Annotated in this window: 36 protein-coding genes, 1 tRNA gene, 1 other RNA gene and 1 pseudogene (1 of these 39 only partly in view); 28 read left to right on the top strand and 11 right to left on the bottom strand. The window is 66.4% G+C overall.

The features are described 5' to 3' along the window. From CCS01_RS35565 to CCS01_RS29680, 4 genes and pseudogenes are all read right to left on the bottom strand, one after another. Positions 1 to 417 (bottom strand): annotated as a pseudogene (locus CCS01_RS35565) (hypothetical protein); the annotation flags it as partial. A 182-nt stretch (positions 418 to 599) separates the two neighbouring features. Then, positions 600 to 830 (bottom strand): DUF3072 domain-containing protein, encoded by a 231-nt coding sequence (locus CCS01_RS29690; protein WP_104522407.1) that lies wholly within the window; start codon positions 828 to 830, stop codon positions 600 to 602. A gap of 48 nt (positions 831 to 878) precedes the next feature. Next, positions 879 to 4,883 carry a translocation/assembly module TamB domain-containing protein gene (locus CCS01_RS29685; protein WP_104522405.1) on the bottom strand — a complete coding sequence of 1,335 codons (4,005 nt, stop codon included), beginning with the start codon at positions 4,881 to 4,883 and terminating at the stop codon, positions 879 to 881. Next, positions 4,880 to 6,673 carry an autotransporter assembly complex protein TamA gene (locus CCS01_RS29680; protein WP_158258678.1) on the bottom strand — a complete coding sequence of 598 codons (1,794 nt, stop codon included), beginning with the start codon at positions 6,671 to 6,673 and terminating at the stop codon, positions 4,880 to 4,882. The genes CCS01_RS29685 and CCS01_RS29680 overlap by 4 nt, the downstream gene beginning before the upstream one ends. Positions 6,674 to 6,865: 192 nt before the next feature. Between CCS01_RS29680 and CCS01_RS29675 the strand changes: the two genes are divergently transcribed. After that, entirely contained in the window at positions 6,866 to 7,825 is a 960-nt protein-coding gene (locus CCS01_RS29675) for a lysophospholipid acyltransferase family protein (RefSeq protein WP_104522401.1), read from the top strand. A 17-nt stretch (positions 7,826 to 7,842) separates the two neighbouring features. Here CCS01_RS29675 and tyrS read toward each other — a convergent pair whose 3' ends face one another. Beyond that, positions 7,843 to 9,087 carry a tyrosine--tRNA ligase gene (tyrS, locus tag CCS01_RS29670; protein WP_104522399.1) on the bottom strand — a complete coding sequence of 415 codons (1,245 nt, stop codon included), beginning with the start codon at positions 9,085 to 9,087 and terminating at the stop codon, positions 7,843 to 7,845. 57 nt (positions 9,088 to 9,144) lie between these two features. On the opposite strand from tyrS, the gene CCS01_RS29665 reads away from it, so the two are divergent. Continuing rightward, entirely contained in the window at positions 9,145 to 10,215 is a 1,071-nt protein-coding gene (locus CCS01_RS29665) for an anhydro-N-acetylmuramic acid kinase (protein ID WP_104522397.1), read from the top strand. Between the two features lie 47 nt (positions 10,216 to 10,262). Here the strand turns inward: CCS01_RS29665 and CCS01_RS29660 are convergent, their stop codons facing one another. Beyond that, positions 10,263 to 10,928, bottom strand: coding sequence for an alpha/beta hydrolase (locus CCS01_RS29660; protein WP_104522395.1), 666 nt, complete (start codon positions 10,926 to 10,928; stop codon positions 10,263 to 10,265). A gap of 719 nt (positions 10,929 to 11,647) precedes the next feature. On the opposite strand from CCS01_RS29660, the gene CCS01_RS29655 reads away from it, so the two are divergent. The 26 genes from CCS01_RS29655 (at position 11,648) to CCS01_RS29530 (ending at position 40,163) form a co-directional block, all read left to right on the top strand. Continuing rightward, entirely contained in the window at positions 11,648 to 12,139 is a 492-nt protein-coding gene (locus tag CCS01_RS29655; RefSeq protein ID WP_104522393.1) for an Rrf2 family transcriptional regulator, read from the top strand. 19 nt (positions 12,140 to 12,158) lie between these two features. After that, positions 12,159 to 13,277 (top strand): cysteine desulfurase family protein, encoded by a 1,119-nt coding sequence (locus CCS01_RS29650; protein ID WP_104522413.1) that lies wholly within the window; start codon positions 12,159 to 12,161, stop codon positions 13,275 to 13,277. Between the two features lie 15 nt (positions 13,278 to 13,292). Then, positions 13,293 to 14,495, top strand: a complete 1,203-nt coding sequence (locus CCS01_RS29645) for a cysteine desulfurase family protein (RefSeq protein WP_104522391.1) — start codon at positions 13,293 to 13,295, stop codon at positions 14,493 to 14,495. A 5-nt stretch (positions 14,496 to 14,500) separates the two neighbouring features. After that, entirely contained in the window at positions 14,501 to 14,830 is a 330-nt protein-coding gene (locus CCS01_RS29640; protein ID WP_104522389.1) for a ferredoxin family 2Fe-2S iron-sulfur cluster binding protein, read from the top strand. A gap of 2 nt (positions 14,831 to 14,832) precedes the next feature. Further along, a complete protein-coding gene (gene mnmA, locus CCS01_RS29635) occupies positions 14,833 to 15,903 on the top strand; it encodes a tRNA 2-thiouridine(34) synthase MnmA (RefSeq protein WP_104522387.1) in 1,071 nt (356 codons plus the stop codon). 61 nt (positions 15,904 to 15,964) lie between these two features. Further along, an RNA gene (gene rnpB, locus CCS01_RS29630) (RNase P RNA component class A) lies at positions 15,965 to 16,393 on the top strand. Between the two features lie 374 nt (positions 16,394 to 16,767). Next, positions 16,768 to 17,244 (top strand): division/cell wall cluster transcriptional repressor MraZ, encoded by a 477-nt coding sequence (mraZ, locus tag CCS01_RS29625; RefSeq protein WP_104522385.1) that lies wholly within the window; start codon positions 16,768 to 16,770, stop codon positions 17,242 to 17,244. Further along, positions 17,241 to 18,206 carry a 16S rRNA (cytosine(1402)-N(4))-methyltransferase RsmH gene (rsmH, locus tag CCS01_RS29620; RefSeq protein WP_104522383.1) on the top strand — a complete coding sequence of 322 codons (966 nt, stop codon included), beginning with the start codon at positions 17,241 to 17,243 and terminating at the stop codon, positions 18,204 to 18,206. Before mraZ ends, rsmH begins: the two co-directional genes overlap by 4 nt. After that, complete coding sequence (gene ftsL, locus CCS01_RS34060) at positions 18,203 to 19,192, top strand: cell division protein FtsL (protein ID WP_158258677.1); 990 nt, start codon at positions 18,203 to 18,205, stop codon at positions 19,190 to 19,192. The genes rsmH and ftsL overlap by 4 nt, the downstream gene beginning before the upstream one ends. Positions 19,193 to 19,315: 123 nt before the next feature. Further along, positions 19,316 to 21,253: a peptidoglycan D,D-transpeptidase FtsI family protein gene (locus CCS01_RS29605; protein ID WP_158258676.1), complete on the top strand. Its 1,938-nt coding sequence runs from the start codon at positions 19,316 to 19,318 to the stop codon at positions 21,251 to 21,253. A gap of 4 nt (positions 21,254 to 21,257) precedes the next feature. Then, complete coding sequence (locus tag CCS01_RS29600) at positions 21,258 to 22,712, top strand: UDP-N-acetylmuramoyl-L-alanyl-D-glutamate--2,6-diaminopimelate ligase (RefSeq protein WP_104522377.1); 1,455 nt, start codon at positions 21,258 to 21,260, stop codon at positions 22,710 to 22,712. Then, entirely contained in the window at positions 22,709 to 24,121 is a 1,413-nt protein-coding gene (locus CCS01_RS29595; protein WP_104522375.1) for a UDP-N-acetylmuramoyl-tripeptide--D-alanyl-D-alanine ligase, read from the top strand. Before CCS01_RS29600 ends, CCS01_RS29595 begins: the two co-directional genes overlap by 4 nt. Next, positions 24,121 to 25,209, top strand: coding sequence for a phospho-N-acetylmuramoyl-pentapeptide-transferase (gene mraY / locus CCS01_RS29590; RefSeq protein WP_104522373.1), 1,089 nt, complete (start codon positions 24,121 to 24,123; stop codon positions 25,207 to 25,209). The genes CCS01_RS29595 and mraY overlap by 1 nt, the downstream gene beginning before the upstream one ends. After that, positions 25,206 to 26,522, top strand: coding sequence for a UDP-N-acetylmuramoyl-L-alanine--D-glutamate ligase (gene murD / locus CCS01_RS29585; RefSeq protein ID WP_104522371.1), 1,317 nt, complete (start codon positions 25,206 to 25,208; stop codon positions 26,520 to 26,522). The genes mraY and murD overlap by 4 nt, the downstream gene beginning before the upstream one ends. Next, positions 26,522 to 27,640, top strand: coding sequence for an FtsW/RodA/SpoVE family cell cycle protein (locus tag CCS01_RS29580; protein ID WP_104522369.1), 1,119 nt, complete (start codon positions 26,522 to 26,524; stop codon positions 27,638 to 27,640). The genes murD and CCS01_RS29580 overlap by 1 nt, the downstream gene beginning before the upstream one ends. Beyond that, entirely contained in the window at positions 27,637 to 28,767 is a 1,131-nt protein-coding gene (murG, locus tag CCS01_RS29575) for an undecaprenyldiphospho-muramoylpentapeptide beta-N-acetylglucosaminyltransferase (protein ID WP_104522367.1), read from the top strand. Before CCS01_RS29580 ends, murG begins: the two co-directional genes overlap by 4 nt. Next, positions 28,764 to 30,200 carry a UDP-N-acetylmuramate--L-alanine ligase gene (gene murC / locus CCS01_RS29570; protein WP_104522365.1) on the top strand — a complete coding sequence of 479 codons (1,437 nt, stop codon included), beginning with the start codon at positions 28,764 to 28,766 and terminating at the stop codon, positions 30,198 to 30,200. Before murG ends, murC begins: the two co-directional genes overlap by 4 nt. 16 nt (positions 30,201 to 30,216) lie before the next feature. Then, positions 30,217 to 31,167 (top strand): UDP-N-acetylmuramate dehydrogenase, encoded by a 951-nt coding sequence (gene murB / locus CCS01_RS29565; protein ID WP_408887520.1) that lies wholly within the window; start codon positions 30,217 to 30,219, stop codon positions 31,165 to 31,167. Then, positions 31,164 to 32,084 (top strand): D-alanine--D-alanine ligase, encoded by a 921-nt coding sequence (locus CCS01_RS29560; protein ID WP_104522363.1) that lies wholly within the window; start codon positions 31,164 to 31,166, stop codon positions 32,082 to 32,084. Before murB ends, CCS01_RS29560 begins: the two co-directional genes overlap by 4 nt. Further along, positions 32,072 to 32,983, top strand: a complete 912-nt coding sequence (locus tag CCS01_RS29555; RefSeq protein ID WP_104522362.1) for a cell division protein FtsQ/DivIB — start codon at positions 32,072 to 32,074, stop codon at positions 32,981 to 32,983. Before CCS01_RS29560 ends, CCS01_RS29555 begins: the two co-directional genes overlap by 13 nt. A 12-nt stretch (positions 32,984 to 32,995) precedes the next feature. Beyond that, positions 32,996 to 34,297 (top strand): cell division protein FtsA, encoded by a 1,302-nt coding sequence (gene ftsA, locus CCS01_RS29550; protein WP_104522361.1) that lies wholly within the window; start codon positions 32,996 to 32,998, stop codon positions 34,295 to 34,297. A 73-nt stretch (positions 34,298 to 34,370) separates the two neighbouring features. Next, the gene (gene ftsZ / locus CCS01_RS29545) at positions 34,371 to 35,918 is read left to right on the top strand and encodes a cell division protein FtsZ (protein ID WP_104522360.1); all 1,548 of its coding nucleotides are present in this window, start codon (positions 34,371 to 34,373) and stop codon (positions 35,916 to 35,918) included. A gap of 308 nt (positions 35,919 to 36,226) precedes the next feature. Then, positions 36,227 to 37,579, top strand: coding sequence for an L-seryl-tRNA(Sec) selenium transferase (selA, locus tag CCS01_RS29540; protein ID WP_104522359.1), 1,353 nt, complete (start codon positions 36,227 to 36,229; stop codon positions 37,577 to 37,579). 18 nt (positions 37,580 to 37,597) lie between these two features. After that, positions 37,598 to 37,693: transfer RNA gene (locus CCS01_RS34055), tRNA-Sec, on the top strand. Positions 37,694 to 37,872: 179 nt separating this feature from the next. After that, positions 37,873 to 38,928 (top strand): OmpA family protein, encoded by a 1,056-nt coding sequence (locus tag CCS01_RS29535; protein WP_104522358.1) that lies wholly within the window; start codon positions 37,873 to 37,875, stop codon positions 38,926 to 38,928. Between the two features lie 194 nt (positions 38,929 to 39,122). Next, the gene (locus CCS01_RS29530) at positions 39,123 to 40,163 is read left to right on the top strand and encodes an OmpA family protein (protein WP_104522357.1); all 1,041 of its coding nucleotides are present in this window, start codon (positions 39,123 to 39,125) and stop codon (positions 40,161 to 40,163) included. A gap of 76 nt (positions 40,164 to 40,239) precedes the next feature. On the opposite strand, the gene CCS01_RS34050 is transcribed toward CCS01_RS29530, so the two are convergent. The 5 genes from CCS01_RS34050 to tilS form a co-directional block, all read right to left on the bottom strand. Further along, positions 40,240 to 40,557: a DUF3574 domain-containing protein gene (locus CCS01_RS34050; RefSeq protein ID WP_158258675.1), complete on the bottom strand. Its 318-nt coding sequence runs from the start codon at positions 40,555 to 40,557 to the stop codon at positions 40,240 to 40,242. Between the two features lie 142 nt (positions 40,558 to 40,699). Next, positions 40,700 to 41,971 carry a dihydroorotase gene (locus CCS01_RS29520; RefSeq protein WP_104522355.1) on the bottom strand — a complete coding sequence of 424 codons (1,272 nt, stop codon included), beginning with the start codon at positions 41,969 to 41,971 and terminating at the stop codon, positions 40,700 to 40,702. Continuing rightward, entirely contained in the window at positions 41,961 to 42,899 is a 939-nt protein-coding gene (locus tag CCS01_RS29515) for an aspartate carbamoyltransferase catalytic subunit (RefSeq protein ID WP_104522354.1), read from the bottom strand. The genes CCS01_RS29520 and CCS01_RS29515 overlap by 11 nt, the downstream gene beginning before the upstream one ends. 1,036 nt (positions 42,900 to 43,935) lie before the next feature. After that, entirely contained in the window at positions 43,936 to 45,855 is a 1,920-nt protein-coding gene (gene ftsH / locus CCS01_RS29510) for an ATP-dependent zinc metalloprotease FtsH (RefSeq protein WP_104522353.1), read from the bottom strand. A gap of 145 nt (positions 45,856 to 46,000) precedes the next feature. Continuing rightward, positions 46,001 to 46,382 carry the 3' portion of a tRNA lysidine(34) synthetase TilS gene (gene tilS, locus CCS01_RS29505; RefSeq protein ID WP_146102026.1) on the bottom strand. Its footprint extends 926 nt past the window's final position, so 382 of the gene's 1,308 nt are visible here — the last part of the coding sequence; the start codon falls outside the window, past its right edge; it ends in the stop codon at positions 46,001 to 46,003.

Below are 46,382 nucleotides of genomic sequence, written 5' to 3'. Positions count from 1 at the left end.
AACAGGTCGGTATCGCGCATGGATGATGGCTCCGGTCGGTTCGTTCCCAAGCCATGCCAGACAGCGCGTTATGCGCAAACCCCCGTCTGCGCCAGATGCCGTCAAACCAAATTCGGCTTCGTGGCTAGCCAGCGCTTGGCCGACAAGCGCTCCCAGACACTCAACCTCTGCGTGCGGGCCACCCATCCGAAATAGCGAGGAGCCGAAAATGCAGGCATTCGTCAGCAGGATTTTCAGCAGGGAAACGCAGCGGCCATCCGGCGTATAGGAATGGCAGATACCGTTGCCGGTGTTGGATCCGATCCCGCCGCCACGACGCGAATCGCGTTTGTCACCGCCGGATGACGCACAGGACGCATCGTACTTCGCCGCGTTAGCGAGAATCTCCAGCTTGTCGGCGACAGACAGCGGCCTCATCATGTTCTTCTTATGTTCCAACAAGCGGCGCCTGTCAAGGTAATTCCCGGTCAAGGTAATTCCCGGTCAAGGTAATTCCCGGTCAAGGTAATTCCCGGTCAAGGCAATTCCCGGCAGGCCCCGGCAGGCACACGCAGACCGCGGGCAGACCGCGGCTTGCAAACGAAACTTCAAGTTGCCGTTCAGTGATCGCGTCCGCGTCCGGTCTTGCTCTGCAGGGCCTCGATCCGTTTCGACGCTTCAGCCTTGCTGAGATTCGGATCAAAGGGCTCACCGGCTTCCGCACACAGGGTCTTCAGATAGGACGCCTGCGCGCCGGTCATCGACTCGTCGCCGGTCGTCCAGTCGTCGGGATCCTTCTCCGTGTTGGACGGAGCGGAAGAGGGCGCATCGGGTTTCGGATCAGTGCTCATGGCGAGCCAACGCAGATGATCGTGCTTTGTTCCCCGCCGGGCCGCCTTTTAATATTCGAACTGGTAGGTAAGCCCGACGCTGGCTTCATCCCCGCTGTTCGAAGAACCAGTCGCGGACTGGAGCGACGCCGAGCCGGCTGTCGCTTCCAGCTTCAGGCCTTTCGTAAGATCGACCTGCACTGTCGCCTGGCTGCCTGTACCTGATGCACTCTGCTTCGCGCCGACGTAGACGCCTCGGGCGATATAGCGGCCCGCCTCCACGGTCGGATTGCCGGCCGCATCGCTGCCGACCGACAGGCGGTCCAGTCCGAATGTTGTCCGCAGCTTGTCCAGTGGATCGAAGCCGGAGGTCGCGCCGGACAGGGACGCCAGCGCCGCGGCGATCTGAGCCAGCTGCAGCGGGCTCAGCTTTGAGGTACTGGTATTGAACAGCAGCTGCGCGAGGATTTCGTCCTGCGGCAGCTCAGGCACGCTGGACAAGGTGATCTGGGGATCCCTGGCGGTGCCACTGACGGTCAAGGTCGCGACAATCGCCGTGGTCGTGGACGTTGCCACGAAATGCAACGACGGGTTGGTGAAGCTTCCGCCGCTGAAGTCAATTGTGCCCTCGGTAAACTTCAGCGTCGTGCCGATGATGCTCAAGGTTCCGTGGCGGAGGTGCAGGCCGCCCTCCGGTACCGGCTTGGCGGTCGTGCCGCCGATGTGGATCTTGCCGCCCACTTCCGCGTCCAGGCCCCGGCCGCGGATGAACACCTGCTCCGGCGCGTCCAGCGTGAGGTTCAGGGCAATGATGGTCTGAGGTGTCTGCGGGGGTGGCGGCGGTGGCGGAGCGTTGGCGGAGCGCACCGGCAAGACCGCGATGCCGGGCGGCAGCTTGTCGGGGATCCGGATGTCGGCGCGCCGCACATGCAAGGTGCCGCTTGCCTGCAGGTCGCCCTTCACCTCTCCCTGGACCGTCAGATTGAGGTCAATCAGCGCGGTCAGCAGCTCGCTTGATATCGGGCGGGCATCGTTGGCAAAGAAATGCAGATTGACCGGCATCGCGCCCGCCAGGCCAATGGTGCCGTCGCCGCCCAGCGTTCCCGGTCCCGCCTTGCCCGACAGGCGTGTCAACCGGATCGTGTCACCGCTCGCCTGGACTGTCGCGACAATGTCATGCACCCGCACGCCAAGCGCATAATCGATCACCTCCCCCCTGCGCAGGTCCGCGACCCCGTTCACGCGCGGCGCCGCGACGGTGCCAGTGACAGCGGCATTCAGAGTGACCTCGCCCCGCGCTCGCCGTCCTTCCGCGAGCAGCAGAGGATCCAGCATCGCAAGATCGATCCGGGCATCCGTCTTCAGGTCGAGACTGCCCTCCTTCGACAAAGGAGCCGTCCCGGTCAGCGTCACATGCGACGGTCCGGCCGTCAGCCTGGTGTCAAGCCGGGCGGCGGTGCCCAGCAGCGTGACGTTCGCCGCCAGGTTCGCGGCGGGCAGCGCCTGGCCGGGACCCTTGCGAAGATGCACGCCGTTGGCCGTCACCCTGATGGTGCCCTCAGGCCGCGCGGACGTGCCGGTCAGGCGCGCATCGGCTGCGATCACGCCGTCGGCGGCCAGGGACGGATCGACGATCGCGGCGACATCGGCGGGCAGGTTCCGCAGTGTCGCGGTCAGGTCGAGTTTGCTGCCGACACGACCCGACACGGCCAGTTCCGCCTGCCGGAAGCCAAGGCGCACGCGATCCATGGCAATCCCATTGGCAAAGCTGAACTTGGCGGGGGACAGCAGGCGGAGGACCTGCTGCTTCCAGCTTGCCTCCAGCCTCGCCAAAGCCAGGGTGCGGTTGGTGGCGTCCAGGGTTCCGGCCGTTGCCAGCCTGGCCGGACCACCCGCGATGTCCGGGGCATCGGCGCTGACCGTCAAGCCCACTGCGTCCAGGGGACCCTTGGCCGTCATACGTGCCGAAATCGAATGGGCCGAGCCGGCGGACACGCCATCCGCGACGAGGCTTCCATCGATCGTCGGATGCCCGGTCGGGTCGGTGACGGTCGCTTGCAGCACCGCCTTGCTGATTGCGGCGGTCCCCGGAAGCGCTGCATTCCGGACCGTCAGCGTCAGGCGGGTGGCCTGGTCGTCGGAGTCGAGCGTCGCCTTGGCCTCACCGGCGATCGCCTTGCCGATCAATGGCTCAAGATCGGCCAGGTGCCCCAGGGTCACCTGCAGCTTACCCTTTGGCAGCACCGCCGACTGCGCCAGGCTGACGGCTCCCTTGGCCTGCAACGACTTCCAGTCCGCCTTGCTGATGTCGGCCTTGATCACGCCGTCTGTCTCGTCCGCTGTCAGCGCCAGAACCAAAGGCGCACCCAGCAACGTGCCGTTTGCATTGACCACCGCATGCGGCGCGTGCGGCAGTCCGGAAGCGTCCACATGCGCGGTGACATGGCCTGGTTCATAGCCCTTTGCCGCGATGTCGGCGTCTATGTCCGCCTGGGCTTTCAGCGCATCCAATGCGCCGCTCGCATGAGCGGTGACAGCCACCTTGCCCGACAGGCCGGGCTGGACGGCCGTCAGGTTGGACAGGCCGATTGTCGTATTCAGGTTGACCGTTTGTCCTGACATGCCGCCATCGGCCGTGACGTCCAGGGCTTTGCCGTTGATCGTCAGGTGCGACAGCGTGATGTCCTGGCCATGCATCGAGGCGGCAAGATCGACGCGGCCGTCGTCGCCAATCAGCGCGGGCACGGGCGCCATGCCGCCGGTTATCGCCACCCGGCCTTTGACGGTCGCCGTTCTCGTGTCACCGTCAACCTCCGCCGTCAGATTGAGGTCGGTGCTGCCCTGAATGTTGGTCCCGCCGATCGCCGCCAGCGGCCCCAGGTCCGGAAGCACCAGGTGCGCCGCGACTTTTTGCGTGCCCCCGGCCTGGCCGTTGCCATCGACCGAAATCAGCGGATGATGCAGCGCGAACGTGAAGGGGCGGTCTGCCGCATCGAGATTCGCCGCCGCATCCAGCGTGACCGGCGCTGCCGCGAGGACATCCGGCTTTGATCCCGGTATGTGCAGATCCTGCACCACCGCATGAAGGTTCAGCTGACCGGTATTCCCTTTGACGTCCGCGGCAATCGAGCCGATGCGGGCTCCGGCAGCGGTCAGATCATCGATGCGGACGGTCCCGTTGGCATCCGGCTTCGTCAGCGCGCCACTGACGGTCGCATCCACCAGGATGGACTGCCAGGAAATGCCGGGACCCGGCGTCATTGCCGGCGCCTGCGCCTTGACCGCGAGGTGGCCTGTCTCATGATCAAGGTCAACGGTGCCTGCAACCGAGGCCTTCAACGGCCCGGCCGACAGATCGAGATGCGTCCCGAGGTCGTCGCGCGGCCCATTCGCCGAGGCCCGGACGGCCAATGGCCCGACATCCGGCACGTGGGCGATGCGCGCGATCAGGCCTTTCGCAGGTTCCTCGGCCGTGATGGCAGCCTGGATGTCATGCGGCGTGACGGTTCCATGGACGGCATAGGTGCCGGGACTGTCGAGCCGTCGCGCATCCAGAGTGACCGTGCCTTGCGTCAAGGTCGTCAGGTCCGCTGACCCGGTCAAGGCCAGCGTCGCAGGCACGCCGGCGACCGGCGCGCCAATGACGGCCTGATCGACCTTCAGGCTGCGGAGATCGACCCGCACGGGCAGGCTGAATGAGCTGCCGCTTTTGGTCTTGCTTTGCGACTCCGGCAGGCGGGCAAGATCCACGCGCGCGGCTTGCAGGCGATCAATCTGCGCAACCCCTTCGAACAGCTTGAGGGGCGACCAGTCCAGGATGACGTCCGAAACGGTGACGTAGGGACCCTTCGCGTCCGAAACCTGGATCTGGCCCACCCGCAGCGCGTCGGGAAAGCGGCCGCCCAGGCCCCGGAGCGTCACCATCCCGCCAGTCAGGCTTCTGGTTTCCTTCTCGATCAGGTGTCGTCCGATATCGAGGTTTGCCAGAACCAGGACGCCGGCAATCGCCACCATCGGCAGAGCCAGGAGAGTCGCCAGGATCCACGCAAACCATTTCAGCAGACGGCGGGTCAAAAGGCCTGTCCGATGCCGATATAAAGCTCGAACGAGTCGCCGCCCGGAAGCTTGTTCAACGGGACCGCGACATCAAGCCGAATAGGGCCGATCGACGTGTAGTAGCGAGCACCTACACCCGCCCCCGCGTGCCACGCGCCGGCAAAAGGTGCTCCATTCGTCGTGACCTGGCCCACATCGACAAACCCCACAACTCCGTAGTTACCCAGAATACGCTGGCGCCACTCGACGGTGCCGGCAGAGATAGCCGTTCCGCCGATGGGTATTCCATCAGGAAACTGCGGACCTAGCGTTTGGTATCGGTAGCCTCGCACCGTGGCGCTGCCGCCCGCATAGAAGCGTTGGTCTGGCGGCAAGCCAAACACGCCAGCCCCGGATACCTTCCCAACCAGCCCGCGCAAAGCCAGGATGCTGCGTCCATTGTCGAAGACGTCGAGATACGTGGAGCCGGCGAGCTGCATGATCACGAAGGTCGAGTTCGTGGTGCCGAGGGAATAGGTCGGCGTGACCAGCAGGCTGGCCCGGATACCCTGCGTCGGATTGAGCAGGTTTGTCGTGTTGTCGTACCGCAGCGCGGCCGGCAGGCCGATCAGGTTGTAATGGCGCGTCTCCCCTTCCTGTACGATCGATTCCTGCTCGCCTGACAGGCCGAGACTGCCCGTCCAATGGGCCGACAGTTTCCGGTTCAGGGCGATCTTCTCCTGCAATGCAGTCTGCTGATAGGCCTGCAGGCTCTGGTCCACCGCGTTGAGATCGATTTCCAGCGTCTGATCCCGCGCCAGGAAATCCGGCTTGAGGAACTGGGCGCCAACCTGATACCCGGGCCTGACCAGCGCATTCCCCCCTAACTGCGCCGCCGCCGTCAGGTTCAATTGCTCGGCGTTGCCAAACAGGTTGCGATCGTGCCATCCGGTCGAGACGTTGATGCCAAGATCGGTGGAGTAGGCAACGCTGGCGTCAACCGCATGCAGCGGCCGCTCGGTCAGATCGAAGGTGATCGGCAACTGACCCTCTGGATTCAGGGCCGAGGCCGGATCAGCCCGAACAACTGAAAAGACGCCAAGCGACATCAGATCCTGACGAGCGGCCTCGATCCTCTGTGGATTGTACAGCTCGCCCTGGTGCAGCAGCAGGCGCCGCCGGACGAACGACTCGTTCATCCTCTTCAGCCCGGTCAGGTTGATCGGGCCGATATCCGCCTTCGGACCGCTGTCAGGCTGGAACTCGACGTCCAGCAGGTCTTGATCCGGATGCAGGATCGCCACCGGCGTCGGCACCTTCGCCAGGGGATAGCCGTCGCTCCGCAGCGCAGCGAGCAGACGCCCCTGAGCCGCCAGTACGTCGGCCGCTACCGCCGGTTGGCCGGGCTCGAGGTTGAGCCTTCCGCGCACATCCGGCGGAACTTCGCCGGAAATGGTGACCTTGCCCAGCCGGAAGCGCGGGCCGAGGTCGAACGACGCGACCACCTGCATGGGCGGATCGGCGGGCGCCGCGTCGATGATCGCCGGCAGAGACGGATCATCCAGCGCATGCCCCGCGATCGTCAGGTTGACGGTTGCCTTGTAGTAGCCAAAGCTGTGCAAGGCGGTTTCGAACCGCTGCTTGTCCTGCCGGGCTCGCTGGATCAGGGCGAATCCGCCTACCGGAGCGGATTTCTGCAATGATATCAACGTTGCGCTGCCCTGTAGAGCCGCGTCCAGCGCGCTGTTTCCGGTCGGCTTCAGGGTAACCGTATAGGGTTGAGGATCAGCCGCACGTGACGAGACGACGACAAACAGCGTGGTGGTCATGAGCAGCGTCAAGACAAGCCAGCGTGCGGCGGGACGCATTTTTAACCAAGGGCGCTGCATCGTGCGATTATAGCTGGATAAGTGGCCAGATGGTTTCGCTGAACGGTCACGGTTGCGCCATTGTTCCATCCTTCCCGCCGCTGTATTTCAAACGTCATGGTCGAGCCTTCAGACATTGCCCAGGATCAGCCGATGCCGCGTTCGGCGCGCCGGCAGTCGCTTCTGCCGCACCCGGATCACAATCCGGGCTTTCTGCTCGAATTGCCCAAAGGCCGTGAGGGCTGGCTTGTCGCCCGGCGCGTTCGCGTCGCACGCCGCGCTCTTGGCGTTGTCGCGTGGACGTTGCCGGCCGTGATGATCCAGGCAGCCTGCCTGATCCTCCCGGGACGGGCAAAAATCGAATTCGCAAAGTTCTACTGGGCGATCTTCACCCGGTTGATCGGCATCAAGGTTCGGGTCATCGGCAGCCGTGCGGACAATGTCGCCAAGCGTCCGGTCATCTTTGTCTCCAATCATTCCTCCTGGGTTGACGTTCCGGTGCTGGGTGGCGTGCTCGATGGATGCTTCGTCGCGAAAGGCGACGTCGCCTCATGGCCGGTCATTGGCCTGATCGCGCGGCTTGGCCGCACGGTCTTTGTCTCCCGAAGCCGCACCACGACGGGCAAGGAACGCGATGCCATGCGGGCAAAGCTGGCGGCGGGCGACAGGCTGATACTGTTTCCGGAGGGAACCAGTTCCGATGGGTCGAGGGTCTTGCCGTTCCGGTCCTCATTCTTCGCGCTCGCCAAGCCGGATGGCGAGGACGATTCCGGGGAAGTTCCCCTGGTCCAGCCGATATCCGTGGTCTACGACCGGCTCGGCGGCCTGCCCGCCGGCCGCGCTGCCCGGCCGTTTTTTGCCTGGTACGGCGACATGGACATCGTTTCGCATTTCGCGCGCCTGACCCAGCATATCGGATTGCGGGTGACCGTCCTGCTGCATGCGCCGCTCGACCCGGCACGGTTCGCGGATCGCAAAGCCCTCTCCCAGGCAGTCTGGCAGATCGTCGCGGACGGTGCGTCCACGCTTCGCCAGAACCGTCCCGCCCGTCCTTTGCACCTGCCCGAGGGGGCAGCGCCTGACACGACGGCCGGAGAACCGGCCCTGGCCTGACACGCCCCGGGCCGTTCCTATTCCACCTTCACCAGGCGATGCTGCTTCCGCCCCGCGGACAGCTTGATGGCCCCGTCACGCAGCAGGTCGGAGCCAATCGGCTGGCCTTCGTCGGTGACCGTTGCGTCGTTGACCCGCGCGCCGCCGCCACGGATCAGCCGCCGCGCCTCGGCGTTGCTGGTCGCCAGCCCGGCGAGCGCAAACAGCCGGAAGGCCGGGATGCCGGCCTGCAACTCGGCCGCCGGGACGGTCACGCTGGGCAGGGTTGACGCGGCCTCGCCTTCCTCGAACGCCCGCCGGGCGGTTTCGGCGGCGAGTGCCGCCTGGTCCGCGCCGTGGGCCAGGGATGTCGCGGCGGTGGCCAGCACCTTCTTCGCTTCGTTGATCTCGGCGCCGCCCAACGCTTCCAGGCGAGTGATCTCGTCCAGCGGCAGGTCGGTGAACAGCCGGAGGAAGCGGCCGACGTCGCCATCCTCGGTATTGCGCCAGAACTGCCAGTAGTCATACGCCGACAGCCGATCGGCAGTGAGCCAGATGGCGCCTTGGGCGGTCTTACCCATCTTGCCGCCGGAGGCTGTGGTGATCAGGGGCGTCGTCAGGCCGTGCACTGCCTTCCCGTCCGTCCGCCGCGTCAGCTCCATGCCGGCGACGATGTTGCCCCATTGGTCGGAGCCGCCGATCTGCAGGGTCACGCCGTGCCGCCGGTTCAGTTCGCGGAAGTCGAAGCTTTGCAGGATCATGTAGTTGAATTCGAGGAAAGTCAGCGGCTGCTCGCGCTCCAGCCGCAGCTTCACCGAATCGAACCCCAGCATGCGGTTGATGGTGAAATGCACCCCAACCTCCCGCAGCAGCGGTATGTAGCCCAGGGTGTCGAGCCAGTCGGCGTTGTTGGCCATCACGGCGTCGGACGACCCGTCGCCGAACCGCAGGAAGGGCGTGAAGCAGCGCCTGATCCCGGCCATGTTGGCGGCGATCGTCTCGTCGGTCAGCAACTGCCGTGACTCGTCCTTGCCGGACGGGTCGCCGATGCGGGTGGTTCCCCCGCCCAACAGGACCAGGGGCTTGTGCCCGTGCTTCTGCAGCAGCCGCAGGATCATGATCTGCACCAGGCTGCCGACATGCAGGCTGTCCGCCGTGCAGTCGAAGCCGATATAGGCCGTGATCGGCCCCGCCTGCATCGCGGCGCGCAGCGCGTCGATGTCCGTGCACTGGAACACGAAGCCGCGTTCGATGGCCTCGTCGAGGAAAGTGTTGGTCGTCATGGCGGCTGGCCCGTAGTTTCAGAGGACGCGGGTTAACATACAGCGGGGCAGGGGCAAATGCCGCGAACGATTGGGCTGATGAGCGGTACCTCGCTGGATGGCGTGGATGCGGCATGGCTGGAGACCGACGGCGTCCGCATCCTCGGCCTGGGTCCGTCGCTTACGCTGCCTTACGATCCGGCCCTGCGTCGCGACCTGCGCGAAATCCTGGACCTCGCGCCGACGCTCGCGCCGGATGATCCTCGGCTGATCAGTGCGGTGGAGCGGCTGACAGACTATCATGTGCAGGCGGTCAAGGCGCTGGACCGGCCGGCGGACATCATAGGCTTTCACGGCCAGACCATCCTGCACCAACCCAGCCGCGGGCGTACTTGGCAGGTGGGGGATGCCGCCTCTCTGGCGCGCAGCACCGGCATGCCGGTTGCGTTCGATTTCCGGTCTGCCGATGTTGCCGCAGGCGGGCAAGGTGCCCCGCTCGCGCCAGTCTATCACGCGGCCTTGGCAGAGATCCTGCCCAAGCCGATGGCCGTTCTCAACATCGGCGGCGTCGCCAATGTGACCTGGATCGGCATCGACGGGGAATTAATCGCCTTTGACACCGGACCCGGCAACGGACCGCTCGACGACTGGTCCGCCCGGCATACGGGCGCAGCATTTGACCGGGATGGCAGGCTCGCGCGGTCCGGACGGATCGATCAGACCGTTCTACGGGTCTTGATGTCGCATCCGTTCTTTCGGCAGCCGGCACCCAAGTCCCTCGACCGCCTGGACTTCGCGCAGGCGCTTGCGGCAAGCGGCGCGAATGCGCTGGCGGCAGCGGACGGCGCCGCGACACTGGCGGCTTTCACGATCGAGGCGATTGGAGCTGCCTCGTTCCCGCAAAGGCCGAGGAACTGGCTTGTATGTGGCGGGGGGCGGCACAACCCGGTAATCATGGAAGGACTTGCAAACCGGCTCGGCGTTCCGGTTCAGCCGGTGGAGGCAGTCGGCTGGAATGGAGATGCACTGGAAGCTCAGTGTTTCGGATTTCTGGCCGTCCGGGTTCGGCGCGGCCTGCCACTGAGCTTCCCGTCAAGCACCGGGGTTGCGGTCCCGGCCCCAGGAGGACAGATCACGTATGGAAACTGATGGCTCCCGGCAGCGGCCATGCCGCCACCGTTTGGAGACAGTCCAGTTCAGTCGGCCGCCAGTGCCATCTGCTTGCGGGCAATCGCCTTGCCGCAATGATCGTCAACTGCATCGGCAATGACATCGGCATGGCTGGCAAACACATGATCCGCCCCGGGGATGACCCGGTAATCGACGTGAACGCCCTTCTGCGTGTTCAGCTTGTCAACCAGCTTCCGTACCGCCGTTTCCGGAACCAGCTCATCCGCATCGCCGTGCAGCATCAGGCCGCCACAGGGACACGGGGCCAGGAAGCCGAAGTCATAGTGGTTGGCTGGTGGCGCGACACTGACCCATCCGGAGATTTCGGGGCGGCGCATCAGAAGCTGCATCCCGATGAATGCGCCGAATGAGTAGCCCGCAATCCACAGCCCGCCATGGCCAGGATTGACGGCCTGCATCCAGTCAAGGGCTGCCGCCGCGTCGCCGATTTCGCCGATGCCGCCGTCATAGCGGCCCTGGCTGCGGCCGACACCGCGGAAGTTGAACCGCATCACCGAGCAGCCAAGCTTCTGAAATGCCTGATACATGGAATAAGTGACACGATTATTCATCGTGCCGCCATGAAGTGGATGCGGATGCAGTATCAGGGCAACCGGTGCTCCGGGCTCCTTTGAATGATGATACCGACCTTCAAGCCGGCCGTCCGGACCGGCAAACATGACCTCGGGCATGGCGATACGTAACCTGTTTCCTGTCCCACCGGCAGCACACATCGCGAAGCCACCACGGCTTCGGACACCCTACCGGGCATGCAAATCTCACGGGCCAGACCTACTCCCCCTCTGGCTCGTGCGAACCCCGATCAAATAGGAACGCAGTCCCCCTGATGTCAGTTCCATAGCAGCTCATCAAACCATCACATTGTTGACCGGCGTGGTTGGAAACTCTTAGTGTGCCAGAAGCGCTCACAACGAATTCAGCTCGGCACTTCCTTCCGTTCAGTCACCAATCGCTCCCGTCAGCGATCCTGGGCGGGGGGTCTTCCCCTAGGGAGAAACCCATTATAGGACAAATCAAGCGATCTTTCACAATGGAAATGTCGCATATCGTTCATGTTCTTATTCGAGACGATCGCGACTATTATAGTGTTCGGCCCTAAAAAGAGCATATGGAATGTTCCGATTTGCTACCTAAGGTTGCATCTCTGCGCCCAGAAGAAGATCAGTGTCTCGTTTGATGCTCCGGGCGATATATGCTGAGATGTTATATGTTCCCCCACGGCGGGTATCTCTTGTACTGCATGCCCGGGCCAGATAGGCTGGGGGTAACACAATGATTGATCATGGATGAACATAGTTTGTACAGCGGTACTCACATGACGAGTCTTGCACAGAAAAAATCTTCCTTCTTGCCAATGCGCGCCTGCTTGCCAACGCGCGAGTGAGTCCTGATGAATCTGTCAACCCGCGGCCGCTATGCCGTCATGGCAATGGTCGATCTTGCGTCCCGCGCCCCCTTGGTCGATTACGCCGAACCAGTCTGCCTCGCGGAGATCGCCGACAGGCAACAACTCAGCCAGTCCTATCTCGAACAGCTTTTCGCCAAGCTGCGACGTGCGGATCTCGTGTCGTCCGCGCGTGGCCCGGGCGGCGGCTATCGGCTGTCCCGTCCGGCCAATGAGATCGCCATTGCGGATATCGTTGCTGCCGTTGACGAACCGGTCGTGGCGACGCGCTGTGAGACTGGCAGCAGCGGGTGCCTCGTCGCGGCTGAGTCCGAGACCGGCCATCAGCGGTGCCAGACCCACGACCTGTGGACCGAACTGGGCCGCCAGATCACCTTGTTCCTGGGTGCCATCACGTTGGCCGATGTCGTCCTTGGCCGGGTCAGCGGGCGGGCGGTTGATCTGCCGCGGATTGTCGAACCGGCCCAGGGCGACTGACATGCCCAGGGCGATTGACATGCCTGGCGCCGCTATGCATTATCTCGATGCTAACGCGACCCAGCCGCTGCGGACCGAGGCGCTTCAGGCGATCATCGCCGCCCTGGCTGTCACCGGAAATCCCTCATCCGTGCATCAGGCCGGCCGGGCGGCGCGCCGTATCATGGAAGACGCGCGCGACGCCATTGCCGCCCGGTTCAGCGCGCGGCCGCAAGATGTGGTGTTTACCGCCGGCGGCACCGAGGCGGATGCCATCGCCATTCATGCCCTGGCGCCGGGGCGGCGCCTTATAATAAGTGCGATCGAGCATGACGCCGTCAGGGCGGCGGCGGGCGAACCTCTGATCCTGCCGGTAGGGGCTGATGGCGTCGCCGATCTTCCGGCGCTGGAGACGCTGCTGGGCGACGGTACGCCCTCGCTGGTCTGCCTGATGCTGGCCAACAATGAAACCGGGGTCATTCAGCCGGTTGAACAGGCTGCGGCAATTTGCCGGCGCCATGCGGCCCTGCTGCATGTCGACGCGGTGCAGGGCGGCGGGCGGCTGGATGTCAGCCTGCCGGCACTGGGAGCCCATAGCCTGGCGATATCGTCGCACAAACTCGGCGGCCCGGCGGGTGTCGGCGCGCTGCTGCTGGCGCCGGATGCGCCGTTTGCTGCTCCGCTGACCGGCGGTGGTGGCCAGGAACGCGGACGCCGCGGCGGAACCCAGCCCGTTGCCTTGATTGCCGGGTTCGCGGCTGCGGTGGCTGCCAGCCAGTCGGACGATCGCGCCGGGATGGCCCGGTTGCGCGATATCGTTGAACAGGCCGCCCTCGCAGCCGGCGCCGTCGTTTGCGGCGATCCGGGAAACCGTCTGCCGAACACGACCTGCCTGGGCTTGCCGGGCGTGCGCGCCGATGCTCAGGTGATCGCGCTGGACCTGGAGCAGATCGCCGTCAGCGCCGGCGCGGCCTGCAGTTCCGGCAAGGTCGCGCAGAGCCATGTCCTGCGCGCAATGGGGCTTGGCGACCTGGCTGGCCAGGCCATTCGTGTTTCCCTACCGTGGAACGTCAGCCGGCAGGATGTCGAGGCGTTTGCCGTTGCATATCCCCGTATGGCAGCCCGGCTGCGATCGCCCCTGGTTCCGCACGCCGCCTGATCCTACCTGTCAGCGATGATTGTCGCTCCGCCGCGCCCCAACCAGCCCGTTTATCTGGACAACCAGGCGACCACACGCTGCGACCCGCGCGTGGTCCAGGCGATGCTGCCGTTCTTTTCAGAGGATTATGGCAATCCCCACAGTGTCGAGCACGTCGTGGGCCGCAAGGCGGAAGACGCGGTCGAGCACGCGCGCGCCCGGGTCGCCACTCTGCTGGGGGCGGACGCAAAGGAGATCATCTTTACCTCTGGCGCCACCGAGGCCAACAACATCGCCATCAAGGGTGCCGCCCGCTTCGCCGCGGGCATGGACGATCCCCGTCGTCGCATCATAACGCTCGCCACCGAGCACAAATGCGTCCTGGAAGCGGTTGCCGATATGACGGCCGAAGGATTCGAGCCGGTTATCTTGCCAGTGCGCCCGGACGGTCTGCTGGACCCCGACGAACTGCGCCGTGCCCTCTTGGTCCCGACGCTGCTTGTCAGTGTCATGGCGGTCAACAACGAAACCGGGGTGATACAGGATATCCCCGGGCTCGCTGCGATCGCCAAGCAGGCCGGCGCCCTGTTCCACACCGATCTGGCGCAGGCCGTCGGCAAGATCCCCGTTGAACTGAACAACTGGAAGGTCGACCTGGCCTCGGTCAGCGGACACAAGCTGTACGGCCCCAAGGGCGTGGGCGCGCTCTACGTCCGCCGCCGTCCGCGCGTGCGGCTGGCCCCATTGTTCTCGGGCGGGGGGCAGGAACGGGGGCTGCGGTCCGGCACGCTGCCGACGCCACTGATCGTTGGCCTGGGCACCGCCTGTGACCTGGCCGCGGCCGGGATGGAGGACGAGGCGGAGCGCACCGCCGATTTGCGCCAGCGTCTGCTGGATCGCCTGGCGACCGATATCCCGGGGCTGCGGGTGAACGGCAGTTGGCAGGCGCGGATCGCCGGCAACCTCAACCTGACGTTTCCCGCCGCCACCGCGGTCGACCTGATGCGGGCCGTTCCGGATCTCTGCGTATCCACCGGCTCGGCCTGCTCGTCCGCCGAAGTCGAGCCATCCTATGTCCTGCGGGCAATGGGGCTTTCCGACCGTGCCGCCGCTTCGACCTTGCGTATTGGCATCGGACGCTTTACCTCCGCGGCTGATATCGACTACGCCGCCGCGGCGCTCGCGGCGGCGCATGCCGCCGTGGCGAAATCCCAATCCGACCAGCGAAGCAAGGCCTGATTTGTATGCCGAAAATGACTTTTATCGAACGTAATGGCACCCGTCGCGAGGTCGATGCGCCGGTCGGGCTCTCGGTGCTGGAAATCGCCCATAAGCATGGGGTCGATATCGAGGGGGCCTGCGAAGGCTCGCTCGCCTGCTCGACCTGCCACGTGATCGTTGACGCGTCCTGGTTCAAGAAGCTTGCAAAGCCGACCGAGGATGAGGAGGACATGCTGGATCTGGCCTTTGGCCTGACCAAGACCTCGCGGCTTGGCTGCCAGATCGTGATGACGGACAAGCTCGATGGCCTCGTGGTCACGCTGCCGGCCGCGACGCGGAACGCCCAGGGCTGATCATGCGCGTGATGGTCGCCATGTCCGGCGGCGTGGACAGCAGCGTCGTCGCCGGCCTGCTGCACGAAGCCGGGCATGAGGTCATCGGCGTCACGCTGCAACTCTACGACCATGGCGCCGCGACGGCGCGCAAGGGGGCCTGCTGCGCCGGACAGGACATCCACGATGCCCGGCGCGTCGCCGATCGGCTGGGTATCCGGCACTACGTGATCGATGCGGAAGATCGTTTCGCCAAAGCGGTGATCGCCGATTTCGCCGACAGCTATGCCCGTGGCGAAACGCCAGTACCCTGCATTCGCTGTAATCAGACGGTAAAGTTCGCCGACTTGTCCGCCCTGGCGATTGGCCTTGGCGCGGAGCGGCTGGCGACCGGGCATTATGTCCGCCGGATCGACGGGCCGGACGGTGCGGAACTGCACCGGGCGGCAGATCCTGGCCGTGATCAAAGCTGGTTCTTGTTTGCAACGACACGCCAGCAGCTGGACATGTCGTTGTTTCCGCTTGGCGGAATGACGGACAAGCGGACCGTCCGGGATATCGCCCAACGGCTTGGCCTGGGTGTCGCGGAAAAACCGGACAGTCAGGACATCTGTTTCGTGCCATCCGGCGCCTATACAGACGTCGTGGCAAAAGTCCGTCCGGACGCACTGGAGCCGGGCGAGATCGTCTCGTCGGATGGACGCGTCGTGGGCACCCACGAAGGCATTGCCCACTATACTGTAGGGCAGGGTAAGCGACTTGGCAACGCCGCGGTGGTGAACGGGCGGCGGCAGTTCGTCATCGCCACCGAGCCCACACGCCGCCGTGTCGTGGTCGGACCGCGCGACTCGGGGACGCGCCTTGTGTCGTTGCGGGACATAAACTGGCTGATTCCTGTCCCGGAGGAGCCTGTCCGCTGCACGGTGAAGTTGCGAGCCCACGAACCGCCACGAACCGCGCGTGTCCGGACGCAGGACCGCCATATCATTGTCGAACTGGATGAGCCGGCTCTGCCCGCACCGGGGCAGGCTTGTGTCTTCTATCATGCGGATCGCGTACTGGGCGGCGGCTTTATCGCGCGCACGAACGCCTGATTGTTGCAGCAATCGCGCGAAGACTTGATTCCCTCAATCGGTGAGTGCACATCCTTGTGCGCCAGACAGCCGGACGACCGCGGTTGACGCTGATCGCGTCAGCGGAGGAAAGTCCGGGCTCCACGGGAAAACGATGCCGGCTAACGGCCGGCGGGGGCGACCCCAGGGACAGTGCCACAGAAAACAAACCGCCCGTGCAAGACCGACTCGCGCCAGCGATCGCGTCCCGCGGGCAAGGGCGAAACGGTGCGGCAAGAGCGCACCGCGCCTCTGGCAACAGAGGCGGCAAGGTAAACCCCATCGGGAGCAAGACCGAATAGGGGTGGCGGCGATGTGTGGGGATTTCGATCCCGTCACGATCGCAGGGATTTTCCCGTCCTGCCACCCGGGTTGGTCGCGTGAGGCGCGCCGCAAGACGCGTCCCAGAGGAATGGTCGTCCCGCCCCGTCACAGGGGCGGACAGAACCCGGCTTACAGGCTGTCTGGCCCTTTTCCTTTCGTCATTTTTCCACTTTTCAACCGTTGCGCTTCAGTGCTCGACAAGCTTTCCACAAAGTTGTCCACAGGAACGAAACGCGAATATTTTCGTGATACAGAATTGGCTTCGGAAGAATCGGTCAACCACAGGTAAGTGCCTGAGGAAAAGGACAATTTTTCCCGGACGGCGGCCAGTAAAGCGGGAAATGTCTTTGACGATCCAAGCTGTCCCATGCTATCCCATATCAGCCCATGACGGACCAATATCCACAAACGGGTTCGGTCGGATTCGACGCAAATCGATGGTTGCCGACGCCGATCAGAAGCTTCGCCGCAGTACGGGTAGCCGCGTGAAACACGTTCAGCAGGAAAGGTGCTTGGGTCCGAATGGGCCACTTCATCGGCACACATCAGAACAAGCTGGACGCCAAGGGGCGTGTGTCGGTGCCTGCGTCGTTTCGCTCGGTGCTGAAGAAGATGAGCCACGCCGGCGAGGGCGCCCTGGTCGCCCCGGTCATCCTGCGTCCGTCCATAAAGTACCCGTGCATTGAAGGTTGGACGGAACTGGGCTTCGAAGCGCTCAGCGCGCCGCTCGCAAACTACGACCAGTTCAGCGCCGAGCACGACGACTTCGTCATGGCGCTGTTCGGCGACGCCACGCCCATGGAAACCGACAAGGAAGGCCGGATCCTGCTGCCGGCGGACCTCATTACCTATGCCGGGCTGACGGACATGGTCGCGTTCATCGGCAATGACAAATTCTTTCAGATCTGGGAACCCGCCGCCGGTGTCCGTCGCCTGGCCGAGGCGCGCGAACGGGTCAACGCCGCCAAGCTGACCCTGCGGGCCGGAGGCGCGGCATGAGCGGCCATCGTCCCGTCATGCTGGATGAAGTCATGGCGACCCTGTCGCCGCGTGACGGCGGCGTGTACCTGGATGGCACGTTCGGCGGCGGCGGCTATGCCCGCGCCATCCTGGAACGCGCCCGCTGCACGCTCTGGGCAATCGACCGCGACCCCGCGGCGATCCAGCGCGGCGCCAGCCTGGTCGCCGAATTCCCCGGCCGCCTGCATCTGCTGCATGGCCAGTTCGGCGACATGGTCGCGCTGCTCGATCAGGCGGGGGTCACGGCGCTCGACGGCGTGGTTCTCGATCTCGGCGTATCATCCTTCCAGCTCGACAACCCGGCCCGCGGCTTCTCCTTCCGCTTCGACGGCCCGCTCGACATGCGCATGGGAAATCATGGGACGAGCGCCGCGGACCTGGTGAACACGCTGCCCGAGCGCGAGCTTGCCGACGTCCTGTTCGAACTGGGCGAGGAGCGGGCATCCCGCCGCATCGCCAAAGCGATCGTCGCGGCCCGCCAGGAAGCCCCGATCGAGACGACCGGCCGTCTGGCTTCCATCATTCGCGCGGTGATGCCGCGTGATGCCTCAGGCATCGATCCGGCCACGCGCAGCTTCCAGGCGCTGCGCATCAAGGTCAACGACGAGCTGCATCAGATCGAGGCCGCCCTCGAACAGGCCGCCAGCCTGCTGGCGCCGGGTGGCAAGCTTGTCGTGGTGGCGTTCCACAGCCTGGAAGACCGAATCGTCAAGCGCTTCATGAATGAGGCCGCTGGCCGCACCGGCGGCCCGTCGCGGCACGATCTGGGTGGACTGCTGGGGCGGAAGACGCCGCGATTCCGCCTGTTGACGAACCGCGCGCTGCGTCCCGGAGACGCCGAAACCGACGCCAATCCGCGGTCGCGCAGCGCCCGGCTGCGCGCGCTTGAACGCCTGATGCCGCCTGCCCTCCAGGAGCACGATAGGGGCCGAGACCAATGATCCGACCAATCACCATTGCGACCTGCCTGATGGCCTGTGGCTCCGGACTGTATCTTTACCAGTCCAAGCACGAGGTGCAGTTGCTCGACCGCACTATCGAGCGGACCGTGCACGAGACCGCCGCGCTGCGCGAGCAGAGTCGGCTACTGGTCACGGAATGGACGATGCTGAACGATCCGGAGCGGTTACGGCAGCTCTCCGATACTTATCTGAATCTGCGTCCCATTGCGCCGACGCAGTTCACCAGCCTGGCCGATCTGGACAACCGCCTGCCGCCGCCGGAGGTCGAGACGCCGCCGACCCCGCCGGAGCCGGCGCAGACGCCGGTCGCGGCGTTGCCGGAGCCGGCGCAGACGCCGGCCTCATCCGCCCCGCCAGACGCGGCGCCTGTCGCGTCCGAGCCTGCCAGTCCGGCCGTGGCGGACGCGGCGGACGACCTGCCCGTTCCCCCGAGGCCGGTGCCGCCGCGTGCTGCGCCGAGCCCTGCTGTCGTTGCGGCGGTTCGTCCGCCGTCGCCCAGGGTGCCCAGGCCGTTCGCCGCCGAGGCTCCGCCGCGCGGCTTCGCCACCGCGGACGTCAGGCCGGCCGAGCGTCATGCGTTCGAGCAGCCGCAGCGAACCGTGGAGGCCAGGTCTTTCGAGCACCACGCGCCCGAACAGCGTTCGGTGCATGTCGCGGACAACCGCCCGCCCGAGCAGCGCCCGACGCATACTGCGGACATCCGCCCGCCCGAACAGCGGCCGATGCATATCGCCGAAATCCGCCAGTTCGAACAGCGGCCTGCCGAGGTACAGCGTGCGTCGGCCACGCCGCTGCCAAGGCCACGTCCGGTGGCGCCGAGGCCCGAGCGATACAGCCCGCCGCCGTCCAATCTCGCGGTCGCGGCGCCGTATGGAGGCTCGCTGCTTGGCATGGCGCACGGTGCCGCGCCGGCTGTGCCGCGCCCGATGCCGGTCAATGCGACCCAATGGTACAGCACCAACTAAGACCGTGTCATGATCGATCCGAACGATCCTGCAGCGCCGTCTGATGCGCCCCCTTTGAACGAGGGGGCCTATGGCCGGCCGGCGTTCCGCCGCGGTGCCAGCCGCGCGGACGCTGTGTTGCGCATGGAAAACGTTCGCGTCACCGCCCCGGATCTCGCCAGGCGCGCCGCACTGGAAAAATCTCGCTCTCGCCTGGTCATTGTCGCTGGCGGCTTCGTCGTCCTGTTCGCCTCCGTGCTGACCAAGCTTGCGTTGGCAACGATCGTGATGCCGCTGGCGCCGCACCGCCAGGAAAAGCCATTGGCGGAAATCGTTGCTGACGAGCCGCATAGTCCGATCGAGGCGACCTTGCCGGGCCAGCGCGCCGCCATTGTCGATCGAAACGGGCAGCCGATGGCGATTTCGCTCAATACCGTCGCGCTGTTTGCCGATCCACGCCAGATCGGCGATCCCGAGGACGCGGCGGCGAAACTGAAGAAGGTGCTGCCCCGCCTCGACCTCGATGAAACCATCAGTCGCCTGAAACGCGACGACAAGAAATTCGTCTATATTGCCAGAGAAATAACGCCGCGCGAGCAGCAGGCGGTCAACGACCTTGGCATCCCGGGCGTTGATTTCCGGCCGACGCAGCATCGCGAGTATCCGCTTGGCCGGACCGCGGCCCAGGTGCTTGGCGGCGTCGACGTCGATGAGATCGGTTTCGCCGGCGTCGAGAAATATTTCGACAAGCGGCTGCGGGCCGATACCGATCCGTTGCGGCTCTCCATCGACCTCCAGGTGCAGGCGGTGGTGCGCGAAGAACTGAACGCCGCGATGCAGGAATTCCAGGCGATCGGCGCCTGCGGCATCGTCATGGATGTCAATACCGGCGAGGTGCTGGCGATGGTCAGCCTGCCGGATTACGACGCCAACCATGTCCGCACCGCTCCGGCGGACGAGCGCTTCAACCGCGCGGTCGAGGGCACCTACGAACCGGGCAGCACGTTCAAGCTGCAGACTGCCTCCATGGCGCTGGACAGCGGCCTGGTGCACATCTGGGACGAGTTCGACGCATCCCGTCCCATCAGGATCGGCCGTTTCACCATCACTGACTTCGAGGGCAAGCATCGCTGGTTGTATCTGCCGGAAGTCCTGGCCTATTCGTCCAACCTTGGCGCCGCCCACATCGCCCTGACGATCGGCGGAGAACGGCAGCGCGCCTGGCTCAGGAGCATGGGCATGTTCGGCCGCACCGGAATCCAATTGCCGGAGTCGGCGTTTCCCATCATCCAGCCGGCGTCGGCCTGGAAAGAAGTCGTCACCATGACCGTCGGCTTCGGGCACGGCATTTCGGTCACGCCGCTGCACGTGGTGCGTGGCACCGCCGCGATCGCCAACGGCGGCCTGCTGCTGCACCCGACCATTCTGGCCATGGAACCCGGGCAGCAGCCGCAGGCGGTGCGCGTGATGCAGAAATCGACGTCCGATATCATGCGCCGCCTCATGCGGCTGGTCGTCACCGAGGGATTTGGCAAGTCGGCGGAAGTGGCCGGCTATTATCCGGGTGGCAAGACCGGCACGGCGGAAAAGGTGCAGGCCCATGGCGGCTACCGCAAGCATGCCAACGTCGCTGCCTTCATGAGCGTCTTCCCGATGAACGCACCTCGTTACGCGGTTTACATGATGCTGGATGAGCCACACGGCAACAAGAGCACCTATGGTTTCGCCACGGCCGGCTGGGTGGCTGCCCCCGCCGCCGGCAAGGTCATTGCGCGCATCGGCCCGATGCTGGGCTTGCTGCCCGACCTTGTGGACATGCCGGAGATCAACCAAGCCCTGTACATTCCGCTGCAGCCTGGCCGCCCGCCCGGTGCATTCGCGCGCGGGCCGTCGACGTCGGCAGCGCTCCTCGACGCCGTGCCGAAGCACGTCAGGCCAACGCTGACCGTGCCGCCAACCGTGCTGCCGCCGGCGATTACCCGCCCGGCGCCACATATCAGGCGGCAGACCCGCGCGCCGGCTTCGACGAGAGCCGCGCATGTCCTGGCCGTATCGACGGCGGCGTCCGTTGTTGCTCGCTGACCTCATGCGCGCCGCGTCGGACACGCCGGGCATCCTCCCGGCGATCGCCAGGCTGGATATTGCCGGCGTCACCGCCGACAGCCGGCATGTCGTGCCGGGCGACCTGTTTGCCGCCCTTCCCGGCGCCCGCGTCGACGGCCGCAGCTTCATTGCCGAGGCGGTGAAGCGCGGCGCCGTCGCCATCCTGGCGCCGCCCGGCACGCCCTGGCCGGACGGCGTGCCGCAACGGCCGATTATTTTCGACCCGGAGCCACGGCGCTGCCTGGCGCGGATCGCCGCGGTCCTGGCCGGGCCGCAGCCGAAGACCGTGGTGGCCGTCACCGGCACCAACGGCAAGACCAGCACGGTGGAGTTCACCCGCCAGCTCTGGGCCTCGGCCGGCAGGAAGGCCGCGAGCCTCGGCACGCTCGGCGTGATCGCGCCCGGCTTCGACACCGGGTCTGGGCTGACCACCCCGGACCCCGTCAGCCTGGCCGAGACGCTGGCCGGGTTGGCGCGCCATGGCATCAACCATGCCGCCATGGAGGCGTCGTCCCACGGGCTCGACCAGTTCCGGCTGGACGGTGTCCGGCTGGCCGCCGCGGCGATGACCAACCTGACGCGCGACCACCTGGATTACCACGGCACGCTGGAAGCCTATCGCCAGGCCAAGCTGCGCCTGTTCGAGACGCTGCTGCCCGAAGGCGCCCCGGTTGTCGCCCATACGGCCACGGACAGCGTCACGCTGGAGGCCCTGCGGCAGATCGCGCAGCGTCGCCGGCTCGACCTGCGGACCGTCGGCGAGGACGGCGACGGCATCCGCCTGCTCGACGCCCGGCCGCGTCCGGACGGCCAGGACCTGTCGATCCTGGCACATGGCCGCCGCTGTGACGTCGTTCTCAACCTGCCCGGCCGCTTCCAGGCCGACAACGCGCTGGTCGCCGCGGCGCTGACCGACTCGCTCGGCCTGTCCGACGCTCTCGATCGGCTGCCGCTGCTGCAAGGCGTGCGTGGCCGCATGGAGTGCGCCGCCAGGCTGCCGAACGGCGCGGTGGCGTATGTTGACTACGCCCACACGCCCGACGCCCTGGAGCGGCTTCTGATGGCCTTGCGGCCGCATACGGCGGGCCGGCTGCACGTGGTCTTCGGCGCCGGCGGCGACCGCGACCGCGGCAAGCGCCCGCTGATGGGGCAGGCCGCTTCCCGCCTCGCGGATGTCGCCATCGTCACCGACGACAACCCGCGCAGCGAGGACCCGGCCACGATCCGCGCCGCCATCCTCGCCGCCTGCCCGGGCGCGACGGAAATCGGCGACCGGACGAAGGCGATCGAAACCGCGCTGAACGCGCTGGCCGCCGGCGACGTCCTGGTGGTTGCCGGCAAGGGCCATGAGCAGGGGCAGATCGTCGCCGGCACGGTGCTGCCGTTCGACGACGTCACCGTCATCCGCCGCCTGGCCGGCCTGGAGCCTCGCGCATGACCCTGCCGCTCTGGACAGCAGACGAACTGGTTGATGCGACCGGCGGCTACCTGTCCGCTCCGTTCGACGCGACCGGGGTTTCGATCGATACCCGGACGCTGGCGGCGGGCGACCTGTTCGTCGCCCTGGTCGGGGAGGGGCGCGACGGCCATGCCTTCGTCGCGAATGCGCAGGCCGCGGGCGCTGCCGGCGCCATGGTGCATCAGGATGCCGGGTCCGGGCTACCGGTTCTGCACGTTGACGACACACTGGCGGCCCTGGCCCGGCTTGGCGGATTCGCCCGCGCCCGCTTCGGCGACGGCGACGCCGGCGGGCGGCTGGTCGCGGTGACCGGCAGCGTCGGCAAGACCACGACGAAGGAGATGCTGCGCGTCGCGCTGTCGGTGTTCGGCCCGGCCCACGCCGCGGCGGCGTCCTACAACAACCACTGGGGCCTGCCGCTGACCCTGGCGCGCACGCCCCGCGCGGCGAAGTTCTGCATCGCCGAGATTGGCATGAACCATGCCGGCGAGATCGAGCCGCTCGCCCGGCTGGCGCGGCCGCATGTCGGCGTCATCACCACCATCGCCAAGGCGCATGTCGGACATCTTGGCAGCATCGAGGCGATTGCCGACGAAAAGGCCTGCATCATGCGCGGCCTGGAGCGCGGCGGGATTGCGGTGCTGCCGGTGGATTCACCGCTGTTTCCACGCCTGCGCGCCGCTTCCGGCAAAACCAGCGTCATGACATTCGGCGCCGATCCCGCAGCGGACGTCCGGCTGGTGGATGTCGAGGCTGACGCCGACGGCTCGTTGCTCCATGTCAATATCGTCGGCCATACGACGTCGTTGCGCCTGAAAGCGCCCGGGCGGCACATGGCGATGAATGCGGTCGCCACGCTCGCCGCCGTTGTGGCGCTGGGTCTCGATCCGACCAATGCCGTCACCGCCCTTGAAACGTTTGCGCCAGTGGCCGGCCGTGGCGTCCGCCGGGAAATTTCCCTGGCCGGCGGAACGGCGCTGCTGCTAGACGAAAGTTACAATGGAAACGGCGCGTCGATGCGCGCGGCCCTTGATGTCCTGCGGCTGCAGCCGGCGCGGCGCCGCATCGCCGTGCTGGGCGACATGCTCGAACTGGGCGACGAGGGACCGCCGGAACACGCCGCGCTGGCCGATGCCGTCAACCAGTCGGCGGATTTGCTGTTCACATGCGGCCCGTTGATGCGCAATCTGTTCGACGCCATTCCGGCGAGTCGGCGGGGCGCGCATGCGGCCGACTCGGGCGCCCTGGCGCCCATCGTTGCAAGTTTCATCACCCCGGGTGATGCGATTCTGGTGAAAGGCAGCCTCGGCAGTGGCATGAGACGCGTTATCGAGGCAATTGGCGCCGTTACCTCCCGGCCATCGACTGTCACGGCGGGAGCCGGCTGATGCTGTATATTCTTTTCCGCCCTCTGGCGGACCAGTTCATCCTGTTCAACCTGTTCCGCTACATCACGTTCCGCGCCGGCGCGGCGTGCATGACCGCGCTGGTTGTCAGCTTCCTGCTTGGCCCCCAGGTCATCCACTGGCTGAAGTCGTTTCAGCGGCAGGGCCAGCCGATCCGGCTGGACGGGCCGGAGCGGCACCTGACCGAGAAGAAGGGCACGCCCACCATGGGCGGCCTGCTGATCCTGGGCAGCCTGGCCATTTCGACGCTGCTGTGGGCGGACCTGCGCAACGGCTATGTCTGGGCCGTGCTGTTCGTCACGCTCGGCTATGGCGTCCTTGGCTTCTGGGATGACTACCTGAAAGTCACGAAGCTCAACACGCGCGGCGTTTCCGGCCGGATGAAACTGTTGGTCCAGGCGGTGATCGGACTTGCCACGGCGATCTGGATCACCTCGCTCGCCCGCGGACCGCTGAGCACCGCCCTGACGTTTCCGGTGCTTAAGGAAGTTGCCCTGCAACTGGGCTACTTCTTCCCGGTGTTCGGCATGCTGGTGATGATGGGCGCCTCGAACGCGGTCAACCTGACCGACGGGCTGGACGGCCTCGCGATCGTGCCGACGATGATCGCCGCCGGCGTCTTCACCCTGATCGCCTACCTCGTCGGCAATCGTGTCTTTGCCGATTACCTGCAGCTCAACCCGGTTGTCGGCGCCGGCGAGCTGGCGGTGTTCTGCTCGGCCCTGGTGGGCGCCGGCATGGGGTTCCTGTGGTTCAACGCGCCACCTGCCAAGGTCTTCATGGGCGACATTGGCGCGCTTGGCCTGGGCGGCGCGCTGGGCGCCGTGGCTATGGTGACCAAGCACGAGATCGTCCTGATGATCGTCGGCGGCCTGTTCGTGGTCGAGACGCTGTCGGTCGTCATCCAGGTCTTCTGGTTCAAGCGGACCGGCCGCCGTGTCTTCCTGATGGCGCCGCTGCACCATCATTTCGAGAAGAAGGGCTGGGCGGAGCCGACGATCGTCATCCGTTTCTGGATCATCTCCATGATCCTCGCGCTGGTCGGGCTGGCGACGCTGAAGATCCGATGAGCACGTTCCCTTCCTCGCTGTTCAGCGGCAAGCGCTTCGCCGTCGTCGGGCTGGGCAAGAACGGCCTGCCTGCGGCGCGCGCCCTGCGCGACATGGGCGCGACGGTCGTGGCCTGGGACGATAACGCCGCCGCCCGCGCCGCCGCCGGCGACCTGGAGGTGCGCGATCCGGTGTCGGACGCGTTCGACTTCGACGCGCTGGTACTGTCGCCCGGCATTCCGCATCGATTGCCGAAGCCTCACCCGGCCGCGCAACGGGCGATCGAGGCGGGCGTGCCGATCCTGTCGGATACCGAACTGCTGTTCCGTGCGGTGCGCGCGGCCGGCTCGCGCGCTCGTTTCGCCGGCATCACCGGCACCAACGGCAAATCCACCACGACGGCGCTGCTGGCGCACATCCTCGGCGAGGCCGGCCTGCCTGTCGCGGCAGGGGCCAATCTGGGGCCGGCAGCCTTGTCACTGCCTCTGCTATCACACGATGGTGTGTACGTATTGGAAATGTCCTCCTATATGTTGGAGAGACTCGCCGAGCTGCGGTTCAATGCCGCTGCAATGCTCAACCTGACCGCTGATCATATTGACCGTCATGGTGACATGGTCGGCTATGCCGCTGCCAAACGATCGATATTTGTCCGGCAACAAGAGGGCGATCTTGCCGTCGTTGGCGTTGATGATCCCGGCTCGCGGGACGTGGCGGCCTGGCTGGCCACGCGGCCGGCGACGGTCGTCCGGATATCGGGGAGCCAGGTTCCGCTGGCTCCCGGGCCGGCGTTGCCCGGTGCCCACAACGCCCAGAATGCGGCGGTAGCGACGGCGATGGCACGATACTTCGGCGTTCCGGACGACGTCATCGCCGCCGGATTGCGCAGCTATCCCGGCCTGCCGCATCGGCAGCAGCGGATCGTCACCATCGATGGCGTGACATTCGTCAACGACAGCAAGGCGACCAACGCCGACGCGGCGCAACGCGCGCTGGTCTGCTACGACCGCCTGATCTGGATTGCCGGCGGCATGGCCAAGGCCGGCGGCATCGAGCCGCTGGTGCCGCTGTTCCCGCGCATCGCCCGGACGCTGCTGATCGGCCGCGACGCCCCGGAATTCGCCGCCACCCTGTCGCGCCACAACGTGCCGTTCGACCTGGTTGGCACGCTGGACGCCGCCGTTCCCGCCGCTTTCGCCGCCGCCAAGGCCGCCGGCGCCCCCGTGGTGCTGCTGTCGCCCGCCTGCGCGAGCTGGGACCAGTTCACCGGCTATGACCAGCGCGGCGACCGCTTCGCCGAACTGGCGCGTGACCTGAACGCGGGAGGCGCCTGATGCCGACCCTGTCGCGCGCTGACGACTCGTTGCTTGGCCGCTGGTGGTGGAGTGTCGATCGCTGGACCCTCGGCGCCATCGGCGTCCTGATTGGCTTCGGCTACATCCTGGTGCTGGCGGCCAGTCCGGCGGTGGCCGAGCGCATCGGCACGTCGCGCGATACCTTCATCCTGAAGCAGGTCCTGTTCCTGGCGCTGGCCGGGCTGATCGTCTTCGGGGTCTCCCTGCTGTCGCCGCGCCAGATCAAGCGCCTGGCCATCGTCGGCTGCCTGATCGCCCTGGCATTGACCGCGGCGACGATGTTCATCGGCGTGGAGATCAAGGGCGCCCGGCGGTGGATCTCGTTGCCCGGCCTGTCGGTCCAGCCCAGCGAGTTCCTCAAGCCGTGCTTCGCCGTGGTCGCCGCCTGGCTGCTGAGCGAGAGCAAGAAATCGCCCCGCTTCCCGGGCATGATCGCCGCCTTCGTGGTGTTCGGAATGATCGTGCTGCTGCTGAAGTCGCAGCCCGACATCGGCATGCTCGCCGTCGTGACGGTGGTGTTCCTGGCCCAGCTCTATATCGCCGGGCTGCCGCTGGTTTTCGTCTGGGTCGCCATCGGCATGCTCGGCGGCGCCTCGGTCATGGCCTACACGATCTTCCCGCATGTCCGCAGCCGCGTGACCCGCTTCTGGGACGGCACCGGCGACAATTACCAGGTCAACACCGCGCTGGAGGCGTTCGGCAATGGCGGGTTGCTCGGCCGCGGGCCGGGCGAGGGGCATGTGAAGGACATCCTGCCGGACGCGCACGCCGACTTCGTCTACGCCGTGGCGGGCGAGGAATTCGGCATGCTGATCTGCGTCGTCATCCTGGCGGTGTTCGCCTTCATCGTGCTGCGAGGCCTGCTGAAGCTGCTGCGGGAGCATGACATGTTCATCGTCCTCTCCTGCACCGGCCTTGTCACCGGCTTCGGGCTGCAGGCCTTCGTCAACATGGCCTCGACGCTGAAGCTGATCCCGACCAAGGGCATGACCCTGCCGTTCATTTCCTATGGCGGCTCGTCGGCGATCGCGGTGGCGCTCGGCATGGGCATGCTGCTGGCGCTGACCCGCCGGCGCGGCCGGGATGAACTGACATGAGAGGCCCGGCAGTACGCACCATCGTCATCGCGGCCGGGGGAACCGGCGGCCATTTCTTTCCGGCCGAGGCGCTGGCGGCTGAACTGCTGGCGCGCGGCCATCGTATCGTGCTCATGACCGACAGCCGCTCCGCTGGCCTGACCAGCGCCGTGTTCGCCGGGCACGAACAGTATGTCCTGCGCGGCGCCGGCATTGCCGGCCGTGGCCTCGTGCGCGGCATCCGGGCCATCGCCGCGCTCGCGGCCGGGGTGGTTCAGGCCCGCGGCCTGCTGGCCCGCATCGGCGCGGCCGGGGTTGTCGGCTTCGGCGGCTACCCCTGCGTGGCGCCGGTGCTCGGGGCCAGCCTGCTGCGGCGGCGTCCGGCCGTCGTGCTGCACGAGCAGAACGCCGTCCTGGGCCGGGCGAACCGGTTCCTGGCGTCCCGTGCCGATACGCTGGCGCTGAGCTTTGCGGCAACCGAGCGGGTGCCGGCCTCGGCCAAGGCGGTCGTCACCGGCAATCCGGTGCGTCCGGCGGTCGCCGCGCTGTCGCAGGCGGAGTATGGGCCGGCGGCTGACCGCTTCAGGCTTCTCGTGCTTGGCGGCTCCCTGGGCGCGCGCGTGTTCAGCGATGTCGTGCCGGACGCCCTCGCGGCGCTGCCCGCGGCATCGCGCGCCCGGCTCCGCGTGGTGCAGCAATGCCGCCCGGAGGATCTCGACCGGGTGCGGGCCGCCTACGCCGCGCTTGGCCTGGAGGCGGACCTGGCGTCGTTCTTCCCCGACGTCGCGGATCGCCTGCGTTCCGCGCATCTCGTCATCGCCCGCGCCGGCGCCTCCACGGTATCGGAACTGGCCGTCGCCGGCCGTCCGGCCATCCTGGTGCCGCTGCCGGGTGCGATCGACGATCACCAGTCGGCCAATGCCCGCGCGCTGGCGCAGGCCGGCGGCGCCTGGGTGCTGCCACAGCCGCAATTCACCGCCGCGTCCCTCGCGGAGCGTCTCAACCACCTGCTGTCCACGCCCTCGGCGCTCGCCGCCGCGGCAACGGGCGCCCGCACGCAGGCGCGTGCCGATGCCGCCGCCCGTCTCGCCGATGTCGTGGAAGCCGCTATCAGCCTGGATCCTGTCCAGGCCGGAGAAACACCATGAGGGCCCTGCCGCTCTCCATCGGCACGATCCATTTCGTCGGCATCGGCGGCATCGGCATGTCCGGCATTGCCGAGGTGCTGCACACCCTGGGCTATGTCGTGCAAGGCAGCGACATCACCGAGTCCGCCAACGTGCAACGCCTGCGCGCCGCCGGCATCCATGTCGCCGTCGGCCATGACGCCGCCAACCTGGGTGACGCGCATGTCGTCGTCGTCTCGACGGCGGTAAAGCGGGACAATCCGGAAGTTGCCGCCGCCCGCGCGCAACTGATCCCGGTCGTCCGCCGCGCCGAGATGCTGGCGGAACTGATGCGGCTGAAGTGGTCGATCGCCGTCGGCGGCACCCACGGCAAGACCACGACGACCAGCCTGATCGCCAGCGTGCTGGAGGCCGCGCATCTCGATCCCACGGTCATCAACGGCGGCATCATCAACGCCTATGGCACCAACACCCGTATGGGCAGCGGCGACTGGATGGTGGTCGAGGCCGACGAAAGCGACGGCTCCTTCCTGCGCCTGCCTGCCGTCATCGCCGTCGTCACCAACATGGACCCGGAGCACCTGGACCACTGGGGCACGCCGGAGGCGATGATCGCCGGCTACGACCAGTTCGTCGGCAACATTCCCTTCTACGGTTTCGCCGTGCTGTGCATCGACCATCCAGAGGTGCAGCAGATGATCCCGCGCCTGTCGGACCATCGCATCGTCACCTACGGCTTCTCGCCGCAGGCCGACGTCCGCGCCGAGCGCGTGGTGCCGGACAAGTTCGGCTCGACCTTCGAGGTCGTGGTCACCGACCGGGTGCACAACCGCTCCCGCCGCATGGGGCCGTTCCGGCTGCCGATGCTCGGGGCGCACAACGTGCAGAACGCCCTCGCCGCGATCGCCGTCGGGATCGAGATGGAAATCGACGATGCCACGCTGCGCGGCGCGTTCCTCGGCTTCAAGGGCGTCAAGCGGCGCTTCACCAAAGTCGGCGAGGCCGGCGGGATCACCGTGATCGATGATTATGGCCATCATCCGGTGGAGATCGCGGCGGTGCTGAAGGCCGCGCGGCAGGCCGGGGCGCGTGACGTCGTCGCGGTCGTGCAGCCGCACCGCTATACGCGGCTGCAATCCCTGTTCAACGACTTCTGCACCTGCATGAACGATGCCGGCACGGTCATCGTCGCCGACGTCTATCCGGCGGGCGAGGCGCCGATTGCGGGCGTGAACCGCGATGCGCTGGTGGAAGGGCTGCGCGCCCGCGGTCATCGCAGCGTGGTTGCGCTGCCCAATCCCGGGATGCTGGCGGAGATGGTGCACGCCATCGCCCGGTCCGGCGACTACGTGGTGTGCCTCGGCGCCGGCTCGATCACCCAGTGGGCATCGTCGCTGCCGAGCGAACTGGCCGCCTTGCAGGCGCCCGGCACCCGGCGCGCGGTTGCGACATGAGGAAGGCCCTGATCCGATGATGACCGCCGCTCGCCTTCCCGGTCTTCTCGAGTCGCTGCCCCCGCTGCGCGGCCGGGTGCAGGCGAACGCGAAGCTGGCGCCGTTCACCTGGTTCCGCGCCGGCGGCGCCGCCGAGGCGCTGGTGCGGCCGGCCGATGCCGAGGACCTGGCCGTGTTCCTGCGGGAACTGCCGAACGAGGTGCCGGTGCATGTCATCGGCGCGTGCTCCAACCTGATCATCCGCGATGGCGGGCTGCCGGGCGTGACGATCCGCCTCGGCCGCGGCTTCTCCACGATCACCGCCGAGGCCGACGGCCTGGTCGCCGGCGCGGCGGCGCTGGACGTGACGGTTGCCGAACATGCCGCCGCGGCCGGCCTGACCGGGCTGGAATTCCTCTCGGGCATTCCCGGCTCCATCGGCGGCGCAGTGGCGATGAACGCCGGCGCTTACGGTGGTGACCTGGCGACGGTTCTCGACTGGGCTGAGATCGTCACCCGCACCGGCGAACTGCGCCGCCTGGTTCCGGCGGAACTGGCGTTCGCCTACCGCCATGCCGCGCTGCCCGCCGGGGCGGTCGTGACCGGGGTCCGGCTGCGGGGACAGCCGGGCGCGCCGGCGCTGATCGCCACGCGCATGGCGGAGATCCGGGCGAACCGCGAGGCGTCGCAGCCGATACGCGCCCGGACCGGCGGCTCCACGTTCCGCAATCCGGATGGGATGAAGGCCTGGGAACTGATCGACGCCGCCGGCTGCCGCGGCCTGACGCGGGGCGGGGCGATGGTGTCGAACAAGCACTGCAACTTCCTGATCAATACCGGCACCGCGTCCGCCGCGGACATCGAGGGGCTTGGCGAGGAAGTCCGCCGCCGCGTGCTCGCCGCCACCGGCGCGACGCTGCACTGGGAGATCCGCCGCATCGGCATCCCCATCGATATTCCCGCGGGCAAGCCGGAGGTGGTGGCATGACCCGCGTGGCTGTCCTGTACGGCGGGATTTCCGCCGAGCGCGCGGTCAGCCTGGCCAGCGGCGAGCAGGTGGTCGCCGCCTTGCGCGAGTCGGGCTACGATGTCCGGCCGATCGATGCCGGTCCTGATTTGGGCGCCGTGATCGCCGCGCTGTCGCCGAAGCCCGATGTCGTGTTCAACGCCCTGCATGGCCGCTTCGGCGAGGACGGCGCGATCCAGGGCGTGCTCGACTGGCTGGGCATCCCTTATACGCATTCCGGCGTGCGCGCGTCCGCCATCGCCATGGACAAGCAGGCGGCGAAGGCCCTGTTCGCCGCGGCCGGCCTGCCGGTGGCGCCCGGGCGAATCGTTTGTGTCAAGGAACTCGAAGCGGGGGATCCGCTGCCGTTTCCCTACGTGGTCAAGCCGATCAACGAAGGATCGTCGGTCGGCGTTGAGGTCGTGCGCGGCGGCGACAACCGGCGCGCCGTGATCGTGGGAAACTGGACTTTCGGACCGAACGCCCTGGTGGAAGAATACATCCCTGGCCGCGAACTGACGGTCGGGGTCCTGGACGATCGCGCCCTGGCGGTGACCGAGATCCGCGCGGTCGCCGGCGCGTTCTATGATTACGAATCGAAATACGCCGATGGCGGCTCGCGTCATATCGTACCCGCGGACATCCATCCGGATGCCTATGCGCAGGCGATGGAGATCGCCGTCGCCGCGCACCGCGCCCTCGGCTGCCGCGGCGCCTCGCGCTGCGACTTCCGCTATGACGATACGCAGGGCGAACCCGGGCGGCTGGTGCTGCTGGAGATCAATACGCAGCCGGGCATGACGCCGACGTCGTTGCTGCCGGAACAGGCCGCCTGGTGCCGGATCAGCTTCCCGCAGCTCTGCACCTGGATGGTGGAGAATGCCGCATGCCGCGCGTAACCCGGTCCCCGCGCAACTCCGTCTACGATCGGCCTTCGCCGTGGCGGCTGCTGCTGCGGCGCCAGCGCCGGTTCCTGCTGCCGGGCGTTGGTATCGTCGCTGTCCTGCTCGCGGTTGTCCTCGTCGGCAATGCCGTGCGTCCCAAAGGCGCAACCGGTTCCGGCAGTTCGCTGGCCAGCTTGCGTGAGCGGCTTGGCGACGCCACGGCTTCCTTTGGTTTGCGCGTGTCGGACATCGAGATCCAGGGCCGCGCCAACACGCCCGAGTCGTTGCTGCGCGCTGCCCTCGGTGTCAGCAAGGGCGATCCGATCCTGGGCTTTTCGCTGGAACAGGCGCGCGCCCGGATCGAGACCCTGTCCTGGGTCGAGCATGCGACGGTCGAGCGCCGCCTGCCGGGCACCGTCGTCGTTTACCTGCAGGAACGGGCGCCGTTCGCGATCTGGCAGAACCAGGGAAAGTTCGTGCTGGTGGATCGCGCCGGCCAGGTCGTTACCAACCAGGATATTTCGCAATTCCGCAACCTGCCGCTGATCGTCGGCAACGGCGCGCCGGCCGCCGCCGCCGTGCTGCTCGATGCGCTGACCGAGCGTCCGGCACTGGCCGGGAAGGTCGCGGCCTGCGTGCGCGTCGGCGAGCGCCGGTGGAACCTGCGCATGACCAACGGCATGGATGTGCTGCTGCCCGAGGGGCACGAGGCTGTGGCGCTGGATCGCCTGATGCAGTTGCAGCGCGACCACGCCGTGCTCGATCGGCCGCTGGCGGTCATCGATATGCGTCTGCCCGACCGTCTCGTGCTGCGTCCAAGGCCCGAGTCCAAGGAGCCGCTTGTAACGCCGCCCATACCGCCATCCGGATCCAATGCGACCACGGTCCCGGTGGTCGCGAAGAAAGCGACATAGGAGGAGAAACGCATGGCCGATAACCCCCGCCGCGTGCTTCCGCCTCCAGAAACCGGTCCGCCGGAGACGGAGCCGTCACGGCCACACCGCGCCGGTCCTTTCGGCGTCGTCGACATCGGCACGACGAAGGTCGCCTGCCTGATTGGCCGCGTCGAGAGCGACGGAACGCTGCGCGTGCTGGGTTTCGGCTGGCAGAAGGGCCGCGGGCTGAAGGGCGGCGACATCACCGATATCGATGCGGCCGAGAAAGCAATCCGCGCCTGCGTCGGGCAGGCCGAGGACATGGCCGATGTCAGGCTGCGCTCGGTCACGGTCAACCTGACCTGCGGCCAGCCGGAGTCGCGCCTGTTCAACGTGCAGTGGCCCGTCGGCGGCCGGGCCGTCGCCGAGGTCGACATCCGTGGCGTCGTCAGCGAAGGCCGCGACCGGGCCGAGGTGGACGGACGCGAGGCCATCCACGTGCTGCCGCAGAATTTTGCCGTCGACGCAACCGAGCAGGTCGCTGATCCACGCGGCCTGTTCTGCACGACATTGAACGCGCGCCTGCACATCATCGATGCCGCGGCGACGTCGTTGCGCACGCTGGAGGCCTGCATCGCGCGTTGCGACCTGGAAATCGAGGACCTCGTTTCGGCGCCGCTGGCCGCCGGCCTGTCCAGCCTGGTACGGGAAGAGCGCGAACTTGGCGCGACGGTCATCGACATGGGCGGCGGCACCACCAGCATGGCGGTCTATGCCGACAACCAGATCATGCACACCGCTCAACTTGGCATTGGCGGCCTGCACGTCACCAAGGACATTGCCATCGGCCTGTCAACGACCCTGGCCCATGCGGAACGATTGAAGACCCTGTACGGCAACGTTGAAGCCAGCCCGGATGACGATCGTGAACTGCTGCCGGTTCCTCTGATGGGGGAAGAAGACCACCAACTGGCGCGGGTACCGCGTAGTATGGTTGTCAATATCATTCGCCCGCGACTCGAGGAAACGTTCGAATACATCAAGGATCGACTTGATACGTCCGGCCTCGGACGTGCCGCCGGCAACCGCGTGGTGCTGACCGGTGGCGCATGCCAGTTGCCGGGCGTACGCGAAATGGCAACCCGCATGCTTGGCCGCCAGGTTCGTCTTGGCCGCCCGGCGACGCTGCGTGGTCTGCCAGAGCTTGCCTCTGGCCCAGCGTTCGCAACCGCCGCCGGCCTGCTTGCCTGGGCAGCCGGCGACGGACGAACGTTTCACGACATGAATCTGGACGGTGAGCCGCCGGTCGGTTTCTTCCGCCGCCTGGTCAATTTTTTGAAAGAACGTGTCTGACCTACACGCGAATCGAGTGCTTAGACGTAACAATAACCCGAAAGCCGACCCGTAACCCGGGGGAGAAAGCGAAATGACCCTTAACCTGACGATCCCGCAGATGAGCCATACCGACTTTACGCCCCGCATCACCGTCATCGGAGTCGGCGGTGGCGGCACCAACGCCGTCGACAACATGATTGCCGCCAACCTGCAAGGGGTGGAATTCGTTGTCGCCAACACCGATGCCCAGCAGCTGATGCACAGCCGGGCCGATCGGCGGATTCAGCTTGGCCCGCATATCACGCAGGGGCTCGGGGCAGGGGCCAAGCCGGAAATCGGCAAGGCCGCGGCCGAGGAAGCCTCGGACGAGTTGTATCGCCATCTGGACGGCGCGCATATGGTGTTCATCACCGCCGGCATGGGCGGCGGCACCGGCACCGGCGCGGCACCGGTGATTGCCCGGATGGCGCGGGAGAGAAACATCCTGACTGTTGGCGTGGTGACCAAGCCGTTTGGGTTCGAAGGCATCAGGCGGGCTCGTGCGGCAGACCAGGGCATCGAAGAACTCCAGCAGTATGTCGACACGCTGATCGTTATTCCGAATCAAAACCTGTTCAGAATGGCCAATGAGCGGACCACCTGGCGCGACGCCTTCAAGATGGCGGACCAGGTTCTGTACATGGGTGTCCGCGGCGTCACCGACCTGATGATGGTGCACGGGTTGGTCAACCTGGACTTCGCCGATATCCGCACGGTCATGGCGGAAATGGGCAAGGCGATGATGGGCACCGGCGAGGCCGAGGGCGAGAACCGCGCCATCAAGGCCGCCGAGGCTGCCATCAACAATCCGCTGCTGGAGGATACCAGCATGTCCGGCGCCCGCGGCCTGCTGATCAACATCACCGGCGGCGAGGACCTGACGCTGTTCGAGGTCGACGAGGCAGCGAACCGGATTCGCCAGGAGGTCGACGAGGAAGCCAACGTGATCTTCGGCTCGGCCGTGGATGAGAGCCTGGAAGGGCGCATCCGCGTGTCCGTCGTGGCGACCGGCATCGATTCGCAGAAGCTGGCGGAGCAGGCGCGGCCGAAGCTGGTTGCCGTGGGCGGTGGCGCCGCGCCGGCTCCGCAGCCGATCCTGGTGCGCAGTGCGGCTCCTGCGGCGGCACCCGTGCCGGGTGTTGCCCAGGCGAGCACGCCGTCTCCGTTGCGGCACGCTTCGCCGCCGCCCGAGACGATGGGCAACGCCGCCATGGCGCTGGACCCGCAGCCGATCCAGGTCGCGCCCCAGCCGCGTCCGCTTCGCCCGCCTCAGGCCCAGCCGCAGCCGATTGTCCAGCCGGCGTCCCGCGCCAGCCTGTTCGCGGATGGACCGCGGCCCGTCGCGGTGCCGAGTTCGCAGCCGCCGGCGTTCAATGCCGCTGACGGCAGCAAGACCAGCCTGTTCAATACGGTCACCGGCGCGTTCCGCCGGCGGGCGACGCCCTCCGTGGCGCCGATCGGCCAGGCGCAGCCGGTGCGCAGGGAACCGGCGATGGATGACTACCAGGCCGAACCGGCCCCGATGCCGGCCCGCGCGAACGCCGGCACCGAGGACCCGGGGATTGAGATTCCGGCCTTCCTGCGGCGGCAGACCTCGTAAGCTGGTCGATGGCGGGATCACGAACGCGGTCCCGCCATGTGCGTATAGGCGCTGACATCGCGGCGCCTGTTGCCCCACCGTCATGGCCCGGCGTGTCCCGGCCATCTACCCCCCAACCGTTGAAGCGCAGATGGCCGGGACACGCCCGGCCATGACGGTGAGGGAGAAGCCCTTGCTCCGCCGGACGCCCTGTCCTGATAGCCATGGGACTAGCCCTGCCATGACGGTGACGCAACGGCGGGTTGTCAGGACGCGAATTTGCACGACCATCCTTGTTCCTCCCGGTCCCGAACTCAGGTGCAGGCAACATGGTCCGACAGCCTAGCCCGCTTCCCTCCGTCGATGCTCTGCTGCGGGCGCCGGAAACCCAGGTATTGCTGATCCGGTTCGGCCGGACGGCTGTCACCGCCGCGCTGCGGGATTGCCTGTCCGCCCATCGCAGGCTTCTTCCGGCGGCGGTGCCAGCCGCGCGGATCATCGACGAAGCGGCGGACCAGCTGTCGGCCCGGTTCGCCCGGTCCCAGCGCCTGGTCTTCAACATGACCGGCACGGTCCTGCACACCAACCTGGGGCGGGCGCTTCTGCCGCCGGAAGCAGCCGAAGCGGCCGCCGAGGCCATGCGCAATGCGACAAACCTCGAATTCGACCTCGCCTCGGGCCGGCGAGGGGAGCGGGATGACCACGTCGCCGGCCTGCTGCGCGCGCTGACCGGTGCCGAGGCGGCAACCGTCGTGAACAACAACGCCGCAGCGGTCATGCTGGTGCTGAACACGCTCGCTCTCGGGAAGGAGGTCCCGGTTTCACGCGGCGAGCTGATCGAGATCGGCGGGGCCTTCCGGGTGCCCGACATCATGGCTCGATCAGGCGCGATCCTGCGGGAAGTTGGCACGACGAATCGCACCCACGCGCGCGACTACGCTGCCGCCATTGGTCCCGCGACGGGAGCGCTGATGCGCGTGCATCAGGCCAATTTTGCCATTGTCGGATTTACCGCCTCGGTTCCCGCCGAGACGTTGGGCGCCCTTGCTCATGACGCTGGCTTGCCGCTGATCGAGGACCTGGGCAGCGGCAGCCTGGTGGATCTCGCGCAGTGGGGCCTGCCGCACGAGCGGACCCCGCGCGAGTCGCTGACTGCTGGTGTCGGTGTCGTCACCTTTTCTGGTGATAAATTATTGGGAGGTCCGCAGGCGGGGTTGATTGTCGGTCACGAAGAAGTGATATCCTCGATCAACCGCAATCCCTTGAAGCGAGCATTGCGACTCGACAAAGGGCGATTGGCTGCGTTGGAAATTGTCCTGCGGATGTATCTCGATCCGCAGCGACTCGCCGAACGGCTGCCGGCGCTGCGTCTGCTGACACGCTCGGAAGCCGAGGTCCGGGCGACGGCGGAGCGGATTTGTCCGGTCGTCGCCGAGCGGTGGCCTGACCGGGCGGTTGAGGTCCGGACCTGCCGCAGCCAGATCGGTTCAGGGGCGTTACCGATCGACATGCTACCTTCCGCGGCCGTCGCGATCGGCGGCAAATCTCTGGAAGAATTAGCAAATTTCCTCAGGAGTCTGCCGCGGCCGATCATCGGCCGCATCGCGCAGGGGCGTCTGTTCCTGGATTGCCGTTGTCTTGAACCCGGCGATGAAGCCGCTTTCATTGCCCAGTTGCGGTAATGCGCCGATAGTGACCCCGGAGGAGACGCGACCCCGGTGGGTCGGCCGGACTTCAAACCCGGTTGGGGCTGCCGAGCGGTCCCGGGCAGGTTCGACTCCTGCTCTCTTCCGCCATCACGAAAATGTGAGTTTCGCTCCGTCTATGTGGCATAAGGACCACAGTGTGGCTTGTCGATGCGTCAGCCCCTCGCTATCGCATAACCGGATGGTTATAGTTGGCACAGCGAAAGAGTGGGCCGGTGACGATTCCTCCGACCTGTTTCGCCGTGAATGGGAAATTGAGGAGAGGCTTAATGAAGTTCCGCAACGCATTGGTGGCCGCCACGGTGCTGGCGCTGCCGTTCGCGGCGAACGCTCAACCGATCACTGGCCTGTACGTCGGCGGCGGAGCCGGCGTGAACATCATGCAGAACCAGAATGCGAAGCCCAGCCGCGTGTCGCCGAGCACCACGCTGAATGCGCAGCTTGGCCCTGTTGCTGTCGCCAGCGTGGGTTACGGGCTTGGCAACGGGTTTCGGGCCGAGTTGGAAGGTGACTATCGCTACAACACCTTCAGCGGCTCCAACCAGGGCGGCCAGGAGCAGAAGTTCGGCGCGATGGTCAACGTGCTGTATGACTTCGTTGGCCTGGTTCCGTTTGTCCAGCCGTATGTCGGCGCCGGCGTTGGCTACCAGTGGGCGCAGGAGCGAAACCTGTATGGCTCCAACGGTGTTGGCAGATTCACCAGCAGCGGGACCCAAACCTCGGGCAGTTGGGCGTATCAGGCGATCATCGGTGCCTCCATGCCGATCGTCGGTGTGCCTGGCCTTGCGCTGACGGCCGATTATCGTTTCATGGGCATGCCGCAGGACCGCAAGTACAACGGCACGTTTGCTGCTGGTGGCGCTACTGCGCCTGGCTCGATCAAGCTGGGCAGCGACTACAACCACGCCATCCTGGTTGGTGTTCGCTATAACTTCGGTCAGGCCGCGCCGGCGCCTGAGGCTCCGCCCGCGGCTGCGGTCGCACCCTCGCCGGTGTCGCGTTCGTATCTGGTGTTCTTCGACTGGGACCGGGCCAATCTGACCGACCGCGCCCGCCAGATCGTCGCGGAGGCCGCGGCGAACTCGACCAAGGTGCAGTACACCCGGCTTGAGGTGAACGGCTACACCGATACCTCGGGCACGCCGAAGTACAACATGGGCCTGTCGGTGCGCCGCGCCCTGGCGGTTGCCGCGGAACTGGTCAAGGACGGCGTGCCAAAGAGCGCGATCGCGATCCAAGGCTTCGGTGAGACGCATCTGCTGGTGCCGACCGGCCCAGGCGTGCGTGAGCCGCAGAACCGGCGCGTCGAAATCATCATCAAGTAGATCACGGCCAACCGGCTGTAACGAAGGGGGCGTCCGCAGACGCCCCTTTTTCGTTGCTTTGCGTTTCGCCAGACCAAACGTCGGCGACGCAACCTCGGACCCAACCATCTTGCAATACCATCATAGTTGTTATATGACAACATATGGCCCGTGCCATTGGTCCGCTTCGCCGGGTTGAAGAAAAGGAGAAACGAATGACATTCCGCAATACACTGGCGGCAGCGACGTTCCTGGCGCTGCCGCTTGCGGCGCAGGCACAGCCGGTCGATGGCTTGTACATGTCGCTGGGCGCTGGCGTGAACATCATGCAGCAGGTGCCGGTCAACTCCATCGCCACGGTTGGGCAAACGTCCAACACCAACCTGAACACCAATCTCGGCGCTGTCGGCGTCATCGCCGGCGGTTGGGGATTCGGCAACGGCCTGCGTGCGGAACTCGAATTCGACTATCGCAACAACGGCATGGACAAAGTTACCCAGCCGTCCGGCAGCATCGGGCTGAAGGGGTCTGAGCAGAAGTTCGGCCCGATGGTGAACGTGCTGTACGATTTCACCACGATTTCGTCGATGTTTACGCCGTACGTCGGCGCGGGCGTCGGCTATCAATGGGTTAACGACAACGTCCAGTTCCCGGCTTCCAATAGTTCGAGTTCGTTCGACAGCACCAAGGCCGCCTTCGCCTACCAGGGTATTGTCGGTGCGGCCATGCCCATCCCTGTCGTGCCCGGGCTGTCGGCAACTGCCGAATACCGCTTCATGGGGTTGACGGGCCGTAACTATAACGGCGTGAAGCTCGGAAACGACTTCAACCACGCGATCCTCGTCGGCCTGCGCTACGCGTTTGGCGCGCCCGCTGCTGCGGCGCCCGAGGCTCCGCCGCCTGCCGCGGTTGCGCCCTCGCCGGTGTCGCGTTCGTACCTGGTGTTCTTCGACTGGGACAAGGCGACCCTGACCGACCGCGCCCGCCAGATCGTTGCGGAAGCCGCGGCGAACTCGACCAAGGTGCAGTACACCCGGCTTGAGGTGAACGGCTACACCGACACCTCGGGCACGGCGAAGTACAACATGGGCCTGTCGGTGCGCCGCGCCCGGGCGGTTGCCGCGGAACTGGTCAAGGACGGCGTGCCAAAGAGCGCGATCGCGATCCAGGGCTTCGGCGAGACGCATCTGCTGGTGCCGACCGGCCCAGGCGTGCGTGAGCCGCAGAATCGGCGCGTTGAAATCATCATCAAGTAAATCACGGCCACCCGGCTGTAACGAAGAGGGCGCCCACGGGCGCCCTTTTTGTTGCGGGACCGTCGAGGTCCGGTGTTCAGAACGAACCGCAGGCCGGTTCCACCGTCATGCCGACCAGTTGTTGCCGGAATCTGGACTGATACTCATTCCGGATGCGGTTGACAGCGGCCAGACTGAGGGGCGTCACCGGCAGGGCAACAATCAGCAGCTTGCTGGCTTCCTTGATCGTTCGGCGCGTCGTCGGATCCATCCAGGCACCGGATGCATCCACGACCGTATAGCCGTTCGGCAGATTGACGGTGACGCTGTCGTCGAGAAACTGCTGCCACTCCGCTTGCGTCAGGTCGCCGCGTCGCGGAATCGATTTGCCAAAGAAAAGATTAAAGACCAGCATGGGCTGCCCCGTGCCCGGGGCGCAGGACGGTGCCGTGGGCGCCGCACAGGACGCAAGCCCGGCAGCAAGTCCGGCGATGCACAGTCGATGGAGCACCGACGCCCAGGCCGTGCCAGGCCGGAACCGCCGCACGGCGGAGCGTCTATCCGAACACCCGCCTGCCGCGCTTCCAGGTTCCCAGCACGACTCCTTCCAGGGCCCGCCCATCGAATGGGGTATTTTGGGCCTTGCCCGGCAAGCTGCCGGCTTCGACCTTCCAGATGCGATCCGGTTCGAACAGGCACAAATCCGCCACCGCGCCCCTGGCGATGCGTCCGGCTGAAATCCCCAGAAGCGCCGCCGGCTTTGCCGTCAGAAGCTCGATCGCAGCCGGCAGCGGGATTGTCCCGTTGTGCACGTGCGCCAGCGTCACCGCGAGCAGCGTCGCCAGGCCGGAGCCGCCGGCCGACGCCAGCGCGAACGGCAGGCGTTTGTCGTCAACGTCCCTTGGCTGATGGTCCGACGCCACCGCATCGACCGTTCCATCGGCCAGCGCCGCCGCCACGGCCTTGCGGTCATGCTCCTTGCGCAACGGCGGCGACAGCTTGGCATAGGTGCGGAATTCGCCGATGGAGGTCTCGTTCAGGTCGAAATACGGTGGCGCCGTATCGCAGGTGACAGCGAGGCCGGCGTCCTTGGCCTGGCGGATCAGCGCCACCGCCTCGCCGGTCGAGACATGCGCGAAATGCACCGCGCCGCCGGTCAACTGGACCAGCTTGATGTCGCGGGCGACCATCATCGCTTCCGCCGCGGCCGGAATGCCCGGCAGGCCGAGCCGGGTTGCCTGCTCGCTTTCCGTGGCGGACCCGCCGGCGGCAAGCGACGGCTCCTCGGGGTGCTGCACGATCCGGGCGCCGAACCCGCGGGCATAGGACAAGGCGAGGCGCATCATGCGGGCCGGGCCAATGGCGCGCGAGCCGTCGGTGAAGGCGACCGCCCCGGCTTCCCGCAACAGCCCAAGCTCGGCAAGCTCCTCGCCGCGGCAGCCTTTGGTGACGGCGCCGTAGGGCAGGATGGTCAGGCTGCCGGTTTCCTCGCCCCGGGTCCGCAGCAGATGCACCAGCGCCGGATCGTCGATCGCCGGCTGCGTATCGGGCAGGGCGGCCAGGGTGGTAATGCCGCCGGCTGCCGCCGCCTGCGCGGCCGAGGCGATGGTTTCGCGGTATTCAAAGCCCGGCTCACCGAGCGCCGCCCGCATGTCGACCAGCCCCGGGCACAGGATGGCGCCGGTCGCCTCGATCCGCGTGGCACCATCCGGACGGCCCAGCGCGGGGCCGAAATCAGCGATCAGCCCGTCCCGCACCAGCAGGTCGCCAACGAGATCGACTCCGGCGCCCAGGATGCGGACGCCGGAGAACAGCGTATCAGGGTTCATTCCGACCTTGGCCCCGCGACAGGATATCCAGCACCGCCATTCGGACGGCCACGCCCATTTCGACCTGTTCCTTGATGACGCTGTGCGCCGGGTCATCGGCCACCGCGCTGTCGATCTCGACGCCGCGGTTCATCGGACCGGGATGCATCACGATGGCATCCGGCCGGGCGCGGGCCAGCTTCTCGTGGTCCAGGCCGTAGAAGCGGAAATACTCCCGCGCGCTGGGCACCAGGCCACGCGCCATCCGTTCGCGCTGCAGCCGCAGCGTCATGACGACGTCCACACCGTCGAGGCCGGCGGCCATGTCGTGGAACACGCTGACGCCCAGGTCCGCGACTCCGGCCGGGATCAGCGTCGGCGGCCCGACGACCCGGACCTGGCAGCCCATGGTCGTCAGCAGATGGATATTGGAGCGGGCCACCCGCGAATGGGTGACGTCGCCACAGATCGCCACGGTCAGCCCGGCGATCCGCCCCTTGCGCCGCTTGATCGTCAGGGCATCGAGCAGCGCCTGGGTCGGGTGTTCGTGCGTCCCGTCACCGGCGTTGATCACCGCCGCATCGACGATCTGCGCCAGCAGGTTCGGCGCCCCGGACTGGTCGTGCCGCACCACCAGCAGGTCGCAGTGCATCGCGTTCAGGGTGGCGGCGGTGTCGATCAACGTCTCGCCCTTGTTCACCGACGAGGTCGAGACCGACATGTTGATGACATCGGCCCCCAGCCGTTTGCCGGCAAGCTCGAAGCTGGTCCGCGTGCGGGTGCTGTCCTCGAAGAACAGGTTGATCAGCGTGCGCCCGCGCAGCAGGTCACGCTGCGTCTTGCCCGAGCGGTTGAGCAGCACGTAGCTTTCGGCGAGGTCGAGCAATTGGCTGATCGCGGGCGGTTCCAGCCCTTCGATCGCCAGGAGATGTTTCTTTCGGTAGAACACCGGCCTTGGTTGCAGCAACCGGCGCGGGCCGTCAACAGCATTACAGCAGACCGCAGGCCGGTTGGGACAGGGCGACGGCGCACCCGCATCGTCATGGCCCGGCTCGTCCGGGCCATGACGATGAGGACAGGCCACCTGTGCATCCCAACCGGCCTGCGGTCTGCTGTAGAGCCACAGCGCGAAATTCGACGGTGCAACCGAAGGTCGTCGCCCCATCGCCGCTCTATCGTCATGGCCGGGCCTGTCCCCATGGCTATCAGGGCAGGGTGACGGTTGGAGAAGGATTTGGCGCCCGGACCGTTGCCTCACCGTCGTGGCCGGGCGTGTCCCGGCCATCTGCGCTTCGACGGTGGGGGGGGTAGATGGCCGGGACACGCCCTACGGGATGCACAGATTTCGGAAACGGTCCGCTGCAGCCGCGGCTCCGTACTGTCATCGCCGGTGCTGGTTTCACCGACGGCAATCAAGCGAACACAGAGTTGCACGGCGTTCGCACGGAGTTCCGCAGAGAAAGGGGATACGGCGCTTCGCGCGCAGCGCATGAAATCCTCGGACGCTGCCACGGGGGCGACCCTGTTGCGGGCGCCCCGGAAGACTCTGCGGAACTCCGTGCAAACACCGTGCAACTCCGTGTTCGCTTGATTGCGGTGGCCAACCCGCCCCCGCCCCATCCCAATGGGCAGGATGCCCCACACCGGATGTGCGGACCACACCACGGCGACCCGGCCCGGCGTCTCCTCGGCCGGTCGCTTGCCAGCCAAACGCGTCTCCGCGAAAGAGCGGCAGCGTTCCCAGGCATTGGGCGAGCTCCTGGTTTTGCGGTTGTTTCCGGGATGTGTGCATGCGGTAGGGACACGCCCGGCCATGACGATAGGGAGACGACCACGCCCTGTTCCCCGTTATGTGAGCGCGTATGGGGACACCCCCGGCCGCGACGGTGGGGCGACGGGCCAAAGGGACAACGGGCCGGGCTGCAAAAGAAATGGCGGCCCGAAGGCCGCCATTTCAGTCTCTGACGAATCTGTCCGCCCGGGCCTTAACCGGGTTGTGGCGCCGGTGTGGCCCCCGGAGGTGTCGGCACCGGCCGTCCCGTTGTCGGCACCGAGGCACGGCGCGACTCGGGCGCAGGCTCATCGACGATCTTGCGGATGATCGGCTCGCCCCGCAGCACTGTCCGGATTTCGTCGCCGCTCAGCGTCTCATACTCCAGCAGGCCGCGGGCAAGGCGGTGCAGTTCCTCGATGTTCTCGGTGAGCAGCCGCCGCGCCTTGGCATAGGCCCGGTCGATGATGCCCTTGATCTCGGCATCGATCTCCCGCGCCGTCGCCTCGGACACGTTCTTGTTCTGCGTCACGGAGTGACCCAGGAACACCTCCTGGCTGTTGTCGCCGTAGGCGATCATGCCGAGCTTGTCGGACATGCCCCACTCGGTGATCATCCGTCGCGCCTGGTCGGTCGCCATCTTGATGTCGCCCGACGCGCCGTTCGACACCTTGTCCGGCCCGAAGATGATCTCCTCCGCCGCGCGTCCGCCCATCGCCATCGTCAGTTCCGACAACAGCTTGGACTTCGACTTGGAGTAGCGGTCACCCTCCGGTAGGCTCATGACCAGGCCCAGCGCACGGCCGCGCGGGATGATCGTCGCCTTGTGGACCGGGTCGCATTCCGGCTCGTGCATGGCGCACAGGGCGTGGCCGGCCTCGTGATAGGCGGTCATGCGCTTCTCGGCCTCGGACATCACCAGCGACTTGCGCTCGGTGCCCATCATGACCTTGTCCTTGGCGGCCTCGAACTCGGCCATGGCGACGACCCGCTTGCCCAGCCGTGCCGCCAGCAGCGCGCCCTCGTTCACCAGGTTCGCCAGATCGGCCCCGGAGAACCCCGGCGTGCCGCGGGCGATCACCTTCGGATCGACGTCGGAGGCCAGCGGCACCTTGCGCATGTGCACGCGCAGGATCTTCTCCCGCCCGTTCACGTCCGGATTCGGCACCACCACCTGCCGGTCGAAGCGGCCGGGACGCAGCAGCGCCGGGTCCAGTACGTCCGGACGGTTGGTGGCGGCGATCAGGATGACGCCTTCGTTCGACTCGAAGCCGTCCATCTCGACCAGCATCTGGTTCAGCGTCTGCTCACGCTCATCGTTGCCGCCGCCGAGGCCGGCGCCGCGATGGCGGCCGACGGCGTCGATTTCGTCGATGAAGATGATGCACGGCGCGTTCTTCTTGCCCTGCTCGAACATGTCGCGGACGCGCGAGGCACCCACGCCGACGAACATCTCGACGAAGTCGGAGCCCGAGATGGTGAAGAACGGCACGTTCGCCTCACCCGCGATGGCGCGAGCCAGCAGCGTCTTGCCGGTGCCGGGCGGGCCGACCAGCAGCACGCCCTTGGGGATCTTGCCGCCGAGCCGCTGGAACTTCTGCGGATCCTTCAGGAATTCAACGATTTCCTGCAGTTCGCCCTTGGCCTCGTCGATGCCGGCGACGTCCTCAAACGTCACGCGCCCCTGTTTCTCCGTCAGCATGCGCGCCCGGGATTTGCCGAAGCCCATGGCCCGGCCGCCGCCCGACTGCATCTGCCGCATGAAGAACACCCAGACGCCGATCAGCAGCAGCATCGGGAACCACGACAGCAGGTAGTGCAGCAACGGATTGACGTCGCTGTCTTCCGGCTTGGCGATCACCCGGACGTTCTTGTCGGTCAGGGTCTTGACCAGGGTCGGATCTTCCGGTGTGTAGGTCTGGAAGGTTCGCCCATCGTTCAACTGGCCGGAGACGGTCCGTCCCTGTATCACCACATCGCGCACACGGCCGGAGTTCACTTCCGTGATGAAGTCCGAATAGGCGATCTGTGTTGAGTTGGTATGGGTCACTCCGGGCTGGAACAGATTGAATAGCACCACGAGCAGCAGGGCTATGATCACCCACAGCGCGAGGTTCCGGCCGAAATTGCTCATATGATTTTGCTCACGTTCACAGTCCGTCAGAGGCATCGACCACCCGCCCGGGGGCGATTGGCCGTGCAACACAGCCATTACATAGTGTGCGGGATCGAAAGCTACATCCCCGCGATAACAGAATGGTTCACCAAGCCGAAGCGAATCACAACCCTGAAGGCATTTTTGATGCCGGTTGATTCGGTCCCGCTGCATCCGCTGGCACAAAGCGGGAACCGGCAACGGGGGTGACCGGAACGAACGGCACGGCTATCTGAACGTCATCCTCACGGATTCCATACCCTAAATGCGGTACCGCTGCCACAATTTTACCGAGCCTGATGGCCGGCAGGGTGCGCAGCACGATCGACGGCAGGTTGGAGCGCGCGCGGAACCTTGCGGCGTCGGCGCCAAGCTTGCCGATTGTCGCGCCCGCAAGCGAGCCTTTTGTGACGATCAGCCGGAAGCGGTTGTCCCAGACAGCGCCCGGTGTCGCGTCAATCGGCGGGGCGATCGCCGCCTCCTCGCGCACGACCAGCCAGCCGGGA

Origin of the sequence: Rhodopila globiformis (genome assembly GCF_002937115.1) — a bacterium.
Classification (GTDB): Bacteria; Pseudomonadota; Alphaproteobacteria; order Acetobacterales; family Acetobacteraceae; genus Rhodopila; species Rhodopila globiformis.
The sequence above is the reverse complement of the archived record's forward strand: the minus strand, read 5'-3'. Positions and strand labels throughout refer to the sequence as shown.

Coding starts and splice junctions, on each gene's coding strand:
- ftsH (WP_104522353.1), bottom strand. CDS start 45,855: ATGAGCAATTTCGGCCGGAACCTCGCGCTGTGGGTGATCATAGCCCTG.
- CCS01_RS29535 (WP_104522358.1), top strand. CDS start 37,873: ATGAAGTTCCGCAACGCATTGGTGGCCGCCACGGTGCTGGCGCTGCCG.
- CCS01_RS34050 (WP_158258675.1), bottom strand. CDS start 40,557: ATGCTGGTCTTTAATCTTTTCTTTGGCAAATCGATTCCGCGACGCGGC.
- CCS01_RS29645 (WP_104522391.1), top strand. CDS start 13,293: ATGATTGTCGCTCCGCCGCGCCCCAACCAGCCCGTTTATCTGGACAAC.
- mraY (WP_104522373.1), top strand. CDS start 24,121: ATGCTGTATATTCTTTTCCGCCCTCTGGCGGACCAGTTCATCCTGTTC.
- CCS01_RS29660 (WP_104522395.1), bottom strand. CDS start 10,928: ATGCCCGAGGTCATGTTTGCCGGTCCGGACGGCCGGCTTGAAGGTCGG.
- mraZ (WP_104522385.1), top strand. CDS start 16,768: ATGGGCCACTTCATCGGCACACATCAGAACAAGCTGGACGCCAAGGGG.
- murD (WP_104522371.1), top strand. CDS start 25,206: ATGAGCACGTTCCCTTCCTCGCTGTTCAGCGGCAAGCGCTTCGCCGTC.
- ftsL (WP_158258677.1), top strand. CDS start 18,203: ATGATCCGACCAATCACCATTGCGACCTGCCTGATGGCCTGTGGCTCC.
- murC (WP_104522365.1), top strand. CDS start 28,764: ATGAGGGCCCTGCCGCTCTCCATCGGCACGATCCATTTCGTCGGCATC.
- CCS01_RS29600 (WP_104522377.1), top strand. CDS start 21,258: ATGCGCGCCGCGTCGGACACGCCGGGCATCCTCCCGGCGATCGCCAGG.
- selA (WP_104522359.1), top strand. CDS start 36,227: ATGGTCCGACAGCCTAGCCCGCTTCCCTCCGTCGATGCTCTGCTGCGG.
- CCS01_RS29560 (WP_104522363.1), top strand. CDS start 31,164: ATGACCCGCGTGGCTGTCCTGTACGGCGGGATTTCCGCCGAGCGCGCG.
- CCS01_RS29665 (WP_104522397.1), top strand. CDS start 9,145: ATGCCGCGAACGATTGGGCTGATGAGCGGTACCTCGCTGGATGGCGTG.
- tyrS (WP_104522399.1), bottom strand. CDS start 9,087: ATGACGACCAACACTTTCCTCGACGAGGCCATCGAACGCGGCTTCGTG.
- CCS01_RS29675 (WP_104522401.1), top strand. CDS start 6,866: ATGCCGCGTTCGGCGCGCCGGCAGTCGCTTCTGCCGCACCCGGATCAC.
- rsmH (WP_104522383.1), top strand. CDS start 17,241: ATGAGCGGCCATCGTCCCGTCATGCTGGATGAAGTCATGGCGACCCTG.
- mnmA (WP_104522387.1), top strand. CDS start 14,833: ATGCGCGTGATGGTCGCCATGTCCGGCGGCGTGGACAGCAGCGTCGTC.
- CCS01_RS29655 (WP_104522393.1), top strand. CDS start 11,648: ATGAATCTGTCAACCCGCGGCCGCTATGCCGTCATGGCAATGGTCGAT.
- CCS01_RS29650 (WP_104522413.1), top strand. CDS start 12,159: ATGCCTGGCGCCGCTATGCATTATCTCGATGCTAACGCGACCCAGCCG.
- ftsZ (WP_104522360.1), top strand. CDS start 34,371: ATGACCCTTAACCTGACGATCCCGCAGATGAGCCATACCGACTTTACG.
- CCS01_RS29555 (WP_104522362.1), top strand. CDS start 32,072: ATGCCGCGCGTAACCCGGTCCCCGCGCAACTCCGTCTACGATCGGCCT.
- CCS01_RS29595 (WP_104522375.1), top strand. CDS start 22,709: ATGACCCTGCCGCTCTGGACAGCAGACGAACTGGTTGATGCGACCGGC.
- murG (WP_104522367.1), top strand. CDS start 27,637: ATGAGAGGCCCGGCAGTACGCACCATCGTCATCGCGGCCGGGGGAACC.
- CCS01_RS29580 (WP_104522369.1), top strand. CDS start 26,522: ATGCCGACCCTGTCGCGCGCTGACGACTCGTTGCTTGGCCGCTGGTGG.
- CCS01_RS29640 (WP_104522389.1), top strand. CDS start 14,501: ATGCCGAAAATGACTTTTATCGAACGTAATGGCACCCGTCGCGAGGTC.
- ftsA (WP_104522361.1), top strand. CDS start 32,996: ATGGCCGATAACCCCCGCCGCGTGCTTCCGCCTCCAGAAACCGGTCCG.
- murB (WP_408887520.1), top strand. CDS start 30,217: ATGATGACCGCCGCTCGCCTTCCCGGTCTTCTCGAGTCGCTGCCCCCG.
- CCS01_RS29520 (WP_104522355.1), bottom strand. CDS start 41,971: ATGAACCCTGATACGCTGTTCTCCGGCGTCCGCATCCTGGGCGCCGGA.
- CCS01_RS29530 (WP_104522357.1), top strand. CDS start 39,123: ATGACATTCCGCAATACACTGGCGGCAGCGACGTTCCTGGCGCTGCCG.
- CCS01_RS29690 (WP_104522407.1), bottom strand. CDS start 830: ATGAGCACTGATCCGAAACCCGATGCGCCCTCTTCCGCTCCGTCCAAC.
- CCS01_RS29680 (WP_158258678.1), bottom strand. CDS start 6,673: ATGACCACCACGCTGTTTGTCGTCGTCTCGTCACGTGCGGCTGATCCT.
- CCS01_RS29605 (WP_158258676.1), top strand. CDS start 19,316: ATGGAAAACGTTCGCGTCACCGCCCCGGATCTCGCCAGGCGCGCCGCA.